At 30.0% G+C, this 57,671-nt stretch carries 52 protein-coding genes and 1 tRNA gene (1 of these 53 running past the window's edge); 15 read left to right on the forward strand and 38 right to left on the reverse strand.

Annotated features, from left to right (window positions below; translation table 11 throughout):
• Nucleotides 1-561: 561 nt before the first annotated feature.
• From CLVI_RS09570 to CLVI_RS09580, 3 genes are all read right to left on the reverse strand, one after another.
• Nucleotides 562-636, reverse strand: a tRNA-Arg gene (locus CLVI_RS09570).
• Between the two features lie 165 nt (nucleotides 637-801).
• Entirely contained in the window at nucleotides 802-3,207 is a 2,406-nt protein-coding gene (locus CLVI_RS09575) for a cation-translocating P-type ATPase (RefSeq protein WP_106059908.1), read from the reverse strand.
• Between the two features lie 177 nt (nucleotides 3,208-3,384).
• Nucleotides 3,385-4,233, reverse strand: coding sequence for a DegV family protein (locus tag CLVI_RS09580; protein WP_242980640.1), 849 nt, complete (start codon nucleotides 4,231-4,233; stop codon nucleotides 3,385-3,387).
• Between the two features lie 176 nt (nucleotides 4,234-4,409).
• On the opposite strand from CLVI_RS09580, the gene CLVI_RS09585 reads away from it, so the two are divergent.
• Nucleotides 4,410-5,126: a lysophospholipid acyltransferase family protein gene (locus CLVI_RS09585; protein ID WP_106059909.1), complete on the forward strand. Its 717-nt coding sequence runs from the start codon at nucleotides 4,410-4,412 to the stop codon at nucleotides 5,124-5,126.
• A gap of 21 nt (nucleotides 5,127-5,147) precedes the next feature.
• Here CLVI_RS09585 and CLVI_RS09590 read toward each other — a convergent pair whose 3' ends face one another.
• Nucleotides 5,148-5,807, reverse strand: a complete 660-nt coding sequence (locus CLVI_RS09590; protein WP_106059910.1) for a DUF6483 family protein — start codon at nucleotides 5,805-5,807, stop codon at nucleotides 5,148-5,150.
• 132 nt (nucleotides 5,808-5,939) lie between these two features.
• On the opposite strand from CLVI_RS09590, the gene CLVI_RS09595 reads away from it, so the two are divergent.
• Entirely contained in the window at nucleotides 5,940-7,184 is a 1,245-nt protein-coding gene (locus tag CLVI_RS09595) for an HD-GYP domain-containing protein (protein WP_106059911.1), read from the forward strand.
• Nucleotides 7,185-7,306: 122 nt separating this feature from the next.
• Here CLVI_RS09595 and CLVI_RS09600 read toward each other — a convergent pair whose 3' ends face one another.
• From CLVI_RS09600 to CLVI_RS09625, 6 genes are all read right to left on the reverse strand, one after another.
• A complete protein-coding gene (locus tag CLVI_RS09600; protein WP_106059912.1) occupies nucleotides 7,307-8,554 on the reverse strand; it encodes a PucR family transcriptional regulator in 1,248 nt (415 codons plus the stop codon).
• Between the two features lie 155 nt (nucleotides 8,555-8,709).
• Entirely contained in the window at nucleotides 8,710-10,500 is a 1,791-nt protein-coding gene (locus CLVI_RS09605) for a bifunctional homocysteine S-methyltransferase/methylenetetrahydrofolate reductase (RefSeq protein ID WP_106059913.1), read from the reverse strand.
• The gene (locus CLVI_RS09610) at nucleotides 10,457-11,410 is read right to left on the reverse strand and encodes a LysR family transcriptional regulator (RefSeq protein ID WP_106059914.1); all 954 of its coding nucleotides are present in this window, start codon (nucleotides 11,408-11,410) and stop codon (nucleotides 10,457-10,459) included. The genes CLVI_RS09605 and CLVI_RS09610 overlap by 44 nt, the downstream gene beginning before the upstream one ends.
• 18 nt (nucleotides 11,411-11,428) lie before the next feature.
• Entirely contained in the window at nucleotides 11,429-12,082 is a 654-nt protein-coding gene (locus CLVI_RS09615) for a TIGR00266 family protein (protein ID WP_106059915.1), read from the reverse strand.
• Nucleotides 12,083-12,177: 95 nt separating this feature from the next.
• Nucleotides 12,178-12,939, reverse strand: coding sequence for an ABC transporter permease (locus CLVI_RS09620; RefSeq protein WP_106059916.1), 762 nt, complete (start codon nucleotides 12,937-12,939; stop codon nucleotides 12,178-12,180).
• Nucleotides 12,939-13,595 (reverse strand): ABC transporter ATP-binding protein, encoded by a 657-nt coding sequence (locus tag CLVI_RS09625; protein WP_106059917.1) that lies wholly within the window; start codon nucleotides 13,593-13,595, stop codon nucleotides 12,939-12,941. Before CLVI_RS09625 ends, CLVI_RS09620 begins: the two co-directional genes overlap by 1 nt.
• A 124-nt stretch (nucleotides 13,596-13,719) precedes the next feature.
• On the opposite strand from CLVI_RS09625, the gene CLVI_RS09630 reads away from it, so the two are divergent.
• Complete coding sequence (locus CLVI_RS09630) at nucleotides 13,720-14,565, forward strand: DUF4405 domain-containing protein (protein WP_106059918.1); 846 nt, start codon at nucleotides 13,720-13,722, stop codon at nucleotides 14,563-14,565.
• Nucleotides 14,566-14,628: 63 nt separating this feature from the next.
• On the opposite strand, the gene CLVI_RS09635 is transcribed toward CLVI_RS09630, so the two are convergent.
• Both CLVI_RS09635 and CLVI_RS09640 read right to left on the reverse strand, forming a co-directional pair.
• Nucleotides 14,629-14,787 carry a CAT RNA binding domain-containing protein gene (locus tag CLVI_RS09635; protein WP_106059919.1) on the reverse strand — a complete coding sequence of 53 codons (159 nt, stop codon included), beginning with the start codon at nucleotides 14,785-14,787 and terminating at the stop codon, nucleotides 14,629-14,631.
• 49 nt (nucleotides 14,788-14,836) lie between these two features.
• The gene (locus CLVI_RS09640; protein WP_106059963.1) at nucleotides 14,837-15,310 is read right to left on the reverse strand and encodes a methylated-DNA--[protein]-cysteine S-methyltransferase; all 474 of its coding nucleotides are present in this window, start codon (nucleotides 15,308-15,310) and stop codon (nucleotides 14,837-14,839) included.
• A gap of 171 nt (nucleotides 15,311-15,481) precedes the next feature.
• Between CLVI_RS09640 and CLVI_RS09645 the strand changes: the two genes are divergently transcribed.
• A complete protein-coding gene (locus CLVI_RS09645) occupies nucleotides 15,482-15,748 on the forward strand; it encodes a DUF1294 domain-containing protein (RefSeq protein ID WP_106059920.1) in 267 nt (88 codons plus the stop codon).
• A gap of 79 nt (nucleotides 15,749-15,827) precedes the next feature.
• On the opposite strand, the gene CLVI_RS09650 is transcribed toward CLVI_RS09645, so the two are convergent.
• The 3 genes from CLVI_RS09650 to CLVI_RS09660 all read right to left on the reverse strand — a co-directional run bounded on the left by CLVI_RS09650 (nucleotide 15,828) and on the right by CLVI_RS09660 (nucleotide 19,105).
• Nucleotides 15,828-16,295, reverse strand: coding sequence for a chemotaxis protein CheX (locus CLVI_RS09650; protein ID WP_106059921.1), 468 nt, complete (start codon nucleotides 16,293-16,295; stop codon nucleotides 15,828-15,830).
• Nucleotides 16,277-17,152, reverse strand: a complete 876-nt coding sequence (locus CLVI_RS09655; RefSeq protein ID WP_106059922.1) for a response regulator — start codon at nucleotides 17,150-17,152, stop codon at nucleotides 16,277-16,279. Before CLVI_RS09655 ends, CLVI_RS09650 begins: the two co-directional genes overlap by 19 nt.
• A gap of 153 nt (nucleotides 17,153-17,305) precedes the next feature.
• Entirely contained in the window at nucleotides 17,306-19,105 is a 1,800-nt protein-coding gene (locus tag CLVI_RS09660; RefSeq protein ID WP_106059923.1) for a heme NO-binding domain-containing protein, read from the reverse strand.
• Nucleotides 19,106-19,480: 375 nt separating this feature from the next.
• Between CLVI_RS09660 and CLVI_RS09665 the strand changes: the two genes are divergently transcribed.
• The 7 genes from CLVI_RS09665 to CLVI_RS09695 all read left to right on the forward strand — a co-directional run bounded on the left by CLVI_RS09665 (nucleotide 19,481) and on the right by CLVI_RS09695 (nucleotide 26,550).
• Nucleotides 19,481-20,623, forward strand: coding sequence for an ABC transporter substrate-binding protein (locus CLVI_RS09665; protein WP_106059924.1), 1,143 nt, complete (start codon nucleotides 19,481-19,483; stop codon nucleotides 20,621-20,623).
• 24 nt (nucleotides 20,624-20,647) lie between these two features.
• On the forward strand, nucleotides 20,648-21,523 hold the full coding sequence (locus CLVI_RS09670; protein WP_106059925.1) for a branched-chain amino acid ABC transporter permease: 876 nt from the start codon (nucleotides 20,648-20,650) through the stop codon (nucleotides 21,521-21,523).
• A gap of 9 nt (nucleotides 21,524-21,532) precedes the next feature.
• Nucleotides 21,533-22,483, forward strand: coding sequence for a branched-chain amino acid ABC transporter permease (locus CLVI_RS09675; RefSeq protein WP_106059926.1), 951 nt, complete (start codon nucleotides 21,533-21,535; stop codon nucleotides 22,481-22,483).
• 22 nt (nucleotides 22,484-22,505) lie between these two features.
• A complete protein-coding gene (locus CLVI_RS09680; RefSeq protein ID WP_106059927.1) occupies nucleotides 22,506-23,264 on the forward strand; it encodes an ABC transporter ATP-binding protein in 759 nt (252 codons plus the stop codon).
• Nucleotides 23,265-23,267: 3 nt separating this feature from the next.
• Entirely contained in the window at nucleotides 23,268-23,972 is a 705-nt protein-coding gene (locus CLVI_RS09685; RefSeq protein ID WP_106059928.1) for an ABC transporter ATP-binding protein, read from the forward strand.
• A 546-nt stretch (nucleotides 23,973-24,518) separates the two neighbouring features.
• Complete coding sequence (locus CLVI_RS09690; protein ID WP_242980641.1) at nucleotides 24,519-25,280, forward strand: ABC transporter ATP-binding protein; 762 nt, start codon at nucleotides 24,519-24,521, stop codon at nucleotides 25,278-25,280.
• 10 nt (nucleotides 25,281-25,290) lie between these two features.
• Nucleotides 25,291-26,550: an FtsX-like permease family protein gene (locus tag CLVI_RS09695; RefSeq protein WP_106059929.1), complete on the forward strand. Its 1,260-nt coding sequence runs from the start codon at nucleotides 25,291-25,293 to the stop codon at nucleotides 26,548-26,550.
• A 110-nt stretch (nucleotides 26,551-26,660) separates the two neighbouring features.
• On the opposite strand, the gene CLVI_RS09700 is transcribed toward CLVI_RS09695, so the two are convergent.
• Both CLVI_RS09700 and CLVI_RS09705 read right to left on the reverse strand, forming a co-directional pair.
• Nucleotides 26,661-27,461 carry a Cof-type HAD-IIB family hydrolase gene (locus CLVI_RS09700; RefSeq protein WP_106059930.1) on the reverse strand — a complete coding sequence of 267 codons (801 nt, stop codon included), beginning with the start codon at nucleotides 27,459-27,461 and terminating at the stop codon, nucleotides 26,661-26,663.
• 57 nt (nucleotides 27,462-27,518) lie between these two features.
• Nucleotides 27,519-28,424: a chemotaxis protein gene (locus CLVI_RS09705; protein ID WP_106059931.1), complete on the reverse strand. Its 906-nt coding sequence runs from the start codon at nucleotides 28,422-28,424 to the stop codon at nucleotides 27,519-27,521.
• Between the two features lie 291 nt (nucleotides 28,425-28,715).
• Between CLVI_RS09705 and CLVI_RS09710 the strand changes: the two genes are divergently transcribed.
• Nucleotides 28,716-29,501 carry an HAD family hydrolase gene (locus CLVI_RS09710; RefSeq protein ID WP_106059932.1) on the forward strand — a complete coding sequence of 262 codons (786 nt, stop codon included), beginning with the start codon at nucleotides 28,716-28,718 and terminating at the stop codon, nucleotides 29,499-29,501.
• 121 nt (nucleotides 29,502-29,622) lie between these two features.
• Here CLVI_RS09710 and CLVI_RS09715 read toward each other — a convergent pair whose 3' ends face one another.
• From CLVI_RS09715 to malQ, 7 genes are all read right to left on the reverse strand, one after another.
• Complete coding sequence (locus CLVI_RS09715; RefSeq protein WP_106059933.1) at nucleotides 29,623-30,705, reverse strand: ABC transporter ATP-binding protein; 1,083 nt, start codon at nucleotides 30,703-30,705, stop codon at nucleotides 29,623-29,625.
• A 12-nt stretch (nucleotides 30,706-30,717) separates the two neighbouring features.
• Nucleotides 30,718-31,614, reverse strand: a complete 897-nt coding sequence (locus CLVI_RS09720; RefSeq protein ID WP_207655353.1) for a sugar ABC transporter permease — start codon at nucleotides 31,612-31,614, stop codon at nucleotides 30,718-30,720.
• Nucleotides 31,615-31,616: 2 nt separating this feature from the next.
• Nucleotides 31,617-33,704, reverse strand: coding sequence for an ABC transporter permease subunit (locus tag CLVI_RS09725; RefSeq protein ID WP_207655354.1), 2,088 nt, complete (start codon nucleotides 33,702-33,704; stop codon nucleotides 31,617-31,619).
• Between the two features lie 22 nt (nucleotides 33,705-33,726).
• Complete coding sequence (locus tag CLVI_RS09730; RefSeq protein WP_106059934.1) at nucleotides 33,727-34,206, reverse strand: hypothetical protein; 480 nt, start codon at nucleotides 34,204-34,206, stop codon at nucleotides 33,727-33,729.
• A 74-nt stretch (nucleotides 34,207-34,280) separates the two neighbouring features.
• Entirely contained in the window at nucleotides 34,281-35,573 is a 1,293-nt protein-coding gene (locus CLVI_RS09735; protein WP_106059935.1) for a sugar ABC transporter substrate-binding protein, read from the reverse strand.
• A gap of 83 nt (nucleotides 35,574-35,656) precedes the next feature.
• Nucleotides 35,657-38,188 (reverse strand): glycogen/starch/alpha-glucan phosphorylase, encoded by a 2,532-nt coding sequence (locus CLVI_RS09740; RefSeq protein WP_106059936.1) that lies wholly within the window; start codon nucleotides 38,186-38,188, stop codon nucleotides 35,657-35,659.
• Nucleotides 38,151-39,677 (reverse strand): 4-alpha-glucanotransferase, encoded by a 1,527-nt coding sequence (gene malQ, locus CLVI_RS09745; RefSeq protein WP_106059937.1) that lies wholly within the window; start codon nucleotides 39,675-39,677, stop codon nucleotides 38,151-38,153. Before malQ ends, CLVI_RS09740 begins: the two co-directional genes overlap by 38 nt.
• Before the next feature lie 360 nt (nucleotides 39,678-40,037).
• Between malQ and CLVI_RS09750 the strand changes: the two genes are divergently transcribed.
• Nucleotides 40,038-41,990, forward strand: coding sequence for an amylo-alpha-1,6-glucosidase (locus tag CLVI_RS09750; protein ID WP_106059938.1), 1,953 nt, complete (start codon nucleotides 40,038-40,040; stop codon nucleotides 41,988-41,990).
• A gap of 76 nt (nucleotides 41,991-42,066) precedes the next feature.
• Here CLVI_RS09750 and pulA read toward each other — a convergent pair whose 3' ends face one another.
• On the reverse strand, nucleotides 42,067-43,989 hold the full coding sequence (gene pulA, locus CLVI_RS09755) for a type I pullulanase (RefSeq protein WP_341458750.1): 1,923 nt from the start codon (nucleotides 43,987-43,989) through the stop codon (nucleotides 42,067-42,069).
• A complete protein-coding gene (locus CLVI_RS09760; RefSeq protein ID WP_106059940.1) occupies nucleotides 43,982-46,132 on the reverse strand; it encodes a glycoside hydrolase family 31 protein in 2,151 nt (716 codons plus the stop codon). The genes pulA and CLVI_RS09760 overlap by 8 nt, the downstream gene beginning before the upstream one ends.
• Before the next feature lie 266 nt (nucleotides 46,133-46,398).
• Between CLVI_RS09760 and CLVI_RS09765 the strand changes: the two genes are divergently transcribed.
• Entirely contained in the window at nucleotides 46,399-47,643 is a 1,245-nt protein-coding gene (locus CLVI_RS09765) for a helix-turn-helix transcriptional regulator (RefSeq protein ID WP_106059941.1), read from the forward strand.
• A gap of 114 nt (nucleotides 47,644-47,757) precedes the next feature.
• Here CLVI_RS09765 and CLVI_RS09770 read toward each other — a convergent pair whose 3' ends face one another.
• From CLVI_RS09770 to CLVI_RS09820, 12 genes are all read right to left on the reverse strand, one after another.
• Nucleotides 47,758-48,561 (reverse strand): EFR1 family ferrodoxin, encoded by an 804-nt coding sequence (locus CLVI_RS09770; protein ID WP_106059942.1) that lies wholly within the window; start codon nucleotides 48,559-48,561, stop codon nucleotides 47,758-47,760.
• Nucleotides 48,562-48,662: 101 nt separating this feature from the next.
• Nucleotides 48,663-48,959 carry an ArsR/SmtB family transcription factor gene (locus CLVI_RS09775; RefSeq protein WP_106059943.1) on the reverse strand — a complete coding sequence of 99 codons (297 nt, stop codon included), beginning with the start codon at nucleotides 48,957-48,959 and terminating at the stop codon, nucleotides 48,663-48,665.
• Nucleotides 48,960-49,083: 124 nt separating this feature from the next.
• On the reverse strand, nucleotides 49,084-50,100 hold the full coding sequence (locus tag CLVI_RS09780; protein ID WP_106059944.1) for an oxidoreductase: 1,017 nt from the start codon (nucleotides 50,098-50,100) through the stop codon (nucleotides 49,084-49,086).
• Nucleotides 50,101-50,203: 103 nt separating this feature from the next.
• The gene (gene rlmH, locus CLVI_RS09785; protein ID WP_106059945.1) at nucleotides 50,204-50,683 is read right to left on the reverse strand and encodes a 23S rRNA (pseudouridine(1915)-N(3))-methyltransferase RlmH; all 480 of its coding nucleotides are present in this window, start codon (nucleotides 50,681-50,683) and stop codon (nucleotides 50,204-50,206) included.
• A 243-nt stretch (nucleotides 50,684-50,926) separates the two neighbouring features.
• A complete protein-coding gene (gene tlp / locus CLVI_RS09790; RefSeq protein ID WP_106059946.1) occupies nucleotides 50,927-51,154 on the reverse strand; it encodes a small acid-soluble spore protein Tlp in 228 nt (75 codons plus the stop codon).
• A gap of 140 nt (nucleotides 51,155-51,294) precedes the next feature.
• Nucleotides 51,295-51,399 carry a helix-turn-helix domain-containing protein gene (locus tag CLVI_RS17275; RefSeq protein ID WP_146127322.1) on the reverse strand — a complete coding sequence of 35 codons (105 nt, stop codon included), beginning with the start codon at nucleotides 51,397-51,399 and terminating at the stop codon, nucleotides 51,295-51,297.
• A 260-nt stretch (nucleotides 51,400-51,659) separates the two neighbouring features.
• The gene (gene serC / locus CLVI_RS09795; protein ID WP_106059947.1) at nucleotides 51,660-52,742 is read right to left on the reverse strand and encodes a 3-phosphoserine/phosphohydroxythreonine transaminase; all 1,083 of its coding nucleotides are present in this window, start codon (nucleotides 52,740-52,742) and stop codon (nucleotides 51,660-51,662) included.
• Nucleotides 52,743-52,861: 119 nt separating this feature from the next.
• The gene (locus CLVI_RS09800; RefSeq protein ID WP_106059948.1) at nucleotides 52,862-53,347 is read right to left on the reverse strand and encodes an Hsp20/alpha crystallin family protein; all 486 of its coding nucleotides are present in this window, start codon (nucleotides 53,345-53,347) and stop codon (nucleotides 52,862-52,864) included.
• A gap of 76 nt (nucleotides 53,348-53,423) precedes the next feature.
• The gene (locus CLVI_RS09805) at nucleotides 53,424-54,065 is read right to left on the reverse strand and encodes a lactate utilization protein (RefSeq protein WP_106059949.1); all 642 of its coding nucleotides are present in this window, start codon (nucleotides 54,063-54,065) and stop codon (nucleotides 53,424-53,426) included.
• An 83-nt stretch (nucleotides 54,066-54,148) separates the two neighbouring features.
• A complete protein-coding gene (locus tag CLVI_RS09810; RefSeq protein ID WP_106059950.1) occupies nucleotides 54,149-54,646 on the reverse strand; it encodes an SEC-C metal-binding domain-containing protein in 498 nt (165 codons plus the stop codon).
• A gap of 81 nt (nucleotides 54,647-54,727) precedes the next feature.
• Nucleotides 54,728-55,519, reverse strand: coding sequence for an MBL fold metallo-hydrolase (locus CLVI_RS09815; RefSeq protein WP_106059951.1), 792 nt, complete (start codon nucleotides 55,517-55,519; stop codon nucleotides 54,728-54,730).
• A 15-nt stretch (nucleotides 55,520-55,534) separates the two neighbouring features.
• Nucleotides 55,535-56,800, reverse strand: a complete 1,266-nt coding sequence (locus tag CLVI_RS09820; RefSeq protein ID WP_106059952.1) for a UDP-N-acetylglucosamine 1-carboxyvinyltransferase — start codon at nucleotides 56,798-56,800, stop codon at nucleotides 55,535-55,537.
• A gap of 337 nt (nucleotides 56,801-57,137) precedes the next feature.
• Here CLVI_RS09820 and CLVI_RS09825 point away from each other — a divergent pair, with 337 nt between their 5' ends.
• On the forward strand, nucleotides 57,138-57,671 hold the 5' portion of the coding sequence (locus tag CLVI_RS09825) for a hypothetical protein (protein ID WP_106059953.1). Its footprint extends 12 nt past the window's final position; the window shows 534 of its 546 coding nt (coding positions 1-534); the start codon lies at nucleotides 57,138-57,140; its stop codon lies beyond the right edge, outside the window.

Raw genomic sequence — 57,671 nt, forward strand, 5'->3', positions numbered from 1 at the left:
ATAAATCCAACTCCATTCTTTTTATCTTAGCAATAAAATTATAATGGATAATTTATGTATTGGGGAGATGTTTTTACATCTCCTTTATTTTTTTGCTACCTTTGCCTACTAAAATTATACTCTAACATTATTTATTATATGTAGACCTATATATTTAAATGGAGAAGCTTATCTTATAGGAAGTACTACAGATATATATTTTCCTGATAATTATTCTGAGTATGAACCATGAAAAAAATGTTAAAATATAGTAGCTAATATTAATGCTAAATCTATCTAATCAGCTTCAAATCCTGATGTTTCCTATATCTTCTTATATTCTTATCTTATTAATTTCTTATCTTCTGCACTGGGCCTAGGTAAGTATTTGGTGCATAGAAAGTTCATAAAATTTAAAATTATTCTACGTTGCTCCAGTTTCCTCTGAAGAGCTATATAGCCGATTGAACTATGAATTTTTCTCTATTGCCCTTGCCTAAGGATAATAGTCCCCTTAAAGTCCCTTGTGAAATATTAAAGAACGGCCCAACCCTTAAGGTTAAGCCGTTCTTTGTAACTATATGGTGTCCCCAGCAGGAATCGAACCTGCATCTGTCCCTTAGGAGGGGACTGTTCTATCCGTTGGACTATGAGGACTTACTTTATTTAATTACTATTAGATTTTAATATACTTGCTTGACTATGTCAACTCTAATACCACAAAACTAGGGTAGATATTAAATTTCTATTATAACTTCTAAATATTGTTACTACTGCATCCCAGAGGCCACTCCCAAAGAGAAGTGACCTTTTAATATAATTTTAAGCAATATAACGTGAAATCTTATTGTTTCTCTTAAAAAATTTTCTTATAAGCCTAACACATATTGTAATCATAGGCCAAGATGCCGCCGTAAAAGCTGCTACAAGTATCCACTCCTTAAATGATATTCTAGTTAAACTAAATACCATTCTTCCTATAGGAGTAGTAAAGCATAATACGCTACAAGCTATCATAGCTACAACTAAAAACAATTTAAATCTAGTTATTGGAAAGGCCACTCTAATCAAAACTACTAAACTTACTCCTAAGAATACAAGCAAAGCTACTGACCTACAGTGCCTTAAACTTGCTCCTGCTAAATGAGTAGTTACAAAGGCCACTGTTGTAAATCCAACCATTATAATTCCATTTGGAATACTTACAGTTAAAATTCTTTTTAAAAACCCTGATCTTACTCTCCCTGTTGATGGCTCTAACGCTAAGAAAAATGATGGTATTCCAATAGCACAACTTCCTACCAGCGCAGCTTGTATTGGCAGTATAGGATATGGTAATAACATTATGGAGAATACTAAAGATAAACCCACAAAGAAAACTGTTTTTGACAAGAATAATTCAGCAACTCGCTCTAGGTTGTTGATTTGTTTTCTTCCTTCTGCAACAATCTTTGGTAAGGCTTCAAAATTAGACTTTAATAGTACCAGCTGTGCTACAGCCTTAGTTGCTTCTGAACCATTTGCCATAGCAATTCCACAATCTGCTTCTTTTAAAGCTAGTACATCATTTACTCCATCTCCAGTCATAGCAACAGTATGGCCCTTTGATTGAAGTGCTTTTATTATATCTCTCTTCTGATGAGGAGTAACTCTTCCAAAAACAGTATAATTATCTACTACATCCTTTAACTCCTTTATATCCTTAGGTAAGGTCCTCGCATCTACATATCTATCATAACCTTCCATTCCAGCTCTCCTGGCAACAGCAGAAACAGTTACTGGGTTATCCCCAGAAATAACCTTTAAATGTACGCCTTCTTCTTTGAAATATTTTAATACCTTAGGGGCATCTTTCCTAATTACATCTTCTATTAATATTAATGCAGCCTCCTGAATGGTTTCTGTTAAACCTTCTTTTAAACTTAATTGATTAACCTTTCCTAATAATAGAACTCTTTTCCCCTCTGCAGCATCCTTCTCTATTATTTCACTAAATTCCTTATACCTATCTCCTAGTAAAACTTCAGGAGCTCCCATAACCCAAGCACCATACCCCTTCATTATAATTCCACCCCATTTTCTCTTAGATGAGAAGGGAACTTTTTCTATTATAGTTATATCAGGATTATCTTCATATTTTTCTAATATAGCCTTTTGAGTTGGATTTTTGCTAGGGAGATTATGAACTAAAGTACCAAGAACTAAATCTATTTCTTTTTTATCCCTACAACCTAATACTACTACCTCATCCAGGTTAAATGTTCCCTCTGTTATTGTTCCAGTCTTATCTACGCAAAGAACATCTACCCTTGCCAATACTTCTGTTGCTGATAACTGTTGGACTAGAGTGTCATATTTAGCTAATCTAACTACTGATACTATAAATGTAGCACTTGTTAATAAAACTAAACCTTCAGGAATCATCCCGACTATACCCGATACCGTACCTATTGCTGCATCCCTCCAACCTGAATGTACCAATAATATTTGTGTTGCTGTTAAAGCTCCTCCAAGTGGAACTATTAATATTAATAATAATTTTATAATTTTACTTATGGAATTTTGTAATTCTGAGTTAACCGCCTTAAACTCTCGTGCTTCATCTGCTAATTTAGATGAATATGTATTACTTCCAACTTTATTGACCTTTGCATATCCTTCTCCTGTTATAATAAAACTTCCTGATAATATTTCTTGTCCTTCTTTTTTATATACTGGATCAGATTCCCCTGTAAGCATAGACTCATCAACCTCTAATTCATCTGCATAAAGTACTTTGCAATCAGCTAGAATTTGATTTCCACAACATAAACAAACAACATCATCTATAACTAATTCTTCTATAGATACTTCGATTTCTTTACCACTTCTTAAAACCTTTGCATGTGCCATACTTAAAACAGATAGTTTTTCTAAAGTCTTCCTAGCATTAAGTTCTTGAGCTACACCCATAATACTATTTACTACTATTATTCCTGCAAAAATAGCATTTTTAGGTGATCCTGCTAGAATTACTATTGTAGCTAAAATTAAGTTAAGAGAATTAAAAACATTGAAAAAATTTGCCCTAATCATCTGTCCTAAAGTTCTTGATGGAGGTGTTGGTATCTTATTAACCTGACCCCTAGATATCCTAATCTCTACATCTTTATCAGTTAAACCATATATTTCTTCTTTTATATTAAAAGTGTCTCTAATTTTATTTGTTTTTATATTAATACACTCCATAAATTACTCCCCAATACAGTTATATTATTACTTTTTTACATATAACTAATTTTAATTTATCAATCTTAATATACTCTTAAATATTATAGATAAATTATTAAGATATCCTTTAATTTTACTGATTTTATCCTTAATCCTTCTATATTGTAAAAAAAGAAGAGTTTAAATGTACTCTTTTTAATTTTTAGTATAATATGAAACCCCAATACTACCTGGTCCCACATGTATACCTATTATAGGCCCAATAGATTGTATTTCTACTTCTACATTTAATTTTTCACTAAGACGTCTGGCAAGTTCCAACCCTTCTTTTTCACAATTAATGTGATGTACTATAAGTTCTCCCATTCCGTTTTCTTCCATATCTTTTATAACCTTATTTTCAATTACATCAACAGCCTTTTTTTTAGTCCTTACCTTTTTAAAAACAGTAGTACTTCCATTAAAAACTGTAAGTATAGGTTTTATTTGAAGTATAGATCCTACTAATGCCGAAGCTCCACCTATTCTTCCACCCTTCTTTAAATACCTAAGGGTCTCAGGAACAAATAAAAATTTCCCATTACTTTTTACCTTATTAATTATATTAATTACCTCATTTATATCTTTCCGTTCTTCTGAAGCTTTTGCTCCTTGTAATACTTGGAATCCCATCTCCATACAAGTTGTCTTCGAATCTATTATCTTAATCTTGGCATTAGGATATTCCTCTAAAACCATTTCTCGCACAAGATGTGCACTAGAATATGTACCACTAATATTTGAAGACAAAAACACTGCCACAAGGTCATTTCCTTTACTTACTATATCTTTAAATAAATTAATTAATTCTTCTATACTAGGCTGTGAAGATGTTGGTATATGTTCTAATTTTTCCATATCATTATAAAACTTTACATTTTCCAAATCAACCTCTTTATAACTCTTTCCATCTAGTATTACATTCAATGAAATAATTGTTATATCGTATTCTTTTTGTAGTCTCTTTGGAATATAACTTGTACTATCTGTAACTATTTTTACCACTATCCTGCCTCCTAATATTGCTAATTTGATAATACGCAATTATACCATAATTAATATCTGAAATTTATATTTAGTACTACTATTCTCTGATTTTTAATGATATTATTCTTTAAGTTTTAACTTTATTGTAATATACTATTCTATGTTAAACTCTTCATATAAGGAGGATTATATTTATGTTAAGGTTATTATTATTTTATCCTAGATTAGTTTTAAGTGTAATGTTAGTTTCAATAAATCTTATTAAGATTAATTATTTACAGCGTAAAGGTCGAAGTGAGGAACGGAACTCACTAATACATAAAGTTACTTATTCTTGGGCAGCTTTCATTATGAGAATTAGTAATGCTAAAATTACTGTTTCTGGATTAGAAAATTTACCTAACGATACAACCGTACTATTTGTATCTAATCATCAAAGTTACTTTGATATACCCCTTTTAATGAGCGTAATAGATCTACCTAAAGGATTTATTGCAAAAAAAGAGCTGGCAAAATGGCCTGGTATCCATATTTGGATGACATATATTAGATGTACATTTTTAGATAGAGATAATATGCGTAAGTCTGCTGAAGCAATTGTAGAAGGCATTAAAACTCTAAAGAGTGGCTATTCAATGGTTGTTTTTCCAGAAGGAACTAGAAGTAAGGGCGGTGAACCTCTAGAATTTAAAGCTGGTAGCTTTAAACTTGCACTTAAATCGAAGGTTCCTATTATACCAATTACAATAGATGGTACATATAAACTTTTAGAAGCTTATGATAGTAAAGTTAAAGTTTCTTCTATAAAAGTAACAATACATCCAAGTATTGATGTTACTTCACTTACAAAGGAAGAAATCACTGAATTACCACATACAGTAAGAAATATAGTCCTTAATTCTATAACTTAAAAAGGAGACCTCGGTCTCCTTTTAATTTTCTCTCATCACTATTAATTCCTCTAAGCTTTCTTCAATTTCATTTATGGGTAAATTTCCTTTAGTGAGTTCGTCATAAGATTTTTTCTTTAATCTTAAGTAAAAATTTATTCCATCCTTAATTATATCTATACCTTTACTACTCTGCTTTATCATAGTAAATAATACATCTTCTGCTTTATCAAACTTATTTGCAGCTTCATATAATTTAAAAATCTTCATATTTTTCTCTAAAGAAAGCTCATATTTACCCATTTTATCTATTACTTCAATTGCATCATTTAGGTATTCTTCCTCTAAATATTCCTCTTCTATATAAGCTTCATAAAAACTTTCTATAGCTTTTTTATAATATGAAATTTTATTTTCTTCTACATTTATTTTATCAAAAACACTCCCCTGCAGATATAATAATTCTGAAAGAGCAATATACCTTTCAGCATTATATTGATTTTCCCTTCCTATTATATTTATAACATCTGAAAAAGCCATAGTATCAATAGTTACCATATCTAATCCCACTAAAGATCTTATTTCTTTATTTATAATTTTAAAAGCTTGATCTATTTCTCCATTTATAATATTTTTATCTATTTCTATCCTTACTAGCTTTAAACTGCTCTGGACTTCCTTCATATAATCTTTTTTAAGCATTTTCAGGGCCTCCCTTTAATTAACAATGTACATATATTATATAATTTTCTTTTCATTTTTTCTATTTGTTGATAATATATTCTTATAATAACATTTTTCTAATTTATATGCTAAAGGACTATAGGTGATATTATGCAAAAAATAACTTTAAGAAATGTAATAGATATTATTCAGAGAACTCTTAATTCTATTGATGATAGATTTGTAAATCATGGAGAACAGGTAGCTTATATTATGCTTTGCATTCTAAAAGAACATGGCGGATATAGCAAAGAAGAAATCCTTAGAATATGTACGGTTTCAATATTTCATGATATAGGAGCTTACAAAACAGCAGAAAGAGATACACTTCTAGAACTTGATTATTCAACTTCTAATGCTCATTCTGTGTATGGTTCTTTATTTATAAAATATTTTTCTCCTCTAGGAGACCTCTCTAAGGTTATTCTTGGACACCATCTATTTGTTAAGGATCTAGCTAATATTTCAGTTATTGGTATTCCTAATGAAGCTTTACTACTTGGACTTTGTGATTATGTTTCAATAATTAATTTAACCTTAGGTAGTGTAAAGGAATCCTATCTACTTTCAAGAAAAGATAGATACTCTCCAGAACATATATCTTTATTTATTAGAGCGAACAGAAAATATAATTTCACTCAAAAACTTAATAGTGGATCATATATCGATGAACTATATGATTTCCTAGGAAATAGGCTAGTAACTAGGGATGAAATACTAAGTTATGCTAGAATGTTAACCTACTCCATAGATTTTAGAAGTGAACATACTGTACGACATACTATATTAGTCGAGGCAATAAGTTTTCAGTTAGCCAAACTATATGGATTTGATGATGAAAAACTTACTGAAATTAAAATATCTGCTGCCCTCCATGATATAGGTAAAATGAGTATTCCTATTGAGATTTTAGAGAAACCAGATAAGCTTACCTTTGACGAATTTGAAATAATGAAGCAGCATTGTATTATTGGTTATAATATATTAAGTGATCTTAATATTGATGATATACGCGATATAGCTTCCTTCCATCATGAAAAATTAGATGGAAGTGGTTACCCTTTTGGTCTTAAATCAGAAGATTTATCGACTGAAGCTAGAATCGTTGCTATATCTGATATTCTTAGTGCCTTAATTGGCTCAAGGAGCTATAAAGAAAGCTTTCCAAAGGATAAAACCATCGCTATCTTAAACGATATGGTTCATGATAATAAAATTGATGCCAATCTAGTTGAACTAACTATTACTAATTATGACTTTATCATTAGTGAAGCTACCATTGAATCGTCTGCACTTATGAACACCTATAATAACTTAATGAACAATTATCTTGAATTACTTGAATATATTTCTTAAAAAAGAAGCTATCCTCTTTTAAAATGGAACATATATAAATATACTCTTTTTATAAGTGTCTATCATATACGTTCCATTTTTATTTAAGAAAGGCTTCTTTTTTCTATAGTTTATTTTTGCCTTTAGTCAATTAAGGATAAAGTGTGATTTTTCTTTAATATTTTTTTTATATATACTGCTATTTTTAGATTGGCACAATCATTAAAATCATGTAAATGACAGTCTAATAATTCTTCTATTTTTTTAATTCTATATTTTAATGTATTCCTATGTAAAAACAATTTTTCAGCAGTAATAGTAATATTACAATTTTCCTCTAAATAAGTTTCCAAAGTTTGAAAAAGATTGGAATCATTCATAACATCATGGTCAGCCAAAGCACCTAGATTATCTAAATAGTATTCCCTTAAGGTCTCCTTATTTGGAATACTAAATAACAATCCATATATACCTATATCCTTATAGTTTATTACTGTATTTTGTTTTCCTTCACATTTTATAGTTTCAAGAGCTACTTCTGCTTCATTTAGGGATTGCTTCATCATCTTTAGGTCCTTATAGGGATTACCAATACCTACACTAACAGTAATTCCTTCTATTCTATTTGAAACTATCCTTTGAATCTCCCTGAGAGCACTATTTAACCTTACCATACGTGCATCTTCAAACCTATTCAGAAAAATTACGCAATCATTTTTATATATTAGAGGTACCTTCAAACGATATTTTTCTAATATATCCTCTACAATCTTTCCAAACAAAAGCTTAACCTTAGATATTGTTTCCTCATCTTTAATCTCTTTGTTTTTTATAAATCCAGAAAAATCATCTATATCCACAACTCCTATATGACATTCCCTTGAAATGTTATATCCAAAATAATTTATTTTCTCCAAGACATCTATACCAAATTCTCCACTACCAAAAAGTATATTACTTAAAAATTGAGTAAGAGAATTTTCTTCTATATTTGATACTATAATGGCATTACAAATTTCTTGTGAAACTTCAACTAGCTTTGTCTCCCAAGGCAGCTCAAATATTGGTAGTTCAAGTTCATTTGCAACGTCTATAGCCTCTTTTGGAACTTTCTTAATATATGGGCCTACATTTACTATAAGCCCAACTGCCTTTTTATCATTAATTTCTTGAATTAGCTTTATTAATTGACCTGTATCATCCTTTATGGCAACCCCTGTAATATAGACAATTTCTCCCCCTTTTAGCCATTGTCCTATCTCTAGAGGATTAGTAAAGTATTCACCTATATACATCCACTCAATAGACTTTTGTAATCCTCTTTCTCCCCCTACAAGACTCATTTCTTGAAGAGATTTAAATTTTAAAATATCCTTAACCATGATTGACATATCTATCTCCCCTTTTACCAAAACAAATATTTACTTATATATAAATCTTACAATTTATTACTGTGCTTAGTATATTTATATGAAAAAAAGGCGTCTTTATTATATAATAAAGACACCTTTGTCCATTCAATATTACCATACTTGAAATCCAAAAGCTACTTTCTATTCGAGGCATAACCTTTAGTCTTATTTATTTCTACAATTATTCTTTCTACAATATCAATTCTCTTGAAGGGAGTAATAATATAATATCCATCCACATAGGGAGCAATTTCTTTTGTGATCCTAACTGAAATTTTAACAGCAAGCTCTGTAGCTTCCTCCTTAGATACCTCTTTATATAATTCTGTAATCTCCTCTGAAACCTTAATTCCAGAAATCTCATTATTCATAAAGCAAGCATTTCTATAGCTTACAACAGGAATAATTCCACCTAAAATCTTAGCATCTAAAGTTTCCTTAGCTAATTTTAGATTTTTTAATGCTTCCTTAGTTAAAATTGGTTGAGTTAAAAACATACTTACACCACTTATAATCTTCTTCCTTGCTTGATTTAATTCGCTTTCAAAATTAATGGCATTAACATTTAAGGCTGCACAAATATTAAAAGGATTTTTGAATATTTCTTCATTTAGCGTCGTAATATGCTTTGCTAAAACTGCTGAATTGAAGCTAAACATAGTCTTTATTTCATCCTTTTTTGCAGATGGAACTGGATCTCCTGTTACTACTAAAACATTGTTTACTCCTTCAATATTTAATCCTAAGAGTAAAGCCTTTGTAGCATTTATATTTCTATCACGACAAGTCATATGTGGTATAGATGTAATATTAAGCTCCCTTTTTAGCTTGCACGCAAGTAAGCTGCTATCAACTCTTGCACGAGCAATTGGACAATCTGCTATTGTTATAGCATCCACTCCTAGAGATTTCAATATTTTTGCGCCCTTCATAAAGAAATCTATATCTGTGTTCATAGGTGGGTCAAGTTCTACTGCTATAACCTTTTCTCCACTATTTATTTTAATTAAAAATTCATTTTCAATTTTACTCTCATTACTTTCAGATTTAAGTATAACCTCTGCCTTTAATATGTCATCTAAGGTAAAGGTTTTTAATTTTTGCACAGTTTTTCGAATGTATTCAGGAGTTGTACCACAACACCCACCTAAAATAGCCACCCCTTGTGTTGCTATCTTAAGCATTTGATTAGCAAAATAATCTGAGCTGTTATCAAAAAATGTTCTATTATTTACAACTGTTGGGTAACCTGCATTAGGCATTATCGAAACTATTTTATCTTCGATATCAAAATTCTTTATGTAATCTAATAAGTGCTGTGGCCCTGATACACAATTGAATCCAATAGCATCTATTTCTTCAACATTTGATAATTCTTTAAAAATCTTTTTTCCCGAAAGACCAAGCCTTGTAAATCCATCAGGCGACACTGCAAATTCTACTAATATAAAAGCTTCTTTATTTTTACTCTTTATGTACTTTGCAAGATCTTTTAAATATTCATCACTACTAAAAGTTTCAAATAAGAAATTTCCCCCTCCAAGACTTAGAAAAACATCAACTATATCTTTATAATCTTCGAAGAGATTTTCGTTCTTCACAAAAGATATTGGTCCAATATCACAAAATACAAAAGCATCTTTTTCAGAAATAGCTTCAACTGCGATATTATATCCCTTTGTGATAACCTCTTTAACCTTTTCGAAATCACTTTCAAGGTAAATTTTATTTGCCCCAAATGTATTTGTTTTAATTGCTTTACATCCTGCATCTAGGTACTTCTCATGTATCTCTAAAATTAATTCCCTATTATTTAAATTAGATAGTTCACATTTTTTTCCTGCTGAATCAAGCTCTGCATAGTAGGTTCCCATAGCTCCATCAAATATTAGTGGTTGTGTTTTTATATAGTTCCTTACTCTCATTAGTACCTCCATTTTTTGTGATTGATTGCAATGCATTAATATAAATTTGCCCCAATCTACTAGGTGATATGTTTTTATGTGTTATTATTCCTACTGTAATATCTTCATTAGCTTCTAATGGGATAGCAATAATATCTGTTCCATTTAAATCTGAGCTTAAAATACCAGTAGAAATAGTATACCCATTCAATCCAATTAATAAACTAAATAATGTTGCTCTATCACTTACTTTTATACTCTTTTTATGAGATAGAGTACTTAAAATCTCCTCTGAAAAATGAAAGGAATTATACTCACCTTGCTCAAAGGAGAGGTATGGATAATCTTCTAACTCCTTCAAAGAAATCTTTTTTTTCTTTGCAAGAGGATTTTTAATACTTATAAACACATGAGGTTTCGCTGTAAATAATTTATTAAAAATTAAGCTATTGTCTTTAAATAGCTTATTAAGTATCTTTGAATTAAACTCATTAATATACAATATACCTATTTCACTTCTAAGATTTTTAACATCTTCAACGATTTCATAAGTCTTAGTTTCCCTCATTGTAAACTCATATTCATTAATTGCATATTCCTTAACTAAGTCAACAAAAGCATTTACTGCAAAAGCATAATGCTGAGATGATACGGAAAAATGTTGTGGTGAAGGTTTTGCATTTAGATATCTATTCTCTAAAAGCTCTGACTGTTCAACGACTTGTCGTGCATATGCTAAAAATTCCGAACCCTCAACAGATAGCTGTATTCCTTTATTTGTTCTAGTGAAAATATTTATATTTATTTGATTTTCAAGTTCTTTAACTGCATTAGATAAGCTTGGTTGTGTCATAAAGAGGCGTTTTGCGGCTTCATTAATTGAGCCATATTTTGATATTTCTATAACATATTTAAGTTGTTGTAATGTCACGGTATCACCCGGCCTTCCTTATTTTGAAGGTTGCATCATCTTTTGAGGATTCCTTGTTTGAATCCATATAACTCCAGGCCCAACGAATTTACAAACCAAGCCTTCTTTCCCTGCAATTGAACCGAAAATTCCTGACATTAGTTTCGTAGAATATCCCATATTGCTATCCCACAAAACTAGATGAGCTGAATCTACTATATAATTTTCTCCTGGCATGAGTTGCTTTTTATGAATAGCTCCATAGGCGCTTATAAATAAAGTTCCGTGCCCAGATGCCTCCATCTGTATCAAACCTTCTCCTGATAGTAGCCCATTTATTCCGCCAGATTTAGTATTAACCATAATTCCTGAAGTAGATGCTAAAAAGCTAGATTTTCCTAATCTATAATTTCTTGAACCATCTAATTCAACCATTTCAATATCACCTAAAAATTGAGGAGCTAAAAGTAATTCTCCATCCCCATTTGATCTAAACTTTTGAATGAACATGGACTCCCCTGAAAAAACTCTTCCAAGAGTTTTACCTAAGCCTCCAGTTTTAGCCTTCATTTCGAAAACATCACTCATAGATACCATAGCCCCAGCTTCAACTATGTACTCTTCCCCTCTACAAGCATTAATTCTCAATACTTTGTTTGTATTTCCATACATTAACTCATACTTTTTTTCCATTATATTTCCCCCTTTATACAATTACTTAAATTGTATTTTATTCGATTTTAATTGTCAAATAAATTTTGATTAGATCTTGATTACCTATAATTTCATTATTTTGATATACTACAATTCTTTAATTGCTTCCTTTCATTAAAGAAAGCTCTATAAGAAAGATACGTTGCCATCATAGTCGCTATAGATGAGGATGAAATAATCATAAAGGTAACCATTATTTGAAACTTTATTGCCATGAGTGGAGAGGCTCCTGCTAAAATAAGTCCTGTCATCATTCCAGGAAGGGATACTATTCCTAAGGTTTTGGCCGAATCAATGGTTGGTATAATAGCTATTTTTATACTTTCCCTTAATATCCCACTAGCTGCTTCCTTAATATCTGCCCCTAAGGATAACTTAACTTCCACCTCTTCACGCCTATTTTTAAAGGAATTATTTAAATTTCTATAGCTAATTCCAATTGCAACCATGGCATTACTTACTACCATTCCAGCCACAGGTACAATTTCATTAGCAACGAAGTTAAGTGCCCCTGATACTACTAGCACTGACATTGTTACACTAGTTCCAAGGAGTATAGAAATAAAGGATATCTTAACTACATTTTTAATTCCTTCGCCTCTTTTTTTAGTATTAACAGCTGCATTTACAATCATTATTAATACTATTAACAGGGTGAAAATGGGATTTTCTAATCCAAAAATTCTCTCTAAAATATACCCCACTATTGCAAGTTGAATAACAGCTCTTAAAACACTTATTATTATTTCCTTCTCTAAAGCTAGATGTTCCTTATAAGAAATAAATATAGGAATTATGATTAAGGTTGATGCTATAATTAATGACCTTGTATCCATTATCTTATCCCCTCCACCTTTTCTATACTTCCATTTGATATTGTTATTCTTTTATTAAAAATCCCTTCACTTTGTTCCAAGCTATGAGTAACCCAGATTACCGTAACCCCTTCTTTATTTATATCTTTTATATACTCCTCCACCACCTGAGCATTTACTGTGTCTAAGGCCGAGGTTGATTCATCTAATAATAGTATATCCGGTATGTACATTAAATTTCTTGCGATGGCTATCCTTTGTTTTTCTCCCCCTGATAGAGAATGTATATCCTTGTCCAAAATTCCTTTATCTAAATTAAATCGTTCCAACAAAGCTGAAATCCTATTCTTATTTGTACTTTCTTTACGTATTTTAAAAGGAAATTCCAAATTTTCAAATACCTGTTCCCCAAAGAGATGTGGGGATTGAATGCAATAGCTTATGTTTCTTCTTAGGTCTAGAGGATTACATTCCTTATAGTTTTTTCCTCTATAATATATATCCCCCTTTGATATAGAGATTAAATCTGCACATATCTTTAAAAGTGTACTTTTCCCACAACCTGATGAACCTACTATCGATATACAATCTCCCCCTTCTACATCAATATTAATATTATTCAATATTTTATTATTATCTACTTCATAAAATATCCCTTTTATATTAAGTATCTGCATATTACCCCTCCTTGTTATTATCTATATATATTCTACTCTAAACTTTTAAGTTTTGTTTAAGCTTTCAATTATATACTTTAGTTAATTAATAAAGGAATAGTTCTTATATCAATTAATTAAATTTATGGAGGTAATAATAATAACTAATAAAAAAGTGTTTAAGATCTTTCTAGATATTATAATGACAATACTTTTTGTTCTCTTAATGAATTTACATGTAACAGGATTGGTCTTCCATGAGATAGCTGGAATTGCAGTTTTTGTTTTTATTTCAATTCACTTGATTTTAAATTTCTCTTGGCTAAAGGGTATTACGGCCAATCTTCTTAAAAAAAATGAGCTCAATACAAAAAGAAAATTAATGTATGCTTTAAATATTGGTCTGTTTGTTTCTATAACAATAATTGTAGTTACTGGAATCATGATATCTATGTATCTATTCCCATCAACTTCAAGTACTCCTTTTATTAAATCAATTCATAAAGGGGCTTCCTTTATGGCTCTTGGACTTATTGGTATCCATGTAGCTCTTCATTTAAAGTATTTAGTGGCTGCCTTTAAGATTATTTTTATACACTTTGGAGATAAAAATGTAAAGAAGGTCATTGCTCGATGTTTTATAGGATTAGCAATTTTACTTGCTTTATATATACCTTTGTCAAAATATCTTTCAATTAATTCTCAATCAGAGTTTGCTTCCGGTAGCACTCCGCCTGGTAAAACTGTCCCTAATTCTTCAGGAGAGCCTCCTCAAAATCGTAGAGATAGTAATGACACCACCAACACTGATGATAGTTCAATTACTCAAGATACCACTGATCAATCAGTTAATCTATCTGATTACTTAGATAACCTAACCTGTACTGGTTGTGGAAAAAGCTGTTCCCTACTAAGCCCTCAATGTGGGAAAGGGGAACAACAAGCAGAAACTGCTACTACCAATTATGAAGTAACGTCTTCAGTACAATAATTAATAAAGAGCGAATTTAATATAAATTCGCTCTTTTTGCTGATGATTTTTGTTATTAATAATTTACTGTTGTAGGAGATATATCTTTTCAACATCTTCCTCTCTAAGAGAAGATCCTACCTTGTATTTATAAGCCAAAGCCATACCCCTTACAATCACTTCCTTATTATCTTTATCCATAGCTAAGACAATATTATTGTTAAATATTTTTGTAACATTCATTTTAACCTCCTATACGCTATATCTTTAACTAATGCTTCCTATTTAATACTTATTTTTCCTTGATTGCTTTTTCTAATTCCAAAAGATGTGCCTTCACCTTTAATCCACCTCTATATCCAACTAGCTTACCACTGGATCCGATAACTCTATGGCAAGGAATAAAAATAGGTATAGGATTTTTATTGTTTGCAGACCCAACAGCTCGGCAAGCCTTAGGATTACCAATTGTCTCTGCTACTTCTTTATAGCTTTTTGTTTCTCCATAGGATATAGAACATACGCAGGTCCATACATTTTTCCTAAACTCAGTTCCTGAAGGAGCTAGAGGCAAAGAGAATTCTTTACGGGTCCCCTGTAAATATTCCTTGAGCTGATTATTTGCTTCTCTTAATATATCAGTTTCTTTAATAATATATTCTTCTATGTAACAATCTATCTCAAAAAATAAATTTGTAATATCCCCATCCTTTTCAACAATTCCAAGTCTGCCAATATCAGTATTATAATAATAAATATTTCCCATAGTTAAGATATCTTTTCCCATTTAACCCCTCTCCTTTTACATCAACTTTTAGATAAAGTTTATCGCTTCGTTAATTTATAGTATAGCTCTTATTCTATAAAAATTTAATAATCTTATCACAAACTATGTTATTATCTTTTATAAGAAGTTTTATATTTAAAGGAGATTTTTATGTTTGAAATTCTTATACCATATATACTTGCAATTAATTTAATTGGCTTTATTATCATGTTTATAGATAAGAAAAAAGCCGTTCATCGAAAATGGAGAATAAGTGAAAGCACACTTATTACTATCTCAATTTTAGGTGGTTCCATCGGAATGCTCCTAGGAATGCATTGTTTTAGACATAAGACCAATCACAAAAAATTCACCCTAGGGGTTCCAGCAATACTAATAGTTCAATTAGGGATAATACTATTTTTTCTCCAAAGGTAAAAATAGTAAAGAAGCTGTGTTAAATAAGAATTAACTTACTTAACACAGCTTCTTTTTCATTTCTTTAAATAATTCATAATTATATTCTGTTCTTTTCTAAAGAAATATTAACTTCAATAAGCATTCCATCTACGCTCATCTCCACACAAAGGACCTTATCAGAGTTAGAACTTGCTGTAAATTCTCCCTCAATAAGGGTCGGTGTAGATATATCTACTTCTATATTATCCTTTGAAAAATTCATTGCAACATTCGCTGTTAACATATTAACAAGTTCTGATATAGCACTTTGAGGCAACTCATCGAATTTCTCTACAGGCATCCCCATCATCATTATTGATGCGATTTTCATTGCAGTATCAACACTCATTCCGTAAATAATATTACCTTTGACATCTCCGATAATGCCAATAATAATCACAACTCCTCGGCTTTTTATATATTTACCCTTTACGCTAATCCCATTTTTCTCAATATTATTTAACCCGAGTTGAGGTAATATATTGCTAAAGGCTTCTAGTACTGGATTTACATGATTGACATCCATTCTCCATCACCTCTCTTAAACCCTATATTTATTGCTAAATCTCCGAATTGAGATTTAACATTTGCAGAGTAGGTATTCTCTAATTCTGCTTTTGATATATTTATTGATTCACCATGAAATGTAGTTGGTGGAGCAACTCTTAACCCAAATAGCTTATTTTTCTTATTTATCATTGAACATGCGTTTCCTGCGAACATATTAGCTATTTCTGACATAACATTAAGTAACTCTTCGTTATTTTCAGGCTCTCTTTTTAACAATACTGCCGCAAGACTCTTTGCTGTTCCAAAGGACATATCCAAAATTAATCTACCTGAATATTTACCTGTAATACCCATAACTATTGATATACCTTCACTATGTATGGCGATGTCATCATTACTTTCATCTGTAATTTCTGGCATTGTCTTTGTAAGCCTATTGAAAAGGTTTAACACAGCTTCCTTAAATACGTTTGAATATAATCCTTCTAGCTCTAGATATAATTCCTCATCTGCCATAACTCTATTTATTAATAATGATAATTCTTCTTGATCAACAGGTTTTTGAATATATCCACATACATGAGTTTTTTTCGCTTTTCTTACAAGCTCCTCATCCATCATTGAGCTAACAATTATCACTTTAATATCTTTATTGATTTTATGAATTGCCCTTGTGCATTCAAATCCATCTGTTCCTGGAAGAGTCATATCCATAGTTACTAGATCAGGTTTTAGTCTACTAACTTCTTCAATAACTTCCTCTAAGCATTTTGCCTCACCAACTACATCAAATCCACTTTCAGTTATAATATCTCTTAGCATTGCTATTTGAAAAGGCGAGTCATCGACGATTAAAATCTTTACATCCTTCATAATTCCATCTACCCCTTTAGTTTATTTTTCATCCTCTAATCATTATATTTAATAATTAGGACTTATTCAACATTTCTTGTAAAAAATTGAATAATATTTTTTTCTTCATTATGATAATGTAATATTATCACAATGAAGTTTTATTGTTCTAGATTAAATTTTGTACCTCTCTAAATCCTTTTTGAATGTTTGTGTAATACCTTTGAAATCACTTATATTATCGATAAGTTTTTTTATTTCATTAGTATAATTTGTTACATTAGCACTTACCTCTTCAGAAGATGCTGAATTTTCTTCCGCAATTGCAGCTAAGTTTTCTACACTATCATAAACACTTGCTATAGAATCTGCTTCAGTATTAAGCTTATTTATAGTTTCTATCATAGAAGTAGCGACGCTTTTCACAGATTCATTAGCCTCAAAACTCTTGTTCCTAACAATTCCCAAGTTATCAGTTTCCTTTTCCAATACATCATACTGAATTTCTATCTTGACTACTAAGGATTTTATTTCACGAACAAATTCTTCTAAATTAGAATTAATTTCTTTAACTGCATCTTCAGATTGTTCAGCCAAATTTCTTATTGACTCAGCTACAACAGCAAATCCTCTGCCCTGTTCACCTGCTCTAGCAGCTTCAATGGATGCATTTAAAGCTAACAGATTAGTTTGTTCAGATATTCCTGAAACTATAGAAACAATATTAGTTATATCCTTAGCCTTATCTTCAAGCTGTGTACCTTTAACCTTAACTTCATTAAATTTTTCTAATGAAGTCAAAATGTTTTTACTAGCACTATCTACATTTTCATAACTATTATTTATTTTGTTCATTACATCTTCAAGTTGTAATTTATTTGCATTTTCATTTTTAACTATGCCCTTTAAAGCCTCAATATTTCCATTTAGTGATTGTGCAACAACATCTGTATTCTCAGCCTGCATGATTGCACCACCTGCTACCTGTTCAACAACACCTCCGATTTCATCAGAAGTATGTCCCATAGCCTCAGATATCTTATTAATGATATCTACAAAAGTATTCATCTCATCTGTAACGCCTTTAAATCCAACGAAGTCAGTTTGTATAACTTTTTTATGAGTCTTAAGTAGTCCATATATTTCTTCAAAGAAATCATTTGTACTAATTTTTCCATCAATATTATATTGATTATTTATAATTCGTCCAAGTTCTTCTTTTATTTGATTAATAGGAGACATCATTAAAGATACTCCCACAAAAGCTGCAAGTCCTGATACAGAACTTCCAATTAGTCCTTTGATAAGGTTATCAATACCTAGCAATGGAATCATTACTATCGCAGATATTATAAAGGTGAATACGCCTGCTTTAGCTCCAAAGTTTTTCATAAATCCTAGAGAAAGTACTCTATTGAAAAAATATTTTTTGCTATAATATATATCTTTATCAAAAGTGAGTTTCAATTTTAATTCACTGTCAGTTTTTAAAATCTGTTCTATCTTTACCTTTTCATTAAAATGTTCACATGTCCCATCTAGCATACCAAGAAAATAATCAAACATTCCTCTAGATGATTTGTAACTAAATATAGCTTCGGTTCTTGAAATAGCTTCTATTCCAACTAATGGAGGCTTAGCTCCAGCAAATTTTTTAGTCATTACTACATGTACATCAAACATAGATTTTAAAAACGAGTATGCATTCTCATGATCAAAAAAGGCAGGATAATCATTACTGAAGACTTTTATATTATCTTGACCAATTTTTCTCCACAGCAACCCGATTCCCATATTTTCCTTTTCTGCAATGTATTTAATTATTTTTTTTACTTCTCCATCATCAACATTTTCAATAGGCGAAAATATTTTGCCGCTACCCCACCCAATATTATTCATGGCTTTATTAACTGTCTCATCTCCAAATAATTTTCTATTGGTTTTCATCCACGTTGATACTACTGTTCCTTTCATTAATATTTATCCCCCTTAAGATTATTTATAAAAATCAACTTTTTATTTTCATTGAATAATTTCATTCAATTATATAATATTTTACTTCTATATAGTAATTATTATTATATATTATATTGATGCAATTTGGAATTTAATTTATTTATATTTAACATTCTTATCAAAAGAATATTTTCACTTCTGGGTCAAAAACATATTTGTTTCAATTTATAGATATATTTTCATATTTTATAAAATATCATTATTGTAGTTTATAGCTCTATATGTTATTATGTCCATAATATAAACATTTGTTTAGTATTAGATTAATAATGAATTTTATTAAAATTTCACATATTATAAGTTATTAATTTAAATTAATAGGGAGGATAATTTATGAAAAAGAAACTACTTTCAGCACTATTGGCTTCTGTTATGACCATTACTCTTCTTTCTGGCTGTGGAAAGAGCACTACTGATGATAGCATAATTAAAATAGGAGCTATCGGCCCATTATCTGGAGCTGCTTCAACTTACGGTATATCAGTAAAAGAGGGTGCTACCTTACTTGAAAAAGAAGTTAACGATGCAGGGGGCATTAATGGAAAGCAAATCAAGTTTTTCTTTGAAGACGACCAAGCTGATCCCAATTCAGCACTACAGGCCTTTAATAAGCTAGTTGATGATGAAAAGGTGTGTGCAGTATTAGGAGGAGTAACATCAGGGGCAACCCTTGCAATAGCTCCTAACGCAACTTCAAGAGAAATACCAATGATTACTCCAACAGGAACAGAACCAACTATTACAAATCTTGGTGGAGAGTATATGTTTAGAGGATGTTTTGTTGACTCATTCCAAGGCGAAGCTCTTGGAAAATATGCTACAGAAACATTAGGAAAGAAAACAGCTGCAGTTTTGTACAATGCAGGCTCAGATTACTCAAAGGGAATAGCTGACAGTTTCAAAACAAAATTCGAAGCCGAAGGTGGAACAATAACTGAATTCCTTACTTATAATGACAAGGATACTGATTTTAAAGCTCAATTAACAAAAATCAAGAGTGATAATCCAGATGTATTAGTATTACCTGATTATTACAACGTTGTTGGACTTATTGCTAAGCAAGCTAGAGGAATTGGTATTGAATCACAATTTCTTGGTGGAGACGGTTGGGAATCAGAGGATCTAGTAAAAATTGGTGGAGATGCTGTAAATGGTGCATTATACATTAATCACTACTATTCAGCAGACACAGAAGAAGTAGTTAAGAACTTTGTTGATACTTATAAAGAAGAATATAATAAAGAACCTGATGCCTTTGCTGCTCTTTCATATGATACAGCTAAAATTCTAGTTAAAGCAATTGAAAAAGCTGATAGCACAGATGGAGATGCAATTAAAACTGCTTTAGCCAGTATGGAAATGGACAGTGTTACAGGTAACATTAAATTTAATAGTGATAGAAGTGCTATAAAATCTGCAGTAGTTATTAAAATTGATGCAGGAAATAAAACTTTAGCTGATAAAATTAATCCTTAAATATTATAGGAGGAGTACTATACAATGGAATTTTTACAACAACTTATTAACGGGCTAGCTTTAGGTAGCGTATACGCCCTCCTAGCATTAGGTTATACGATGGTATATGGAATTATACAACTTATAAACTTTGCACATGGTGAAATATATATGATAGGAGCCTTCGCAGGCTTCTATTCTTCTACAACCCTAGGCTTATCACTAATACCAACCTTATTCATTGCTATGATAGCCTCAGGTCTGGCAGGTATAATAATAGAAAAGATTGCTTATAAGCCATTAAGAAATTCACCTAGAATAACTTTGCTTATTACAGCAATTGGAGTATCTTTATTTCTACAAAATGGTATGAGAATATTAGTAGGTTCTAATCCTAAGCCATTTCCTGATTTACTTCACGCGGGGTCAATTAATATAGGAGCTATCCAAATTGAATGGAAAACCATATTAATGATTGCAGTTTCTGCTGCTCTTGTCTTAGTACTTCAATTTATTGTTTACAAAACAAAGGTCGGGAAAGCAATGCGAGCATCTTCCCAAGATATGGAAGCGGCTTCCCTTATGGGTATAAATGTTAACAATACTATTTCTCTTACATTTGCTATAGGCTCTGCCTTAGCTGGTATTGCAGGAGTTTTAGTTGCAATTTCATATCCTAGCATTACGCCTTATATGGGAATTATGCCTGGACTTAAATCCTTTGTCGCAGCAGTACTTGGAGGAATCGGAAGTATACCTGGTGCTCTTGTTGGAGGAGTTGCTATTGGAGTAATTGAAACATTTTCAAAAGCTTATATATCAACTAATTTCTCCGATGCAATCGTATTTGGAGTTTTAATTATAATACTTTTAATTAAGCCTTCCGGTCTATTAGGTAAAAAGACCCATGAGAAAGTGTAGGTGTTACATATGAAAGAATTTTTAAAAAAGAAATCTATCCTAATTTTATTGGGATCTTTAGTTGTCTATGCTATTTTAATGGGGTTAATTAGTACTAAGGTAATAAATTCCTATTATGCTGGGATTATAAATTTAGCTTTGATTAATATTATATTAGCAGTTTCCTTAAATTTAATTGTAGGTTTTACTGGTCAATTGTGTTTAGGTCATGCTGGATTTATGTCAATAGGAGCTTATGTTTCAGCAGTAATTACGCAAAAAGCAGGCCTTCCATTTATAGTTTCAATAATTATGGGTGCAATAGTTGCATGCTTATTTGCAGCCTTAATAGGATATCCTACCCTAAAACTTACAGGAGATTATTTTGCAATAACAACCCTAGCTTTTTGTGAAATTATTAGAATAATTCTTATGAATATTGATTTTGTTGGTGGGGCTCGTGGCTTCACAGGTATTCCAATAAAAACTAATTTCACAGTTGCATTTCTATTTGCAGTTATTGTAATAATTATTATTTATAATATAATTCATTCGTCACAAGGGCGCGCAATGCTTTCCATCCGTGAGAATGAAATAGCGGCTGAATCAATGGGAATTAACGCATTTAAATATAAAATGATGGCATTCATCATAGCAGCCTTTTTTGCTGGACTAGCTGGTGGACTTTATGCCCACTATATGGGATATATCCAGCCATCATCCTTTGATTTTAACAAATCAATAGATTTCTTAACCTTTGTTGTATTTGGTGGTATGGGGTCTCTATCTGGTTCAATTATTGCTACTATAATATTAACCTTTTTACCAGAACTTTTAAGGGGAATGGCCGAGTACAGGATGCTAATATATCCATTAGCACTAATACTACTTATGATATTCAGACCTCAAGGATTATTTGGAGACAAAGAAATTTCTCTTAAAATATTTAAAAGATTTAATAAAGACAGTAAGAAATTATAGAATTGAAAGGAGGCTTAATCATATGTTGAATGTTGAAAATTTATCGATTGAATTTGGTGGCTTAAAGGCAGTTTCTGGTCTTGACCTTACTGTAAATGCTGGAGAAATCGTTGGCTTAATTGGACCTAATGGAGCTGGTAAGACTACTGTTTTTAATATGTTAACTGGTGTCTATAACCCAACTGATGGTAAAATTTCTTACCTAGGTGAAACCATTAACGGGCTTAAGCCTTATAATATAACCAAAAAGAAAATAGCACGAACCTTTCAGAATATAAGACTTTTTTCCAATCTTACTGTTCTTGATAATGTAAAGATAAGTTTTAATTATAGAGTGAAATATTCTTTAATTGATTCTATTGTTAGAACTCCTAGATTTAAGAAAGAAGAAGAAGATATCACAAATAGGAGTATTGAATTATTAAAAGTCTTCTCACTAGATAGTAAAAAGGATTCGTTAGCTAAAAATCTTCCTTATGGAGAGCAAAGAAAACTTGAAATAGTAAGAGCACTAGCGGCTAAACCATCCTTATTATTGCTAGATGAACCTGCTGCTGGAATGAACCCGCAAGAAACAGTTGATCTTATGTCTCTTATAAATTGGATTAAAGAAGAATTCCATATATCTATTTTGTTAATAGAGCATGACATGAAGCTAGTTATGGGAATCTGTGATAAAATAGCAGTTCTTGATTATGGAAAAAAAATAGCTGAGGGGACTCCGATTCAGATTAAGAACAATCCTAAGGTAATTGAAGCCTATCTTGGAGAGGGGGCATAAAAAATGCTAAAATTAGATAATATTAATTTATATTATGGTGTAATTCATGCATTAAAGGATATTTCTCTTGAAGTAAATCAAGGTGAAATAGTAACTTTAATAGGCGCTAATGGGGCTGGTAAAACTTCAACTCTTAGGGCTATCTCTGGACTGCAACCAATAAAATCAGGTACTATTACGTTTAAAAATTCATCATTAAATAAAATTCCAGCACATAAAATAGTTTCCTTAGGTCTTTCTCATGTACCTGAAGGAAGAAGAGTTTTCGCCGCTTTAACAGTTAGGGAAAATTTAGAATTAGGTGCTTACTTAAGAAAAGATAAAGCTGAAATAAAGAAAGATATGGAAATGGTCTTTTCTAAATTTCCAAGATTAAAGGAAAGAGAAAAACAACAATCAGGTACATTATCCGGTGGTGAACAACAAATGCTTGCCATAGGTAGAGCTTTGATGAATAGACCAGAAATGCTTATTCTAGATGAGCCATCTATGGGTCTAGCACCTTTAGTTGTAAAAGATATTTTTGAAACAATCGTAGAAATCAACAAGACGGGCACAACTATACTTTTAGTTGAGCAGAATGCCAATATGGCCCTCACCATTGCTAACAGAGCTTATGTACTTGAAACTGGTACAATAGTTCAATCTGGTGATGCTAACGACCTTCTTAACGATGATAGCATAAAGAAGGCATATCTAGGAGAATAATATATGCAAAATAAGAGTGTCTACCTTACTTTAGGATACACTCTTATTTTTTATTCATTTTATAATTACAGTAACATAAGGTATTTATAGGAGATGATTATTATATTAAGCGTTGATTCAAGATTTACTAAATTTATGGCCGAAGATGAAAATGTGATTTATGAATTAGCAGAACCCATTGAAGTAGCTATTGAAAATAGAGGTGAAAAGTTACTTCAAAGAAGGAAATTGTTCATTAGTAATATTGGGAATTTATATTTTTACAATGAGGAAAAAAGCAGTTTTTTTTACTCAAATGCAAAAACGATTACAAAGAATATCTATTATAAAATTAAAGATGGATATGCACTTTGTTCATTAAAACATTTTATTGTCTTTGCAGAAAAGAAAAGTATTATAGCCCCTAATTTATTCATAGGCTGTACTATCAAAATACCTGTTAATGATATGGATTTTATCCAAAAGAATTTATCCTTAGGGTTATTCTTCGAGAAGGATGCTATTGCTGAAAATCATGAAGATATATCCCCTGAGTCATCAGCTAATATTATTTTATCTGGAGAGCATCTAGTTAAAGAATATGGTGATTATAAAGATAAATTTACTGCTCTTAATGATGTTACAGTTAAAATTGAAACTGGAGATTTTGTTTGTATTATGGGTCCTTCTGGTTCTGGTAAATCTACCTTAATAAATAACTTGTCAACTATTGATACCCCTACAAGTGGAGCCGTAAAGTTTAAAGGGAAAAACTTGCTCTCTATGGGTGAAAAAGAAATGAGTAACTTCAGATATAAAAATCTTGGTTTTATATTTCAAGACTTTAACTTAGTAAATACACTAACAGTTAAAGAAAATATTGCATTGCCTCTTATTCTAGCGGCTGTTCCAAGAAAAGAAATTGAAGAGCGTACAAGTGAAATAGCTGAAACATTAAATATCACTGAAATCTTAAAAAAATATCCTAGTCAGTGTTCAGGAGGACAAAGGCAAAGAGTTTCATGTGCAAGAGCTCTAGTTACTAATCCTCAAATAATAGTAGCTGATGAACCTACAGGAAACTTAGATACTAAAAATTCCCATGAGTTTTTAAAAATGTTGCAGAATTTAAATGAAAAAAATGGCACTACAATCCTTATGGTTACCCATGATAATATGATCGCTAGTTATTCTAAAAAACTTATTTTCATTAGAGACGGTAAAGTAGCCGAAATCCTTGAAAAAGATTCATCTACACAAAAAGAATTTTTCTATAAGATTGTTGATGTTACTTCTGGAGAATCTCAAAATCTATTAGATATACTATAGGAGGTACTTTATGGGGATATTAAGATATGTTCGTATAACTTTTTTAAGAGATTTCAAAAAAAGTTTCTTTTATATTCTTGCTGTAATATTTTCTATTGCATTAACATTTAATACCTTTAATGTAATCTTTAACCCTAATATTTTCGAACAGAAAGGTTTAGACTATACTATTATGGGTTTACTTGGTTTTATTATACAAGCTGTAGCTAGCTTACTTATGTTCTTTGCAAATTCCTATTATATTGAAGAAAAAATGACTGAATATGGTGTAATAGCCCTAACAGGAAAATCTGTATATGAAATTGGTGGCATAATGCTCCTTAGAAGCTTTTTTAGCAGTGGCATATCTATTTTTTTAGGCTGTGCTCTAGGGGTAATAACTTCTCCTTTAATAACTGCAAGAATGTATTCTATATTAAATTTCTATGGAAACCCTAGTTTTTTATCCTCTATAGGTCTTGCCACTACTTTTTTACTATTATGTGTGCAATTCACGGCGGTCACATTAATTAATACAGGTTCCATCTATACTAAAAACATTACTGAATTAATGAATTATAAAAGTGTCCCTTTTATCTCTGATAAAAGAAATTTAAAAGTAAACTCAAAGGTTTATGTTATTGTATTCTTATTACCTATAGTTGTATTTTTTCTTCCTATTATTGCTAAAGATAAAATAAAATTATTACTACTTGTTATAATCTTAGCCAGCTATGGAACCCAAGGAATAGTAAGGTATTTTATTCCTGATTTATTGTATAAATATAGAACTAAACGGTTAAATACTAATAAAATCAGAATTATTTCTATTAGTAATTTATACCGATCTATACAAAAATCTGTCGCATTAATTTTAACTTTAATTATCACTGCTACCCTTACCATAGCACTTTCATGTACTTATGAATCTGGAAGTGTATTAAATCTTATTTCTCTTACTTGTTTTATTGTTTCAGTTGTAGTTCTGAGTTTAACTACAGTTTATAAGTTTTTGGCAGAATCATCAGGTAGGAGAGAAAATTTTATTCAACTTAAATTGCTAGGCTATACAAATATGGAAATTTTAAAAATTATTATTGAGGAAGTTGTACTATATTATGGAATAATTCTATCAATAGCCTTAGCTCATATATTACTTATTATCATAACAAGTAATTCTGCAGGATATTTATCTACAACTGTTGGATTCAAAATTGTTCTAGGATTTATATTTACATTTGTTTTTACAGGTTTCATTTCATTCCTAGGATACAAAAAAGTTGCATTGTAATTAAAAATTAAGCCACCTTAAAAATTAATTTTAAGGTGGCTTAACTTTCGTCATTTTACATTAATTGTATTTTATGATTATATATATTATCTACCCTATATAATTTAATTTTAAATTGCTTTATATTTTATCAATGCGTTATATATTCCATCATTTGAAACATCATCAGTAACATCAAATGCAATTTTTTTAATTTCTTTAGTCCCATTGCCCATTGCAATTCCGTATTTAACCATCTTTATCATTTCAATATCATTACATGCATCCCCAAAAGCGAATGTATCCTCAAAATCTATTCCTAATTTTTCGGATAAGAATCTAACGGCTTTCCCTTTTGTATAACCAGATAAATGAATATCCATACGAATATTTCCAGTCGTATATGCATCTATTACCCAATCACTTGGTAGCTGCTCTTTACAATCAAATAATTGTTTTTCTGTTTTAAACAAAGCTGTAATAATATTTGCATGAACATCTTTAATATTCCAATCACCCATTTTATCACTTATGTCATCAGGTGCCCCTGCAAAGAGTTCTTTATGCCGAATTACTAATGGATGTGTTAGACCACTCGACCATGTACCAAAATGTCCACTGAAAATATACTGCCCTTCATATTGATTAAATAGATCGATTAAATATTTAATTTGCCCTTCTTTAAAATAATCATCATAAATAAGTTTATCTTGAAACTCAATATAATGTCCATTGCAGAAGATAAACCCATCAAAATTTAACTTTAAAAATGCAGTTGGCATCTTAGCTCTTGCTGTTGCTACAACTGAATAATGTCCATTTAACTTCAACTGTTCTAATGCCCTAACAGTACTTGGTAACGGTTTACACATTCCAGCTGGAACATCCATCATGGTTCCATCAATATCAAAAAACACTATCTTTTTTTTCATAATATCCCCTTACATTACCACTATTCTATTAAACAATTTTTTACCTATTAGCAATATCTATTTTAGATTTAATAATTTATCTATAACCTGAACCAACTCTTCTATTTCTGGCTTACTTAATTGTGCATCAGCCTTAACAGAATCACCTTTATGTCTTAGTTCATCCGTAATTAATGATGAAAATATTACTACTGGTAACTTCTTTAAAATCGGATCTTCCTTTACACACCTTGTTAGTGTGAGTCCATCCATTTGAGGCATTTCTATATCCGTAATTAGTATTTGTACATCTTCAGTAAAATCCTGGCCTTTCTCTTTCACTACGCCTTTAAGAAAGTCTAGTGCCTGTTTACCGTCATCAAAAATTCTTAAATTTTTGAATCCAGCTTTTATAAGAGTATCATTTAAAAGCCTTCTAATTAACGCGGAATCATCTGCTAAAATTAATTTCACATTTGATCTATCTTTATATTCTATATTAACAAGTCTGTCTTCACTTATTCCAGAACTAGGAGATATATCCGTAACTATCTTTTCAAAATCTAGCATAATTACTATTTTATCACCTAAAAGTATGTTTCCCACTGATAGTGAATCTTCTACTAAATCATCTGGTTTTCTTATATCACTCCATTTAATTCTATGAACTGCTACTATCTCATCAATACTAAACGCAACTTTGATTTTATTAAATTGACAAATTATAATTTTAGCTCCAATGTTTTTTTCTATTTTTTTTGTTACTATATATTTCAAATTTATTAAAGGAAGTATTTCCTGTCTAGACAATAAAAGGCCTGCTACTTCTGGCTTAGGATCTGGTAATTTTGTAATACCACTTTCAGGCATTTCCATTACTTCTTTAACCTTTACTACATTAATCGCATAATGAGTATCTTTAATAATAAATTCAATTATTTCTAATTCTCCAGTTCCTGACTCTAATAGTATATTATTATCCATAATATTCACTCCTTTATAAATGTTTATATTTCTATTTTTAAATTGCAATTACTTACTTAGTATATCATTAATTTACATTTGCTTCATCATTAGAATGAAATATTATTCTTTTTTCTAAGTAAATTATATCGCCCTTATATTGTTACAATAATAATGTCTTAAAACCAATTGACAAATACAGACAACCACCCTAAAATGAGAGTAAACGGTAACAATTTATAAAAAGTTATACCTAATGTATAGCTTTTAATTTAGAATAATTTAATTGTTAATATAAAAGGAGTTAGAATTATGAAACGTGCAATATTCTTTGATGTAGATGGAACATTATTAGATTGTTTAAATGGAATATCCGATATTACCCCTAGAGTTAAAAAGTCAATTCGTGAATTACAAGCAAATGGAGATTATGTTTTCATTGCAACAGGTAGGCCTTATGCATTTATGAGCGAAGCTTTATTGAATTTTGGATTTGATGGTTTTGTTCTTACAAATGGATCACAGGTAACCATTAAAGATAAGCTTATTTATAATGACCCTATTAATAAAGATTTTGTAAAGGAATTAGTTAATAATTTTGAAAGACTTAGCCTTCAATATATATTACAGGGAAAATTGCATTCCTATATGAAAGAAAACTGCAGAGAACTTTATTCATTTTTTGATAGCTGTAGCATTTCTAGAAAATACATTGAAAGCGTTTATGACATTGAAAATGTGGATACTTATAAAATAGAAATGTTGTGCAAAAATAAAAAAGATGTTTCCTATTGTTTATCTTTAGCAAATTCTAATTATGATTGTATTCAGGATTTAGAAAGAGACCATTTTGAATTTTATTCTAAAAGAAATACAAAAGCTACTGGAATTTTAAAAGCACTAGACTATTTAAATATTGATATAGAAAATAGTTACGCCTTTGGTGATGGGACAAATGACATAGAAATGCTGTCTACAGTAGGATGTGGTATAGCTATGGGTAATGCTAGTGATGAAGTTAAGAGTTATGCTAAAAAGGTAACTGACACAGTCCATAATGACGGTGTAGCTCTAGGAATAGAGGCGTTTATTATATAATCTAGGACCCTAAAAATATAACTGGAAACAAAATTTCCAGTTATATAGTACTAACAAATTTATTTATATGCCCTTTTTTTAATATAAGCTTAACCTTATATCCTTTTGAATATGCCTTAATTTAGTTTATTCTTTGTTGTGTTTCAGCATCGAAGAAATGTAAAGCCTCAGAATCTAATCCAAACATATGACTTTCTCCAATTTCATAATTAAAATGACCTGGAACTGTTATTAATAAATCTTTTCCACTTTTCAATTTTACAAATAAAGTTTTATCCTTTCCTAATACCTCTATTATATCTACTACACTTTCAAAGTGTTCTGCATTTTTTCCACTAATAAATCTTTCTGAACGTATCCCTAAATAAATATCTTTATTATTATAATTAATTAAAGCCTTTATATCTGCTTCATTTGGTGTGATATTAATTAAACCATCATCTGAAGTAAATTTATTATTAATAATTTTCCCTTTAATCATATTTATTGTCGGAGACCCAATGAATTTTGCTACAAACATATTTTCTGGTTTATTATAAAACTCATATGGCTTTCCTACCTGCTGTACCTTTCCATCATTCATTAATACTATCTTCGTAGCCATTGTCATAGCCTCTACTTGATCATGAGTAACGTATATAGTTGTAGTTTCTAGTTGCTTATGTATTCTAACTAGCTCAACTCTCATGTGTTCACGTAGCTTTGCATCAAGATTTGATAAAGGTTCGTCCATTAGGAAAACCTTTGATTTCCTAACTATTGCTCTACCTAACGCAACACGCTGCCTTTGTCCCCCTGATATATCTGAAGGCTTACAATGCAAATAGTCTTCTATTTGTAATAATTTAGCTGTTTCTGTAACACGTTCCTGTATTATATCCTTTCTTTCTTTTCTCATACTTAAAGAAAATGCCATATTTTCATAAACAGTCATGTGAGGATATAAAGCATATGATTGAAAAACCATAGCTATATCTCTATCTTTTGAAGCAAGTTTATTTACTCTTTTCGTACCAAATATTAAATCCCCTTCTGTAATAGAATTAAGCCCCGCTATCATACGTAGTAATGTAGTTTTACCACAACCTGAAGGACCAAGAATTACACAGAAATCCTTATCTTCAATTTCTAAGTTTATATTTCTTAAAGTAAATTCTTCTCTACTTTCATATTTTTTTCCTATATTATTTAATATTACCTTCATAGTTACTCCCTCCTATCCTTTTGTTGCTCCACTTGAAAGACCTGAAACTAAATGTTTTTGTAATGCTAAAAATAATATTACTATTGGTATAGCTGTTAAAAGTGCCCCGGCTGCAAATGCTGGTTCATTCATAGTACGTTGGTCATTAACTAATGTAAATAGCCCTGCAGCTAAAGTATAATCTTGAGGACTAGTTAGCAATACCTTTGGCAATAAGAAATCCAAAAACGGCCCTATAAATGACCATAATGCTGTAATTGCTATCATTGGTTTTGCTATTGGCATTATAATAAGTCTATATATTCTCAGACTAGAGCAACCATCTATTTTGGCTGCATCATCTAATTCAGTTGAAATCGAATCCAGATATCCTTTCAATATAAATGTATTAACTGCTATTCCGCCTCCTGAATATATAAGGATTAACATCATCTGTCGAGAAAAAGCGGGTACAAATTGCGCTACAATTGAATGTATTGTAAAATATGCTGTAATACCTGCAAATGTTGGTATAGTTTGTATTAACATTATAATCATAAGAGACATTCTTCTGCCTTTAAATCTATACCTAGAATAAGCATAGCCAGTAAATGATATAACACTAACTGTTATTATTGCTGTTAATGTACTTATAAATATTGTATTTTGCATCCATTTTAAATACAATGTATTATTTAAAAGATATTCAAAATGCTTTAAACTAAACTCAAATCCTTCATTAAGAATAAGATAATTTCCCTGAATCCCATTAAAGGATGATATTATTATTTTAGATATTGGCCACAATATTATTAAGGACCATAATATTAATAATATATAAGTTATTGCAAGCCCTACTTTCCCTAAAGGTGTAAGCGGTGGTTTATCTGATAAATATAATTTATCGTTTTTCTTTTTAAATATATTCATAACTACTTCTCCTTTCTAAATGCATCAGTATTTCTAAATCCTATATAGGCTATTATCATTAATGCTATAGAAATTATAACTATAATAGCAGCACCTATTGCTTGGTACTGATTGTCAATAGTTAATTTATATATATATGATATTAATATATCTGTTTCTCCAGCAAAATTTCCGTATTCAACTGGATTAAATGGTCCCCCTGTATTAAATAGATATATATTTGAAAAGTTGTTAAAGTTAAATGTATATTGCCCTACTAATAAAGGCGCTGTTTGAAATAGTACCATCGGTATAGTAATCCTCATTAACTTTTTAACATTTGAAGCTCCATCAATATCTGCCGCTTCATAAAGATCTTTATTTATAGACTGAAGTACGCCTGTGGATAGTAGAAATACATACGAACTTCCAAGCCATCCTTGGATACAAATTAATACCACTCTAGATACAAACGCATCATTTTTTATCGAGAATCCTTCTCCAAAAAATTGTTGTAACATCTGTGTTAACGCTCCATTTGGAGATGATAATATACTAAAGAAAATGATTGTAATAAACGCTGGTACTGCCCAAGGTAATAAATAAATAGATCTAAATATTACTTTTCCTTTAATTCTTTCATTATTAAGAAGTAGCGCTAATCCAAATCCTAATCCGATTCCTAATGTAGTAGCTGCTATAGTCCATATAATTGTCCACCCTAATATTTTCCAGAATACAGCTCCAGCCATCCCTTCACCTGTTATTATCATAGTATAATTTTTTAATGCTTCCCAGCCAAATTTGGCTTGACTATTAGGATCCATACCTGTAAATGATATTAATACTGTAGTTATAATTGGTACAAATACTATAAAAACAATAATAACTAAAGCTGGTAATGATACTAAATATGGAAAACCCTCTTCTAATATTGTTTGTTTTGTCTCACACCAAGATTTCACTCTAATTCCTTTAATTTTTTCTCTTTCTACCTTATTAACATCTTTAATAGATGCAATCAATAATAGCAGAGCTATTACGACTAAAATAATTGCTAATATACCCTCTATCATAAAGTTAATAGATCTATCTAGCCTACCTCCATTTTCTGCGAGAGTTATAAGTCCAGAAATTCCGCTTCCCTGATAGTTCCCAAACCCTAATGCATAGGGAATAGTTATTACATATATATATATTGTTGCTAAAAACATCAATATAGATTTTATATACTGCTTATTTAGTAATTGACCAATACCAGGTACTAAAAATGTAGCATATGATGCCCAAGGAATTGTCTTTTCTGCTTCCACGGGATATAATCTTCTGACATCTTCCATATTAATGTTAACAGTATTAATTTTTTGTTTTAATATTTTTGTTAGCTCATATTTTTTATTTTTAATTATCTCATTATTGAATTTTTTCTTTGATTCAAAAGATTTCATTAATATCTTTTCTTTATATTTTATTTTCATTACCTTAATGGATTCTTCTTTTGCCTTTGTTGAAATTAAACCATGTTTATACTTTTCTTTTAATGTTTTAATATTATCTTTTAATTCTATTTTTTCTTTTAACTTATAATCTATAAATTTATCTTTAAATATTTTTTCATCAATATCATTTATTTGCGATTTTGCATTAAGAGCATTATCTAACTCTTCTTTACCTTTCTTTACAAATTTTATAATTGACGGCATTTGTTCTATTTCTATTCTACATTGTTCATATACAAGCTTTGCATCATATGTAAGTGATATATATACTTCATAGAAATTCATAATTTTTTTTGCTTTTTGAAGCCTGGCTTCTAATCCTTCTACACCTTTTGTAGAAATCTTACTATTAGTCTTAACTCTCTTTGATTCTTTATTTAAATCTGCTAAAAATATCTTTTCTTTATTCTTAAATTCTACAAATTGTTTATTGTATTCATGATTTGCTTTATTTTTAACTAATTCTTGTAATTTATTTTGAAGCTGAACCTTCTCATTCTTGTTTGCAGTTTCAATTTTTTCTTGTAAATTTGATATTTCAGATAAATACAAATTTTTTCTTTCATATTCTTGGTCCAAATTATCATATAAATATTTATTTATTTTTTTCAATTATTTCCCCTCCCCCGCACTGCTATGTTCTTTTATTAATATTTTTATTTTTTTGCTTACTAATTTCACTTCCTAAATACAATAATACAAAAACTAAACTTACATAACATACTCCACTTAGTATAAAAAATATTGAATAATATGTTTCTCCTAGGGATGTAAATGCAAATAATCCTATTAATAACACTACCCATATACTTACAAACAACTTATTAACTCGTAACTTTATAAAAGAAAAATAACTATTAATCGCTAAAGCTATTGGGGTTATAATTCTAATAACAAACACTGATAAACACATGCTTAGATATATAGAATAGAGTTGTTCCTTTGTTTGCCCTATCTTATCTACATTTAAATTAGGATTTGACAACCATAAATCAAATAATCCACTATCTTTTACTTTTATAATTGTTTCAATTGAATTTGACATTATAATAGTGGCACACAACCCTACTATTAAGTAGTAAATAGACCTTGTCATCTGTATATTCTCTTTCATGTGCTCCCCCTTATTTTTTTAAAAGGAGACAATGTCTCCTTTTAAATTGTAAAAGTATATTTTTATATTACATGTTATTTGTTAAAGGTTGCCATCATTGCTTCAAATGATGATTTTACTTGGTTATATGCTTCTTCTGCATTTTTAGGATTTGTGTTTGACCATGATAATACAGAGTTCTGCCAAGTTGTCCATACGTTATCCCATTCAGTAAATAATGGTCTTGCTACAGCAGTTTCATATGATTCATAAGTTGCATCTATAACTTTTTTATTCATTGTATCAATGCCTTCATAAGCTGATGGTTCAACATTCTCTAATATTTTCCCAGTTGCTTTAAATAAATCTTGTGCATAAGTTGGATTTACTATTTCTTCAATTAGAGAAGCTGCTAAATCCATTTTTGATTCATCTTCTTCTATTCTTGAATTTACAGCTAATCCCCAACCGCCTTTCCAGTGACTTAATTCGTTACCATTAAGTGTTATTTGGTTAAGTGGTAATACCTGCAAATTCTCTTCACTTCCAACTCTTTCTGATAATGCTGCCGCTGCCCAAGGTCCATCTATCCTTATAGCATTTGCTTGTCCAGTAGTAAACTTAGCATCTAAGTAACCACCTGCTGCAACCTTATCCCATAAATCTGTTTTATTTTCATTGTGGTTCTTCCAGTAATTAAATAATGATTCAAATAATTTTTTATTATCCTCTGTTAAATCTTTATATTCTTTAGTTGCATCTGTTATTAATTTTCCATCAGCATCTTTTGCCAATAATTCAAATCCTGCTGAGTTAGTAAATGCTACTCCAGACCATGCATCATGAACTAATGCAAGCATTGATTCATATCCTAAGTCATTAAATTCGATTTTCTTGGTAGTATCAATTCCTAATGTCTTTGCATTTTCAACATTTACATAAGCTACTAATGTTTCAATATTGTATGGAAATGCTAGGTATTCATCATCTTTCTTAAAAGCTCCACCTAGTCCTGCATCATAATCTTCAAATCCTCCTACATTATCAGCCATAGTTTTACCATCAATAGCTGCTAATACATTATTATTTGATAATTTATAAAGTCTATCTGCTGGTATAGCAAAGACATCTGCTACATCTACATTTGTAGAGTCTGTTGCATCAATTACATCTAAATGGTCAAATGACCCTGTTTCTATAAAATTTATCGTAGCATCTGGATTTTTCTCTAATACCCTATCTCTAGCTTGTTCATAGTAAGGCACCCATGCCTTTTCTACCTGAACCGAAATCGTAGCATCTTCCCCTTTACTTTTACCTGCTGATCCACAAGCTACAAGGTTAAATGTAGCTGCCGCTAATAATACTGTTACTATAATCTTTTTCATTACAAACCCCTCCATATTATGATTAAAGCTATATAAATTTGATAATAACTTTCCCATTAAAGTTTCTTTACTTAATTAATTCTTTATATTTTCCAAATATCTTTCGCATACTCTCTTACTGTTCTATCTGAACTAAAGAAACCAGCATTAACTGTATTTATAAAACATTTTCTAGCGAAATTCATTTCATCTTTATACTCTCTATTTAACTTCATTCTTGCATCAAAATAACTATTTAATTCTTGCAAAATATAATATTGATCAGCTCTATGCCAATGAGTTCCGTTTAACAATGAACTGTATAATTCATTAAAACTACCTTCTTGAATGCTCTTTTCATCATTCGCTTCTGATTCCAATTCATCATTTAATTCTACATCCATTTCATCAGTTTCTTTATCATTTAATTCTACATCCATTTTATTAGTTGCTTTATCATTTAATCCTATATTCATTTCATCAGAGGCTTCATCATCTAATTCTACATCCATTTCATCATTATTCATTCCATCATCAAAAGTACCATCTATTAATGAATCTAGTAATCTCTTTATATTTTTATCTTTTTCATATATTTCTTTTGGATTATAACTATCTTTAATTGCCTCTATATCTTCTTCTCTAGCTCCAAAAATATAATTATTTTCTTCCCCAGCTTCTCTTACTATTTCAATATTTGCGCCATCATAAGTCCCTAAAGTAACAGCTCCGTTTAGCATAAATTTCATATTTCCGGTACCAGATGCTTCCGTTCCCGCGGTAGAAATTTGTTCCGACACATTTGCGCCTGGAATAAGCTTTTCAGCATAAGAAACATTATAGTTTTGAACAAAAACAACCTTTAACTTATCATTAGTTTCTTCATCATTATTCACAAGCTTAGCTATTTCATTAATATACTTAATAATAGCTTTTGCTCGCGCATATCCTGGCGCTGCCTTTGCTCCAAAAATAAATGCTGTTGGAGTGAAATCCTTAATCTCATTATTTTTTATTTTATAGTAAATATCAAGAATCGATAGGGCATTCATAAGCTGCCTTTTATATTCATGTAATCTCTTTATTTGCACATCAAATATAAAATGCTCTTCTAATTTAATTCCTTCATGCTTCTCTATAAACTTAATTAATTGACGTTTCTTTTCTTTCTTTATTTCTATATATTCCTTTATAACATTATCATCCTCAGCATATTTTTCTATTTCTTTTAACTTTTCTAAATCCTTTATAAAGCTATTATCACCTACAAGTTTAGTTAGTAATTTTGTAAGTTCAGGATTACAGGATGCAAGCCATCTTCTTTGAGTAATTCCATTTGTTTTATTTTGGAATTTCCCTTCATATAAGTCATACCATTCCTTCAGAGTATCTTTTTTAAGAATTTCAGTATGAATTTCAGCAACGCCATTTACATACTTAGATATATATATAGCCATCCTAGCCATATGTACTTGATTGTTTGATATAATTTCATATTGTTCTATATCTTCTTTAGCATCTAAGGCCTTCACCTCAATAACTAATTTTTCATTAATCTTTTCAATAATTTCATATACTACTGGGGTATAATCCTTTATTAGCTTTATGTCCCATTTTTCTAACGCTTCGGCCATTACTGTATGGTTTGTATAATTGAACATTTCCCTGGCCATTTCAAATGCTTCATCAAAATTAACATTATTTTCTGAAACCATAATTCTAATAAATTCTGGAATACCTATAACAGGATGAGTATCATTAAGTTGTATTGTATTCAATTTTACTAATTCTTTAAAATTCATTCCATGTGCTTTTTTATGCTTAATCAGTAAATCTTGTATTGAAGCACTTGCGAAGAAATATTGTTGTCTATATCTTAAGACCTTTCCTTCATACGTGTTATCATTTGGGTATAATACTGCTGAAATATTTTCTGCTTCAGTTTTTTCTATTATTGCTTTATTATAATTGCAATTATTAAATGCTTCAAAATTAAAGTCATTTACAGCTTCACTTTGCCAAAGTCTTAACGTCCCAATATTTTTTGTTTCATATCCAATAATAGGCATGTCATACGGTACTGCTAACACTTCCATATCAGAAAATTTTACTTTAATAGTATCTTCAAATCTTCTTAAACTCCATTCATCTCCAAAGGTTGTCCAGTTATCTGCATACTCTTTTTGAAAACCATCCTCAATTGCTTGTTTAAATAAACCATATTTATATCTGATTCCATATCCATTTAAAGGAATTTCGCACGATGCTGCACTATCTAAAAAGCAAGCTGCAAGTCTACCAAGACCTCCATTGCCAAGAGCCATATCTTCTATTTCTTCAAATTTATTTATATCAAATCCTATTTCATTTAAATCATTTTTTACTTCATCAAATATTCCCATACAGATCAGATTATTTTGAACTGCTCTTCCAACTAAAAACTCTGCTGATAAATAATAAGCATGTCTATTTTTTTGAAAATCTTTTGTCGATCTGCTCCAGTCTTCAGCTATTTGTGACATTGCGACTTTAGCTACTATATTATGGACTTCATTCACTGAGGCATTTTTCACTTCTTTACCATAATCTCTTAAAAGATTACTTTGTATCAAATTTATTAATTTGTTCTTTTTCATTCAAACCACTCCTTTTAGTATACCTTCTATATGTTTCATTTATATCTTTAAGCTTATTTGCTAATTCATCTGACATATCATATTTGTTCATTCTCCATTTCCAATTAGTTCCTATTGTCGATGGAAGATTTATTCTAGCTTCTTCTCCTGAATTTAAAACATCTTGCATTTGTATTATTGCCGTATCTGCCACACTTGATATTGCAGACTTTATAAACGTCCAATTATCATCTTTATTCTTCATTCCAGTATATTTTTTGCAAAATTCTTTTTCCTCTTTACTAAGAGCGCTAAACCAGCCTTTTATGGTATCGTTATCATGAGTGCCTGTATAAACCACTGTATTTTTATCATAATTATGAGGTAAATATTCACTATCACCCTTCGGATCAAAAGCGAATTGCATTACTTTCATCCCTGAATAATTACACTTATTTAGTAATTCTCTTACTTCCTTAGTTATATATCCTAAATCTTCAGCTATTACATCTATTTCTCCAAGTTCTTTTTTAATAGCATCAAAAACCTCTATCCCCGGCCCCTTTTCCCATTGTCCATTTACTGCTGTTTTATCTCCATAGGGAATAGTCCAGTAGCTTTCAAATCCTCTAAAATGATCTATTCTTATTACATCAAATAGCTCCAATGAAGCTTTCACCCTCTTAATCCACCAGTTATATCCTTCCTTATTTAGTTGTTTCCAATTATAAATTGGATTTCCCCAAAGTTGTCCAGTTGCTGAAAATAAGTCTGGAGGACATCCTGAAACCTTTTTAGGAAACAATTCATCATCTAACATAAATAGTCTTGTGTTTGCCCATATGTCGGAGCTATCTTCTGCCACATATATTGGTATGTCGCCAATTATCTTAACGCCTTTTTTATTAGCATAATTTTTTAATTCTATCCATTGTTTATAAAAAAGGAATTGAAGAAAAACATGAAATTCAATTTCTTCTTTTAGCAAGTCCGAATATTTCTTCATAGCTTCTGGCTTTCTGAATTTTATATCCTTGTCCCAATTATTCCATGATACTCCATTGTTATAATCTTTAATTGCCATAAATAAAGCATAATCAAAAATCCAATATTTATTTAAATCTTTAAATTCCTTTAATTTTTTTTCATAACTTTCATTTTTATTCTTAAAGGCTATTTTCAATACTTTATATCTACTCTCATACATTATCCCATAATCTATATTATTTTCATCATTACCAAAATTAAATTTCTCTATTTGTGACTTCTCCAAAAGCCCCCCTTCTGAAAGTACTTCTAAATCAATAAAATAAGGATTACCTGCAAAAGTAGAAAATGATTGATAAGGTGAATCTCCATAACTTGTAGGACCTATAGGAAGTATCTGCCAAAATGTCTCTTTTGCTTTTTCGAGAAAATCCACAAATTTATATGCCTCTTTACCAAATGTACCTATACCATAGTTAGAAGGTAATGAAAATATAGGTAAAATTATTCCACTTTTTCTCATGATTCACCTCTTTCTTCGTGCATATCTAATAGAATTTAAAATACTCAAGAAATATACCATTTCTTTGTAATTTCAGTATATCAGTGCCTTATATCTCAGTCAACGAAATAGCGGCTTTTTGAGTGTGTAAAAAACTACTGGTTAAACCTTATCTAAACCACTGTTTTACCCATACAATTTTACACTTTTCATGATTTTAAGCTGTTTTTGATATATGAAATTTCTTACACCCCTGATTTGACTTGTTTTCAAAGCCTTTATTTAAAAGCGCAATAATCCTCTCCTAGCCCCTACTTTATTGACATAACATTCTCTGTTTGGTAAACTCAACTCAAATTTATACTGAAAGAGGGATGTAAAATGAAATTCATTTACGGCAAAAATGACTTTAAAACATTTGAAAGAGGTAATGAATATACATATCTATTATCAAATGCTTTAGGTGGCTTTTCAAGTACAACTATAATTAACTCATTAACTAGAAACGACCATTCTTTATTTATGGCATGTACAAAGGATTCTACTAATCGTAAAAATATAATAAGTAAAGTTGATGAAATTCTTCACATTGGAGCTGAGGAGATAAATCTAAGTTCGCAACAATATGTTTGTTATACTAAGAATAAGGAAGGATTTACACACCTTCATTCCTTTTCTCAAGAATACTTACCTGAGTGGAATTACTTCTATAATGGTGTAGAAATAAAAAAAACCATTGTTTATGAACATGGTAAAAATACTTTAGGAATAAAGTATTCTATTGTAAATAATAGTTCTCATAATGTTAAATTAGAAATCATCCCAGTGTTTCAATTTGCAAACAGAGGAGAAGTTTTATCTGAACCTCACAATTTCACTCTAGACGGTGATAGTATTTCTGATAACAATATAACTTTAAATATCCATTCTAACTATACTGAAAAATCAGAAAAAGATGTTATCTTTGAAAATGATTACTATTTTGCTTATGATGCTGTTGATGGACGAACTTCAGTAGGCTCTGGGACAACCTTTCTTTCATATTTCTATAACTGTTCCATTAAGGAAGAAAAAGAATATGAGCTTATATTCACCTTAGAAAATGAAAATATTAAAGATATAGATACTTTAATTAACAATGAAATATCTCGTCAAAAGAATTTAATAAAACAAGCTGGTTATACTGATGAACTTGCTCAATCCCTAGTTAGAGCTAGTGATCAGTTTATTATTACTCGCACATCTACTAATTCTAAAACCATTTTAGCAGGTTATCCTTGGTTTGAAGATTGGGGTCGTGATACTATGTTTGCTGTTCTTGGCAGCTGCATCGGAACAAAAAGATATGATGATGCTAAAAATATATTCAGGACGTTTATTAAGTACTTAGATAAAGGCTTAATGCCAAATATTTTTCCTGAAGGGATTATAAAACCTCTATATAATACTGCTGATGCTTCCTTACTATACGTTTATGCTCTTTATGAATATTACCTAGCTAGTGGAGATATATCTTTTGTTGAAACTGAAGGTTTTACTCCTGTACTTGAAATTATAAAATGGTACAAAAAGGGGACTGATTTTAATATATATATGGATAAAGACTCCTTAATCCATGCAGGTGAAGGATTACATCAAGTTACTTGGATGGATGTAAGATTTGGTGAAATATTACCAACTGCCAGACATGGTAAACCCGTAGAAATAAATGCCTTCTGGTATAATGCACTTAAAATTGCATCCTTCTTTGGCGAAAAATTTAATATAGATATTACTGAATTTGATTCTTTAAGTGAGAAAGTTAAAATATCATTTCAAGAGAAGTTCTGGAACAAAAAAGAAAATTGTCTTAAAGATGTAGTTTCAGGAAATAGCTATGACTATCAAGTAAGATCAAATCAAATTTGGGCTGTTATGGTTCCCTTTACGCCTTTAACTAAGGAAATGTCTATTCTAGTTGTAGATAAAGTATATCGAGAATTATATACCCCTTATGGTCTTAGGACGCTTAGTAAAAATGATAAACAATTCTGCCCTGAATATGGTGGAAGTCTTTTCAAACGCGATATGTCTTATCATCAAGGTACAGTTTGGCCATTCCCCTTAGGCGGCTACTTTATTTCGTATTTAAAGGTTAATAACTACTCAGAATCTTCTAAACTAAAAGTTAGACAAAAGCTAGAATGTTTTGAATCCTGTTTAAGAGAAGGTTGTGTTGGTCAAATCTCAGAAATTTATGATGGTCTAACCCCTAATGAATCAAGAGGATGTTTTGCCCAAGCTTGGAGCGTTTCAGAAATACTAAGAGTATTTCAGCAATTAGAAAAAGCTTAGAATAAATAAAAGGCTAAAATAAACTTATTAACAGTTTATTTTAGCCTTTATCTTTTGAGATACCTAATATCAATAATTATTTCATTACTGCAACTAATGTAGATGATCCTTCAACATTTATAACATAGCCTTTAATAGTTCTGATTTTATCTATTCCTGCTCTATTTTTATCTACTAGTACTTCCCACATACTATTAGATTTAAAATCTAGTCCAACACTATTTTCATTTCCATTATGGATAACAAGTATATCCTTACCACCTAAATTATCTTTAATTAAATATGCTACGCAATTTTTAGGCGCATTTATAAAACTCAAATGTTCTATTATTTCTTTAGCTGTCCTCATTCTAAATTCGGGGTGCTGCTTTCTAAGTTCTATAAGACCTTTAACATATTCTACAGTATCTATATTATCCATTTTCCTAGTCCAATCCATTTTATTGATGCTATCACTTGCATTATATGAATTTTCAATTCCACATTTAGTTCTTAAGAACTCTTGTCCTGCATGAATAAAAGGTATTCCTTGAGATAATAAAATAATACTTGTTCCTAATCTATGCATATATTTTATTTTTTCCTCATCCTTGATTGTAAGGTTTAATTTATCATATAGGGTGTGGTTATCATGACATTCAATATAGTTTACTACTTGGTTTGGATCCACTTCTCCCCATGTATTAATTTCTTCTGAGTAATATATTCCCCCTACTATAGCCTTCTTAACTTCCAATTCCTTATTTTCTTCAAAACTTAAAAACCCTCTTGCATCATTTGAAAAAGAATCTCCCCGTAATCCATCCCTAATACTATCATTAAAGAAAGCAATATTTTTAAGCTTATTTGCATTTACCTGGATAGCTTTTTTATCATAAGATAAAATATCTCCTAAGTCCCAACCTTCGCCTAAAACAATTATTGATGGGTTTATTTTATTAAGTTCTTCCTTAACTTCCTTCATAGTATCAATATCAATAAGCCCCATTAAATCAAATCTAAACCCATCTAACTTATATTCCTTAGCCCAATACTTTACAGAATCAACAATAAATTTCCTAGCCATAGCATTTTCTGTAGCAATTACATTTCCACACATGCTCTCATTTGATAACTCTCCATTTTTATCATATCTGAAAAAATATCCTGGCATTAAATTATGAAACCCAGATTTTTCTACATCATATATATGGTTATATACCACATCCATTATAACTCCTAGTCCATTCTCATGAATAACTTTTATTGCCATTTTGAGTTCTTTAATCCTACTAATCGGACTATATGGATTAGTAGAATAACTTCCTTCTGGTGTATTGTAATTTGCAGGATCATATCCCCAATTATAATTTGTATTATTTATTACAGTTTCATCTACACTAGCGAAATCATATATAGGCAAAAGTTGAACATGAGTTATACCTAAATCTTTCATATGATTTAGACCTGTTTTTGTTCTACCTGGTCCCCTTGTGTTTTCTTCAACTAACCCCAAATACTTTCCCTTACTCTTTATCCCAGAATTTTCATCACTTGATATATCTCGAATATTAACCTCATATATAACTGCATCTATAGAATTTTTTATAGTAGGTCTGCTATGAAACTGCCAATTTTCAGGATTAGTTTTCTCCATATTTACTATGGCACCCTTTTCACCATTTACTGAAAGTGCCCTAGCATAGGGATCTACAGATTCTTTTGTAACATTATTTATAGAGGATAGGAATGTATAATACTTTCCTTCTACCTCTTCTTTTAAAAATATTTCCCAAACTCCTCTATCTCTTTTTTGCATACTATATTTAATTTTATCTTCTTTATTATAATCTTCATAAATGCATAAACTAATATTATCCGCAAGTGGTGACCATACTTTAAAAATATTCATGTTATTTTCAAATGTATAACCTAAATCCTCTTTTTTATAGCAATTCAGATTATCAATTTCATTTAATTTAATGCTAATCAGACTCCTTTGTTTTACAATATTATATATTAACTATTTCTTTAATTTCTTTTCCATAAGCTGTAACGATAGTAACATTAAGTTTCTTAACCTCATTGTTCCCTGTATTCTCTATCTTTATATTATATTTTTCATTTTCAACAGTAATGATAATTTTCAAATTAGATTTTTTATCCTTCTTATAATCTTTGCTAATTCCATCATCATCATATAGATTATATTCTGCTTTATTCTCAACAAAAGCTATTAGATTTAAAGTCTTATTATTTAATTTTTCTGTGCTTTGTGCTGCTTCTCCATGTACAAATATCTTATTCTTTCTAATAAACACACAAAACTCATCAATGTTTACATCAATATAGTTATGCCCTTTATTAATTACTTCAAGAATCTTATTATTATAATCTTTTACCTTCCATAGAAGCATATCCTCCGGAAGATATACATATCTTCCCCTTTTATTTGGCTCATATATTGGAGCTATCATTAAAGAATCACCAACTAATAGTTGATCCTCAACTTGACTTGCATGCTTGTCATCATATTCGAAGCATAATGGAGCAATAAGCATATCACTGCTATTAATTGATTTCATATATTCTGAGTAAAGATATGGAATCATTGCATATCTAAATTTAATTGTATTTCTAATTATTTCTTCTGTTTCAATATCAAACGCGAAAGGTTCTTGATTACGAGTTCCTCGTCCTGCATGATTCCTATATAATGGAGCAAATATGCTAAACTGATTCCATCTAGTTGCAAGTTCTGAATCTACATTACTTCCAAACCCACAAGTATCAGCTCCACTATAAATAAATCCACACATATTTATTGATGGTAACATCTTTATGTTCATTATTAAATGTTCCCACCACGAAGAGTTATCCCCTGTCCAAATACCACCATATCTATGTGCTCCTATAGCCGAAGCTCTAGAAAATAGTAAAAACCGCTTATTATTATCAATTTTATTAAAACCTTCTGAAGCTGATTTGGTCATATTATAGCCATAAATATTATGAACATTATAATGATTTACAATACCCTTTTCAGTATTATGGTACATTGATTTATAGTCATCTATACTATTATTTATATTATTCACTGAATCCTTTAATTGAAAAAATGTGTGTATATTAAGTTCTTGCTTTTTTAACTCATCAATTTTTTTATAAGCCTTATCTATTCCATTTTCACTATAGAATATTGCAGGCTCATTCATATCATTCCAAAAACCTTCAACTCCCATTTCAATTAAAGACTTATACTGCATTCCAAACCATAATCTTGCATCTTTATTTAGAAAATCCGGGAAATGAACCTTTCCCGGCCATACAGCTCCAACAAACGGCTTTCCCTCTTTATCTAGTGTAAAATAACTATTTTTAATTCCTTCTTCATACACTTTATAATCTTTCTCAATTTTAACTCCAGCATCAATAATTGGTATTATCTTAATTCCCTTATCCTTTAATCTCTGAACTAATCCTTTAAAATTCGGAAACCTTTCCTCACTTAGAGTGAAATCTTTAAAATCTTCCATATAGTCTAAATCTAAGCAAATTCCATCACAAGGTATCTTTCTTTCTATAAACTCATTTGCTATTCTCTCTACTTCATTACCTGTTGGATAACTCCATCTGCTTTGTAAATATCCAAATGCCCATTTAGGAGGAACATATCCTTTCCCAATTATATCTAAGAATTTTTTTGTAATTTCTCTTAATCCACTTCCAGTTATTATATATATATTTGCATCTTTTCCATCTATTGTTACATTTAATTCATCTTTTTTTATATAGCCTACATCATATGTTATCTTACTTGCAAAATCTATGTACACCCCGAACTTTTCACATCCATCAACTATAAAAAAGTTATGCGCCCCATATAAAGATTTTTTATCTGGGGAATGATTTGGATCATCGCTACAAAAGCTTTCATATATCCAACCTCGTTTGTTTATGCCCCGAATATTTTGTCCAAGTCCATAAATCTTATTGTTTTTTCCCATAACTAAATTTAATCTGATTTCATCTTTTATTTGCACCTCAAAAAATGGAATAGAAGATTCCACTTCTTTGCTCCCCTTATTTACTACTGCATCTGTATCAATAGGATTTCCTATTTCATATCTCATTATATTTTTATTTACTATAAAACTCTTCATAATTTTCCCCTTTTTATACCTATATTTAGTAATATTCTTGTTTGAACTCATATTATCATCTTAAAAACTTTTATTCAATGATTTATACCCTATCAAAAGTTGTGAAATTAATCATTCAAATTACTTTTTAAAGCATATATTCTTCCATTTATTTCACAACACTTTTAGTTGGATTTATTTCTTTTTGGTAGATTTTATTACTAGATTAAAAAATATATGGTATTATTAAGTATATTAATTAATTGTATATAAAAGAGGTTTAACAGATGAGTGATATTTTATACAAAAACAATCAAAAAGTTATTGGATCAATAATAAAATTAAATAGAATAAAGCAAAATATGAGTCAAAAAGAATTAGCTAAAGGAACTTGTGTACCATCTTATCTTAGTCGTATTGAAAGTGGAGATTTGATCCCTAGTGAAGATGTCATTTCCATTATATTAAATAGACTCGGCCTAGTTTTTAATGATTCTCCTGAATTCATAGGTAGTGGGACCGAAGCCTTAGCATTGTTTTTTAATAATCTTAATTTTAATGAATTTGATTCTACTACAAAACTATTTAAAGAACTTGAAGATAAAGAAAACGATTTTATTACCTCTCCTCTTATTATAGATTATTTTTTAGCTAAACTTGCCAGATATTCTACTACCCCTAAAAGAGAGAAATTTGAAGGTTCTAAAAACGCTTTACTTTCAGCCTTTGAGTTGTTATCTCCGAAACAAAAGTTTCTGTACAATTTTTATATTGGAATTGACATATTAAATCATCTAGGTGATATAACTACAGGGAAAGAATATATAAAAAACGCTTTGAATTTTAAAGAAACCGGTCATTGTTACTATTGGCTATCTTATTCATATCGTATAGAAAATAATACCATTAAGGCATATGATTGCATAAAAAAAGCATTAGATTTATACGTAATTGAAGGTAATTTCATTAGCATTATGAACTGTTATGAGAAGATTGCCGAGGTTTATTTCATGCTTGATAATTATACGGATGCAATTCATCATTTAAAAATGTCCTTAAGAATGTCTGAAAAAATTAAGAATTCTCATTATATAGATCATATTGATTCTATGCTTGCTTGGTCATATTATAGACTAAAAGACTATAAAACTTCTCTTGATTATTTAAATATGAATTCAGGTATAGCAGATCATAGAATGATTATTCCAGATTCTGTGTTAGAATCTTTAATTTATTTTGATTTAAAGGACAAAGAAAATCTAAAAAAATCTATTTTAAAACTTACCAGTCCGCAATCCTTGGAGCAAATAAGCGATGAGCTTGCCAATATTTTTCATAAATTTTTTACCTTCTATTTAGAAAACGATAACTATATGAAGAGCCATATTTGGGAAGGTTTATTAATTTATATAATTGAAAGTCTATCGAGATTTGTAGAATTAAAAAAAGTTTTTGTTTCTTTATTAAAGGATTATTATATTAATAACAGAAGATATAAGGATGCTTTATTTTCACAGAATATTTGTAAATAACTAATGAATATATTTAAACATCAATAAGGTGCTAGGAAGATCCTTCCTAGTACCTTATTTTTTATTACCTTAAATGGATATATCCCAAGTATATTACGATTATTCCAAACTATTTTATTTGTTTTGTACTCCATTTATCATTTCTTGTAAAGATACGTTAGGATTTTTATATCTCTTTCTACCAATAGTTTTTTTATCATATTCTATGGCTTCTTGAGGACAATATTGAATACATGCCATACACTGTTCACAATTATTCTTCCAAATTGGTTTACCATTCTTTATCTCTATATTTTTTACACCACAAACCTTTTTGCAAACACCACATCCATTACAATTATCTTTTGCTAAAAATAATTTATCTTTTGTGTGAATTTTATATATTCTTTTATAGAATAAAGGGCCTAAAACTCTATCAATTATTATTTTACTTTTTTCATACTCACAATCTTTCTTTTCTTTAATTATCTTAGCTATTTCTTGAACCTTTATTTTTTCTTTTTCAAATGCCTTAATTTGATCTTCCTTAGATTTTGCACCATACAGAACAATATAGTTTCCAGGCATATTTATAATAAATCCAGAATTTAATTTTGCATATCTATCTTCTATTAAATCATTAACTTGTTTTAATGCATTACCCGGCATTCCACCATAATTCGCTACCGCAAAAACATATGTTGATTTATTTATATTAAGTTTTTTTATAAAGTTTTCTACAATCAAAGGTAACCCACACATATATACAGGGAATATGATCCCTATTGATTTAGATTGAATTTTAATTTCTTTATTATTCATTATCTTTGGAATTGAAATTAATTCCACATCCTCAATCTGAAGTGCTATATCCTTAGAAATTTTTAAACTGTTTCCAGTTCCTGAAAAATAGAATATTGTATTTTTACTAATAATCATAATTATTAAACTCTCCTTCATTGTTAATTCAGATTTGTATTTGCTTCTATATTTCGACAACCGTCAAAGTGTAAGTTGTGCCTAAAAGAGATTTAATTTCCTTAATCTCTTCTAAATATCAATAAATTAGAAAGTTCATTTATTAGCTTCTGATTTACTCTTGCAACTAAAAATTTACCTCTTTTTTCTGTAAAAATTAATTTTGCATTGCTAAGTTCCTTTAAATGATGTGAAATTGTAGGTGCTCCAATATTTAATTTTTCAATTACATCATTTATAAAGCATCCGCAATTTGAATCAAAACTTTTTTCATTACTCTTTACTATTTGAAAATATATCTCTAATCTATTTTCGTTAGAAAGCGCTTTAAATACTTTTGCTAACTCTTTTGTATCCATAATTTCTCCTAACATTTTGATAAGTATCGAACTATCTACTTAATGTTATATTATTATTGATTGTATGTCAATAAATAGAGGGCACCTTTTCAGTACCCTCATAAACAGAGTATCCTTATATTGTTTATCTTAGATCCCTTACCCCGGTTTCTAATATTTCCATTTGCAATAGTGTCTGCTCATCGGTAATTGTTTTACTTTTATTATTTATAATTGCTTCATATAAATCATCATATACTCTTCCATAATCACCATTGACAGATTTCACTTTTTCTTCATGGATTATACCGACCTCATCCATATAGGTGATCTCGCCATACTGTTTTATTGTATCAACGCCAAAATCCTTGTTTTCAGGCATATAAAATGCTTTTAAATGTTCTTCTTGACGATCCTTTGTTTCCTTCACAAAACATCCCTTTTTACCATAAATAACAAAGCTTGGTCTTTCCTTGATTCTAAAGTAACTGGATTTCACAGATATTTTTAACTTCCCATAATATAAATCCAAATCAAAGTAATCATTTGATCTGCCTGGACCTAATAATTGCCTTACGTCATAGTGGATATCATCTGGTTTGCCAAAATAACTAATTACCTGATCCAATGTATGACAACCATGTCCATATAAATATGACATGGAAGGAATAAAGCTCGTAATAGATTCAGGTACCTCTGGACGAAAATAATCAAAATGCATTTCTAATTCTAATAATTCCCCTATTTTCCCTTCCTCAATTACTTTTTGAACTGTTAAAAAATCACTGTCAAACCGCCTGTTTTGATATGCCTGAACAATTAATCCCTTTTCTTTTGCTAATTCAAATATTTCTTTTGCTTGTTTTGATGTTTCCATAAATGGTTTTTCAACTAAACAATGTTTATTATGTTCTAATACCATTTTGGAATAGCCATAATGGCTATCATGTCGTGTACAAACCACAATTAATTGAATGTCCTTGTCATTTAATAGCTCCTCTAAATCAGAGGTATAATTTACCCCTTCAATTCTATTCCAACTTTCATGCTTAGGATTTCTTTGATAAATTGTTTTTACCTTTATATTTTTTCTTTGTAGCACAAATGGCAGATGATATCTGTTCGTACTTTTACCATTTCCAATATAACCAATTGTAAGCATATGAACCTCCTTAAAATATAATTAACATATTTGTTGTTATACTTAGTTTTATCATAAGTTAAGAGTAAAGAAAATATCTATTATGTATTTTATATTAAAACATTTACTTGTGGTATGGTTCCCCATTAATAATCCTAAATCCTCTATAGACCTGCTCAAGCAACATAACCCTAAATAACTGATGAGGAAATGTCATCTTTGAAAAACATAATTTATAGTTTGCCCTCTTTAATACCTCAACAGACAGTCCTAAGCTTCCTCCAATTATGAATACTAGATTAGAATTTCCAGTAACTCCACAGTTTGCCATAAAGGCTGATAGTTCCTGTGAAGAGAGCTGGTTTCCATTCAAGTCCATAGCAATTACATAGGCATTATCTTTTATTTTAGATAGAATAGTTCTACCCTCTTTATCCTTTATAATTAATTCATCTTTCTCTGATGCATTATCAGGTGTTTTTTCATCAGATATCTCTATTATATTTAACTTGCAATATCGGCTTAGCCTCTTTGAATATTCATCTATAGCATGCTTTAGATATTTTTCCTTAAGCTTCCCTACTGCAATTATTGTTATATTCATATAAAATCCTCCTGTTTGTATATATTGATATATTACCACAAAACTACCCCTTTAAAGTATGTTTTTGATTCATATAAACATCTCAACCCCTGATGTTTCCTATAACTTCTTTTCTTTTTATCTTATTAATTTCTTTTCTTTTACCCTTCTGAAAATTGCTAGGATACTAGAATATGAATCCATAAAAAATAAGAAGCACCACTTTAGTGATACTTCTTATTGAGGTGCAATTAAATTTTTTATTTATCTATATCCATTTTCCTTGTCTATAGCTTCGTCTTTAATTTCTTCTTTCATATTTTTGAGAGCTGATTCTCTTCTATTATTCTTTTCTTCTAATGTCTGTTTCATATTTTCATCACTAGTTTTTGCAATCATTTCATCTGCAAGCTCACAATTCTGAATAGTCTTGTCAATATTAAATTGAATTCTGTCTACATTATCGCGTCTATCATCTGGTTTATTTCTCATAGTTTAATCTCTCCTTTGTTAATATAATTTTTTCTAAACATCCTCCTTTTTATTATGGATAAAAGGATAGTTATTATACTATAAGAAATTAAATACAAAAAGAAAAGCACGGGTGTTTTAATACCCCTGCCTTAATCTACTTATTTATTAATATTTTTAGCTTTTAAACTTCTAGCAACATTACTTGGGCGATAATTTAATTCTTGAATAACTTTTTCAATACACTCTTTAGTTCCAGCTGACATATATTTATCTAAATGTACTCCTTACTATGATCTTATTTATAAATATACATTTGTTTATATTTACTTGTAAAGTATATCAATTGGGATTAGCTCATGTAATACATTTCTCTATCTTATTATAAAAAACTAATTATCTAAATATATGTATACGTTATGATTAAAGCTATATACTTAAGAAAATAAAGTTTCACATAATCTAATTTTATTAACATGTAAAAAAGAGCACTAGTCTTTTTAGACTAATGCTCTTATCTAATTAATTATTTGTTTTCTTTTTCAAATTTCTTCATGAATTCTACTAAAGCTTTAACACCTTGTATTGGCATAGCATTGTATATACTTGCTCTCATGCCTCCAACACTTCTATGTCCCTTTATATTCTCTATACCAGCTACTTTAGCTTCCTTTACAAACTTAGCATCTAATTCATCTGAACCAGTTACAAAAGGTACGTTCATTAGAGAACGATCTTTCTTTACAACAGTTCCTTTAAACATACTGTTTGAATCAAGGTAGTTATATAGTATAGCAGCTTTTTCTTCATTAATTTTCTTCATTGCCTCTAAGCCGCCCTTGTTTTTAATCCAGTTAAATACCTTACCACATATGTATATTCCATATGCTGGAGGTGTATTATATAGTGAATTATTATCTGAATGAGTTTTATATTTTAACATAGTTGGAGTATTTGGTAATACATCGTCCGTAATTAAATCTTCACGAATTATTACTACAACCATACCTGCAGGTCCTATATTCTTCTGAACTCCTGCAAAAATCATTCCATACTTAGTTACATCCACTGGTTCAGATAAAATATCTGATGACATATCTGCTACTAATATCTTATCTCCTACTTCTGGAAGTTCATGATAAGTAGTTCCATATATTGTATTATTATGACATATGTACACATAATCAGCGTCATCACTGATCTTTATATTCTTCATATCTGGTATATATGTAAATGTCTTATCTTCTGAAGAAGCTAAAACATTAACCTTTCCAAATAATTTTGCTTCTGATATTGCTTTTTTAGCCCATTGTCCTGTACTGATATAATCTGCACCTTTATTTTTCATTAAGTTCATTGGTATCATTGCAAATTGTTGTGATGCCCCACCTTGAAGAAATAATACCTTATAATTGTTTGGAATATTCATTAATTCTCTTAATGTTTTTTCTGCGTCCCCAATAATTCCTTCGAAAGCTTTAGAACGATGACTCATTTCCATAACAGACATTCCAGTCCCTCTGTAATCTAACATCTCTTCTGCCGCTTCCCTTAATACCTCTTCTGGCAATACAGCTGGTCCAGCTGCGAAATTGTAAACTCTTGACATAAAAATAGCCCCCTTAAATATTGTTTTAACTTATAATATTATAACATAATTTAAATATAAATAATTAAGATAATCAAAATAAAAATCCTTCCATGTGTATTCACAAAGAAGGACTTATGCTATTCAACTCTATAACTATCCACATCAATAATTGTTACATCATCCTTTTTAGCTTCAATTTTTTTCACTTTAGGAATGGTGAGCAGAAGTAAACTATCATTAAAGGTAGCCTTTAAATTGATTACATCAACATCTTCTATATAAAAAGTCTTAATTAAATCTCCACCAGTTTGTACTACTGTCATCCTATAATTTTGTCCATTAGAATATACCTGTTTTCTTTTTATTGTTAATATTGCTTTATTTTTTTCAAAATCAATACTTACATCTTTAGGTCCTAACCCTGGTAAATATCCTTTTATTAAGTAGTATTCACCATAATCCTTAAGTTCAACATTAAAATCCTCTTCTTGACTCATTTCATTAACTAAATCATTAATTAAATTATTACCTAATATTTCATTTACTATAGAGGTTAAAAAATCATCCTCTAATATATTCATATAGGAATTTTGATTATAATTAAAAGGAATCCTTCCAAACATATATATTACTCTCCTTGTATTTAAAGCATTATACTATATATGTATTATAGTGTTTCCTTAATTGATACTAATATAATTAATAGCCAAATTCCTCAGCTAAGAATATAACATGAATACGGTCTTTTGTACCTTGTCTTTTAATTAATGTGTATTCATTACATATTCTCTCATTGCTTTTACAATCCATACAGTATCCAACCTTTGTGCAAGGTGTATTTCTATTTAATCTCTTTGCATTGGCAGGGGCTGATATTTGTCTATTTCTATCTATAGCCCTATCTACATCCTTTACTATTTTATTAAATCCACAAACTACAATTACCTTTTCTGGTCCATATAACATAGCTGCAACTCTATTACCATTGCCATCCACATTGTATAATTCTCCACTCTCTGTAACAGCATTACTACTAGTGAAATATGCATCTGCAGAAAATGACTTCTTGAATATCTTAACAATTTCTTGTCTGTTTAGTCCGTCTTCGTATCTATCTAGGAATTCATATCTCTTTGTTCTTAAGTGATCTATAACTCCTGTCTCAAATAATGTACTGGAACCGCCACAGGCAACTATTGAATTGGTCTTAACCAATTCCTCTATTTTACTAATTAACTCAACTTTATCTTTTACATAGTATCCATTCATATTGTTATCCTCTAATGATTTAATTGTTCTTAATACCCTTTGTTCATTGACCCATTTAGCATTTTGATCCATTAATAACTCCTCCTACTTTCAATATAATTAAATTTTACCATAAAAAAAAGAACCCATTACTATGAGTTCTTAAATCTACAAAATTATTTTCCACAACATTTTTTATATTTCTTTCCACTTCCACAAGGACATGGATCATTTCTTCCCACTTTATTGTCATTTCTAACAATTTTTGATTCTTTATATTCTTTTTCGATTTCTTTTCTCTTGTCTTGTGAGAATATTCCATCCCATTGTGGTAATGTGAATAAATATTCTGCCTTTGCATCAAGCATATTAAAATATAATTTTTCTAAGTTAATATCAAAGGTTAATTCAGTAGTTGCTTCAATAGTTTCTAAATCATGTTGAACATTTAAGCTATCATTAATACCATCTACAAAACCCATAATAAATTCTTCTGTTCCATTATGTTTCTTACTTAACTCTGCAATTGTAGTTTTAACTACTTCCTCATGTTTTGAAAGTATTTCTATATATATACCTTTTTCAATTTTACTATACTCATCCCAGAACGCATCTTCACCCTTTTCTTTAACGTACTTAACTACCATGTCAGTCCAATTCTTATATAAACTCATGTTTTTCTCCTCTTTCCTTTTGTATCTTTAAAATATTATACTAAGTTACTTTCTTTGTTTCAACTAATTATTTATTTTATATTATAATTCAATATATCCACTTGGCTCATGTCTGCTAGCCATAAGCACATTTATGTCTTCTCCCTGAATAAGTCCATTTTCCTGCATAATACTTAAAACTGTTTGAAAAGCTAAATCAGGATGATTGTTAGTTTTGCTTAAATGTCCTAGAAGTATTTTCTTTCCTTCTCCACATTTAGCTATATTAACTAAGGCTTTTCCACAATCATCATTTGATAAATGTCCAACCTCACTTAATATTCTTCTTTTTAATGAATAAGGATATGGTCCATACTTTAACATACTAATATCATGATTACATTCCAAAAGAATAGAATCAGAATCTTTTATGTTACTATAAATTTCTTCTGTAAATATACCAAAGTCAGTTGCAACGCTTACTATTTTGTTTTTACTAGCAATCGTGTATCCCACTGGGGCTATAGCATCATGAGGTATAACAAAGGATTTTACAGATAATCCTCCAACTTCCACCGTGCTTCGCCTATCTATTATTTTTATATTAGATTCCTTAATATTTCCTATAGACCTCTCCATAGCACACCAAGTTTTATCATTAGCATAAATTGGAATGTCATATTTACGTGAAAGAACTCCAACGCCCTTTATATGATCACCATGTTCATGGGTAATAAATATTCCGTCTAATTCTTTGCCTTTTTGTCCAATGATTTTTAAAGCCTCATCGATCTTTTTTCCTGGCAAGCCTGCATCTATTAGTATGTTTGTATTATCTTGTGAAACAAAAATACTATTTCCACTACTACCACTATATAATGAGCAAAATATCATTTTATTTCCCCCGTTTTATTCTTGAACTTTAATCCTGTGTATGTCAGCTCCTAAAGCTGAAAATTTATTTTCTATGTGAGGATACCCTCTATCAATATGTTCAATACTTGTTATTTGAGTCTCACCTTCTGCAACAAGTCCTGCAATAACCATAGCTGCGCCGGCCCTTAAATCTGTAGCTTTAACTATAGCCCCTGTAAGTTTTTTAACACCATCAATTATAGCAACTCTACCTTCTACTTTTATGTTAGAGCCCATCTTTTTTAATTCATCAATATGTTTATGTCTATTTTCCCAAATAGATTCTGTAATTAAACTTCTTCCAGCAACGGTACTTAAAAGTGCTGACATTGGCTGCTGAACATCTGTTGGAAACCCTGGATATGGCGTTGTTTTTATATTAACTCCCTTTAATTCCTTATCAACAGTAACTCTAATTGAGTCATCGCCTTCTTCAACTATAGCTCCCATTTCCTTTAATTTTGCAGAAATAGACTCTAAATGCTTAGGTATAACATTAGTTATTGTCACATCACCCTTAGTTGCTGCAGCTGCTATCATAAATGTTCCTGCCTCAATTTGATCTGGTATAACACTATATGAACAACCCTTTAATTCTTTAACTCCCATTATTCTTATAATATCAGTTCCTGCCCCCTTTATATTTGCACCCATTGTGTTTAAAAAGTTTGCAACATCAACTACATGAGGCTCTTTTGCTACATTTTCTAATGTAGTAATCCCTTCGGCTAGAGTCGCTGCTATCATTACATTTATTGTAGCTCCAACGGATACTACATCAAAGAAAATATCTGCTCCTACTAACTTATCTGCCTTCAAAATAACTGAGCCATGTTCTATTACTACCTCTGCCCCTAGAGCTTCAAATCCCTTTATATGTTGGTCTATAGGTCTTACTCCAATAGGGCACCCCCCTGGAAGCTGAACCTTTGCTTGCTTAAATCTTGTAAGAAGAGCACCTATAAAATAATAAGAAGCTCGCATTCTTCTAACATCATCTGTACATGCATCAAAATTTGTCACATCACTGCTATCAACCTCTAATGTATTATTATCTAATTTATTAACAGTACATCCTAAACTTCTTAATATTCTTTCTAAACAATGAACGTCCTCTATATCTGGTATATTATCTATTACACATTTTCCTTTACTTGCAACAACTGCTGCAGGTAGAATTGCTACTGCTGCGTTTTTAGCTCCATTAATCTCCACTGAACCTCTGAGAGCTGTACCTCCGTTAATTACTAATCTTTCCATGTTTTTTCACCCTTATTTCATAGATTCTATATATTAAATTTCCGTTAAATTCATAATTAATATTTATAATTTTCTCTTACTACATTTTTTTCCTATTATATCTTAAATGTATCTTATTTATTATATCATAAACTAGATTAAATTAAATGTTTTTTTTGATTCAATTTATTAAGTCCCCTTTTTTAGATTCTTTTATTGCTTTATATTAAAAATATATCTTACATCACAAAATGCACATAATTATATTTTTTGTATTTTTATATATGTTAATATGTTATAATTTATTACAAAGTTTGTATGTTTACTACTAACTATTCTAAGGATGTGAGGTTACTATATGAAATATTATATTGTTGCACTTTTTGATGATAATTCTTATGAATCTATAACACCGATTCAAAGAAATATTTCTAAAAAGTTCAGGGCTAATAGAAACTCTCCTATGCCCTATATTGCTTTGGAGATTATAGATAATCCTAATATAGAAAAATTATATACAGTTATAGATAAAATTATTAAGCCTTATAAAAATTTTAAAATAGAGCTTTGTGATGAAATTTCTATAAATGAGAATATGAAAACTATTAATCTATCAATTGTAAATGAAGGTTATATTAAAAAAATCAGTCGTACTCTACGAGATACTTTATCTCTTCACGGAATATATACTACAGAGCCTGAAATAAAAGATTTATCAATATCCTTGGGTAATATAAATTCTTTTAATAAAGACAGTAAAAAAAATAATAATGATATTGCCTTTGATCTAATTAAGAAGAACGGCAAAAATTTAACCCTTAAGGTAAATGCCTTAGAGATTTGGAAAATATCAAACAATAAAAAAGAAACTTCAATAAAAAGCTATGAACTA

The sequence above is a fragment of the Clostridium vincentii genome (assembly GCF_002995745.1).
In the GTDB taxonomy this organism is placed as follows: domain Bacteria; phylum Bacillota; class Clostridia; order Clostridiales; family Clostridiaceae; genus Clostridium; species Clostridium vincentii.

Coding starts and splice junctions, on each gene's coding strand:
- CLVI_RS09575 (WP_106059908.1), bottom strand. CDS start 3,207: ATGGAGTGTATTAATATAAAAACAAATAAAATTAGAGACACTTTTAAT.
- CLVI_RS09585 (WP_106059909.1), top strand. CDS start 4,410: ATGTTAAGGTTATTATTATTTTATCCTAGATTAGTTTTAAGTGTAATG.
- CLVI_RS09590 (WP_106059910.1), bottom strand. CDS start 5,807: ATGCTTAAAAAAGATTATATGAAGGAAGTCCAGAGCAGTTTAAAGCTA.
- CLVI_RS09595 (WP_106059911.1), top strand. CDS start 5,940: ATGCAAAAAATAACTTTAAGAAATGTAATAGATATTATTCAGAGAACT.
- CLVI_RS09600 (WP_106059912.1), bottom strand. CDS start 8,554: ATGTCAATCATGGTTAAGGATATTTTAAAATTTAAATCTCTTCAAGAA.
- CLVI_RS09605 (WP_106059913.1), bottom strand. CDS start 10,500: ATGAGAGTAAGGAACTATATAAAAACACAACCACTAATATTTGATGGA.
- CLVI_RS09615 (WP_106059915.1), bottom strand. CDS start 12,082: ATGGAAAAAAAGTATGAGTTAATGTATGGAAATACAAACAAAGTATTG.
- CLVI_RS09620 (WP_106059916.1), bottom strand. CDS start 12,939: ATGGATACAAGGTCATTAATTATAGCATCAACCTTAATCATAATTCCT.
- CLVI_RS09625 (WP_106059917.1), bottom strand. CDS start 13,595: ATGCAGATACTTAATATAAAAGGGATATTTTATGAAGTAGATAATAAT.
- CLVI_RS09630 (WP_106059918.1), top strand. CDS start 13,720: ATGGAGGTAATAATAATAACTAATAAAAAAGTGTTTAAGATCTTTCTA.
- CLVI_RS09635 (WP_106059919.1), bottom strand. CDS start 14,787: ATGAATGTTACAAAAATATTTAACAATAATATTGTCTTAGCTATGGAT.
- CLVI_RS09640 (WP_106059963.1), bottom strand. CDS start 15,310: ATGGGAAATATTTATTATTATAATACTGATATTGGCAGACTTGGAATT.
- CLVI_RS09645 (WP_106059920.1), top strand. CDS start 15,482: ATGTTTGAAATTCTTATACCATATATACTTGCAATTAATTTAATTGGC.
- CLVI_RS09650 (WP_106059921.1), bottom strand. CDS start 16,295: ATGGATGTCAATCATGTAAATCCAGTACTAGAAGCCTTTAGCAATATA.
- CLVI_RS09655 (WP_106059922.1), bottom strand. CDS start 17,152: ATGAAGGATGTAAAGATTTTAATCGTCGATGACTCGCCTTTTCAAATA.
- CLVI_RS09660 (WP_106059923.1), bottom strand. CDS start 19,105: ATGAAAGGAACAGTAGTATCAACGTGGATGAAAACCAATAGAAAATTA.
- CLVI_RS09665 (WP_106059924.1), top strand. CDS start 19,481: ATGAAAAAGAAACTACTTTCAGCACTATTGGCTTCTGTTATGACCATT.
- CLVI_RS09670 (WP_106059925.1), top strand. CDS start 20,648: ATGGAATTTTTACAACAACTTATTAACGGGCTAGCTTTAGGTAGCGTA.
- CLVI_RS09675 (WP_106059926.1), top strand. CDS start 21,533: ATGAAAGAATTTTTAAAAAAGAAATCTATCCTAATTTTATTGGGATCT.
- CLVI_RS09680 (WP_106059927.1), top strand. CDS start 22,506: ATGTTGAATGTTGAAAATTTATCGATTGAATTTGGTGGCTTAAAGGCA.
- CLVI_RS09685 (WP_106059928.1), top strand. CDS start 23,268: ATGCTAAAATTAGATAATATTAATTTATATTATGGTGTAATTCATGCA.
- CLVI_RS09695 (WP_106059929.1), top strand. CDS start 25,291: ATGGGGATATTAAGATATGTTCGTATAACTTTTTTAAGAGATTTCAAA.
- CLVI_RS09700 (WP_106059930.1), bottom strand. CDS start 27,461: ATGAAAAAAAAGATAGTGTTTTTTGATATTGATGGAACCATGATGGAT.
- CLVI_RS09705 (WP_106059931.1), bottom strand. CDS start 28,424: ATGGATAATAATATACTATTAGAGTCAGGAACTGGAGAATTAGAAATA.
- CLVI_RS09710 (WP_106059932.1), top strand. CDS start 28,716: ATGAAACGTGCAATATTCTTTGATGTAGATGGAACATTATTAGATTGT.
- CLVI_RS09715 (WP_106059933.1), bottom strand. CDS start 30,705: ATGAAGGTAATATTAAATAATATAGGAAAAAAATATGAAAGTAGAGAA.
- CLVI_RS09720 (WP_207655353.1), bottom strand. CDS start 31,614: ATGAATATATTTAAAAAGAAAAACGATAAATTATATTTATCAGATAAA.
- CLVI_RS09730 (WP_106059934.1), bottom strand. CDS start 34,206: ATGAAAGAGAATATACAGATGACAAGGTCTATTTACTACTTAATAGTA.
- CLVI_RS09735 (WP_106059935.1), bottom strand. CDS start 35,573: ATGAAAAAGATTATAGTAACAGTATTATTAGCGGCAGCTACATTTAAC.
- CLVI_RS09740 (WP_106059936.1), bottom strand. CDS start 38,188: ATGAAAAAGAACAAATTAATAAATTTGATACAAAGTAATCTTTTAAGA.
- malQ (WP_106059937.1), bottom strand. CDS start 39,677: ATGAGAAAAAGTGGAATAATTTTACCTATATTTTCATTACCTTCTAAC.
- CLVI_RS09750 (WP_106059938.1), top strand. CDS start 40,038: ATGAAATTCATTTACGGCAAAAATGACTTTAAAACATTTGAAAGAGGT.
- CLVI_RS09760 (WP_106059940.1), bottom strand. CDS start 46,132: ATGAAGAGTTTTATAGTAAATAAAAATATAATGAGATATGAAATAGGA.
- CLVI_RS09765 (WP_106059941.1), top strand. CDS start 46,399: ATGAGTGATATTTTATACAAAAACAATCAAAAAGTTATTGGATCAATA.
- CLVI_RS09770 (WP_106059942.1), bottom strand. CDS start 48,561: ATGATTATTAGTAAAAATACAATATTCTATTTTTCAGGAACTGGAAAC.
- CLVI_RS09775 (WP_106059943.1), bottom strand. CDS start 48,959: ATGGATACAAAAGAGTTAGCAAAAGTATTTAAAGCGCTTTCTAACGAA.
- CLVI_RS09780 (WP_106059944.1), bottom strand. CDS start 50,100: ATGCTTACAATTGGTTATATTGGAAATGGTAAAAGTACGAACAGATAT.
- rlmH (WP_106059945.1), bottom strand. CDS start 50,683: ATGAATATAACAATAATTGCAGTAGGGAAGCTTAAGGAAAAATATCTA.
- tlp (WP_106059946.1), bottom strand. CDS start 51,154: ATGAGAAATAAACCAGATGATAGACGCGATAATGTAGACAGAATTCAA.
- CLVI_RS17275 (WP_146127322.1), bottom strand. CDS start 51,399: ATGTCAGCTGGAACTAAAGAGTGTATTGAAAAAGTTATTCAAGAATTA.
- serC (WP_106059947.1), bottom strand. CDS start 52,742: ATGTCAAGAGTTTACAATTTCGCAGCTGGACCAGCTGTATTGCCAGAA.
- CLVI_RS09800 (WP_106059948.1), bottom strand. CDS start 53,347: ATGTTTGGAAGGATTCCTTTTAATTATAATCAAAATTCCTATATGAAT.
- CLVI_RS09805 (WP_106059949.1), bottom strand. CDS start 54,065: ATGGATCAAAATGCTAAATGGGTCAATGAACAAAGGGTATTAAGAACA.
- CLVI_RS09810 (WP_106059950.1), bottom strand. CDS start 54,646: ATGAGTTTATATAAGAATTGGACTGACATGGTAGTTAAGTACGTTAAA.
- CLVI_RS09815 (WP_106059951.1), bottom strand. CDS start 55,519: ATGATATTTTGCTCATTATATAGTGGTAGTAGTGGAAATAGTATTTTT.
- CLVI_RS09820 (WP_106059952.1), bottom strand. CDS start 56,800: ATGGAAAGATTAGTAATTAACGGAGGTACAGCTCTCAGAGGTTCAGTG.